Origin of the sequence: Tolypothrix campylonemoides VB511288_2 (genome assembly GCF_045999855.1) — a bacterium.
Lineage (GTDB): Bacteria > Cyanobacteriota > Cyanobacteriia > Cyanobacteriales > Nostocaceae > Scytonema > Scytonema bouteillei_A.
The window spans coordinates 403700-461370 of record NZ_JBFPMW010000003.1 but is presented as its reverse complement, the minus strand read 5'-3'; the positions used below and the strand labels follow the sequence as shown (position 1 = coordinate 461370).

The 57671-nt window shown below is 41.1% G+C and carries 45 protein-coding genes and 2 pseudogenes (1 of these 47 cut by a window edge); 23 read left to right on the top strand and 24 right to left on the bottom strand.

Annotated elements, in window-relative coordinates:
• On the bottom strand, positions 1-1047 hold the 5' portion of the coding sequence (locus AB0756_RS10790; protein WP_038075304.1) for an AAA-like domain-containing protein. 489 nt of this gene lie to the left of the window's left edge; only the first 1047 of its 1536 coding nucleotides appear in the window; its start codon is at positions 1045-1047; its stop codon lies off the left edge, out of view.
• Positions 1048-2225: 1178 nt separating this feature from the next.
• Here AB0756_RS10790 and AB0756_RS10785 point away from each other — a divergent pair.
• Positions 2226-4994 (top strand): CHASE2 domain-containing protein, encoded by a 2769-nt coding sequence (locus tag AB0756_RS10785; RefSeq protein WP_038075301.1) that lies wholly within the window; start codon positions 2226-2228, stop codon positions 4992-4994.
• Positions 4995-5182: 188 nt separating this feature from the next.
• On the opposite strand, the gene AB0756_RS10780 is transcribed toward AB0756_RS10785, so the two are convergent.
• Positions 5183-5521 carry a hypothetical protein gene (locus tag AB0756_RS10780; RefSeq protein ID WP_038075298.1) on the bottom strand — a complete coding sequence of 113 codons (339 nt, stop codon included), beginning with the start codon at positions 5519-5521 and terminating at the stop codon, positions 5183-5185.
• A 798-nt stretch (positions 5522-6319) separates the two neighbouring features.
• Here AB0756_RS10780 and AB0756_RS10775 point away from each other — a divergent pair.
• Together AB0756_RS10775 and AB0756_RS10770 are read left to right on the top strand one after the other, a co-directional pair.
• Positions 6320-6847, top strand: a complete 528-nt coding sequence (locus AB0756_RS10775) for a DMT family transporter (RefSeq protein WP_050046084.1) — start codon at positions 6320-6322, stop codon at positions 6845-6847.
• 179 nt (positions 6848-7026) lie between these two features.
• Complete coding sequence (locus AB0756_RS10770) at positions 7027-7257, top strand: hypothetical protein (protein WP_038075295.1); 231 nt, start codon at positions 7027-7029, stop codon at positions 7255-7257.
• 24 nt (positions 7258-7281) lie between these two features.
• Here AB0756_RS10770 and AB0756_RS10765 read toward each other — a convergent pair whose 3' ends face one another.
• The 3 genes from AB0756_RS10765 to tnpA are packed head-to-tail and all read right to left on the bottom strand — an operon-like array spanning position 7282 to position 8726.
• Positions 7282-8004 (bottom strand): response regulator, encoded by a 723-nt coding sequence (locus tag AB0756_RS10765; RefSeq protein WP_050046085.1) that lies wholly within the window; start codon positions 8002-8004, stop codon positions 7282-7284.
• Positions 7946-8323 (bottom strand): hypothetical protein, encoded by a 378-nt coding sequence (locus AB0756_RS10760; RefSeq protein WP_162002335.1) that lies wholly within the window; start codon positions 8321-8323, stop codon positions 7946-7948. Before AB0756_RS10760 ends, AB0756_RS10765 begins: the two co-directional genes overlap by 59 nt.
• Positions 8313-8726 carry an IS200/IS605 family transposase gene (tnpA, locus tag AB0756_RS10755; RefSeq protein ID WP_038075293.1) on the bottom strand — a complete coding sequence of 138 codons (414 nt, stop codon included), beginning with the start codon at positions 8724-8726 and terminating at the stop codon, positions 8313-8315. Before tnpA ends, AB0756_RS10760 begins: the two co-directional genes overlap by 11 nt.
• A gap of 65 nt (positions 8727-8791) precedes the next feature.
• Between tnpA and AB0756_RS10750 the strand changes: the two are divergent.
• A pseudogene (locus AB0756_RS10750) lies at positions 8792-9271 on the top strand (RNA-guided endonuclease TnpB family protein); the annotation flags it as partial.
• Between the two features lie 39 nt (positions 9272-9310).
• On the opposite strand, the gene AB0756_RS10745 reads toward AB0756_RS10750, so the two are convergent.
• Entirely contained in the window at positions 9311-9850 is a 540-nt protein-coding gene (locus tag AB0756_RS10745; protein ID WP_038075290.1) for a retropepsin-like aspartic protease family protein, read from the bottom strand.
• A gap of 596 nt (positions 9851-10446) precedes the next feature.
• Here AB0756_RS10745 and AB0756_RS10740 point away from each other — a divergent pair.
• The gene (locus AB0756_RS10740; protein WP_237265815.1) at positions 10447-15300 is read left to right on the top strand and encodes an NB-ARC domain-containing protein; all 4854 of its coding nucleotides are present in this window, start codon (positions 10447-10449) and stop codon (positions 15298-15300) included.
• Positions 15301-15563: 263 nt separating this feature from the next.
• On the opposite strand, the gene AB0756_RS10735 is transcribed toward AB0756_RS10740, so the two are convergent.
• From AB0756_RS10735 to AB0756_RS10715, 5 genes are all read right to left on the bottom strand, one after another.
• A complete protein-coding gene (locus tag AB0756_RS10735; protein ID WP_038107262.1) occupies positions 15564-16394 on the bottom strand; it encodes a cold shock domain-containing protein in 831 nt (276 codons plus the stop codon).
• Between the two features lie 23 nt (positions 16395-16417).
• The gene (locus AB0756_RS10730; RefSeq protein ID WP_038107260.1) at positions 16418-16678 is read right to left on the bottom strand and encodes a hypothetical protein; all 261 of its coding nucleotides are present in this window, start codon (positions 16676-16678) and stop codon (positions 16418-16420) included.
• Positions 16679-16725: 47 nt separating this feature from the next.
• Entirely contained in the window at positions 16726-18003 is a 1278-nt protein-coding gene (locus AB0756_RS10725) for an APC family permease (RefSeq protein WP_038107257.1), read from the bottom strand.
• A 156-nt stretch (positions 18004-18159) separates the two neighbouring features.
• Complete coding sequence (locus tag AB0756_RS10720) at positions 18160-18627, bottom strand: DUF3592 domain-containing protein (protein ID WP_038107254.1); 468 nt, start codon at positions 18625-18627, stop codon at positions 18160-18162.
• Positions 18628-19006: 379 nt separating this feature from the next.
• The gene (locus AB0756_RS10715) at positions 19007-19486 is read right to left on the bottom strand and encodes a GNAT family N-acetyltransferase (protein ID WP_038107251.1); all 480 of its coding nucleotides are present in this window, start codon (positions 19484-19486) and stop codon (positions 19007-19009) included.
• A gap of 468 nt (positions 19487-19954) precedes the next feature.
• Between AB0756_RS10715 and AB0756_RS10710 the strand changes: the two genes are divergently transcribed.
• Both AB0756_RS10710 and AB0756_RS10705 read left to right on the top strand, forming a co-directional pair.
• Entirely contained in the window at positions 19955-20353 is a 399-nt protein-coding gene (locus tag AB0756_RS10710; protein ID WP_038092057.1) for a helix-turn-helix domain-containing protein, read from the top strand.
• Positions 20305-20901 (top strand): IS630 family transposase, encoded by a 597-nt coding sequence (locus AB0756_RS10705; RefSeq protein ID WP_202048575.1) that lies wholly within the window; start codon positions 20305-20307, stop codon positions 20899-20901. The genes AB0756_RS10710 and AB0756_RS10705 overlap by 49 nt, the downstream gene beginning before the upstream one ends.
• 19 nt (positions 20902-20920) lie before the next feature.
• Here AB0756_RS10705 and AB0756_RS10700 read toward each other — a convergent pair whose 3' ends face one another.
• Entirely contained in the window at positions 20921-22447 is a 1527-nt protein-coding gene (locus AB0756_RS10700) for a bifunctional metallophosphatase/5'-nucleotidase (RefSeq protein WP_038074107.1), read from the bottom strand.
• A gap of 188 nt (positions 22448-22635) precedes the next feature.
• Between AB0756_RS10700 and AB0756_RS10695 the strand changes: the two genes are divergently transcribed.
• The 3 genes from AB0756_RS10695 (at position 22636) to AB0756_RS10685 (ending at position 32119) form a co-directional block, all read left to right on the top strand.
• Complete coding sequence (locus AB0756_RS10695) at positions 22636-23544, top strand: isopenicillin N synthase family dioxygenase (protein WP_038074110.1); 909 nt, start codon at positions 22636-22638, stop codon at positions 23542-23544.
• Between the two features lie 165 nt (positions 23545-23709).
• Entirely contained in the window at positions 23710-25740 is a 2031-nt protein-coding gene (fusA, locus tag AB0756_RS10690) for an elongation factor G (protein WP_038074113.1), read from the top strand.
• Between the two features lie 868 nt (positions 25741-26608).
• The gene (locus AB0756_RS10685) at positions 26609-32119 is read left to right on the top strand and encodes a trifunctional serine/threonine-protein kinase/ATP-binding protein/sensor histidine kinase (RefSeq protein ID WP_237265816.1); all 5511 of its coding nucleotides are present in this window, start codon (positions 26609-26611) and stop codon (positions 32117-32119) included.
• 193 nt (positions 32120-32312) lie between these two features.
• Here AB0756_RS10685 and AB0756_RS10680 read toward each other — a convergent pair.
• Positions 32313-33585: pseudogene (locus tag AB0756_RS10680) on the bottom strand (RNA-guided endonuclease InsQ/TnpB family protein).
• Between the two features lie 144 nt (positions 33586-33729).
• Here AB0756_RS10680 and AB0756_RS10675 point away from each other — a divergent pair.
• The 3 genes from AB0756_RS10675 to AB0756_RS10665 all read left to right on the top strand — a co-directional run bounded on the left by AB0756_RS10675 (position 33730) and on the right by AB0756_RS10665 (position 36524).
• Positions 33730-33870 (top strand): hypothetical protein, encoded by a 141-nt coding sequence (locus AB0756_RS10675; protein ID WP_167844573.1) that lies wholly within the window; start codon positions 33730-33732, stop codon positions 33868-33870.
• Between the two features lie 165 nt (positions 33871-34035).
• Positions 34036-35385, top strand: a complete 1350-nt coding sequence (locus AB0756_RS10670; protein WP_038074116.1) for a glutamine synthetase family protein — start codon at positions 34036-34038, stop codon at positions 35383-35385.
• Positions 35386-35402: 17 nt separating this feature from the next.
• Positions 35403-36524, top strand: coding sequence for an amidohydrolase family protein (locus AB0756_RS10665; protein ID WP_038074119.1), 1122 nt, complete (start codon positions 35403-35405; stop codon positions 36522-36524).
• A 190-nt stretch (positions 36525-36714) separates the two neighbouring features.
• Here AB0756_RS10665 and AB0756_RS10660 read toward each other — a convergent pair whose 3' ends face one another.
• Positions 36715-36951, bottom strand: a complete 237-nt coding sequence (locus AB0756_RS10660) for a peptidoglycan-binding domain-containing protein (protein WP_038074124.1) — start codon at positions 36949-36951, stop codon at positions 36715-36717.
• A gap of 417 nt (positions 36952-37368) precedes the next feature.
• On the opposite strand from AB0756_RS10660, the gene AB0756_RS10655 reads away from it, so the two are divergent.
• The 4 genes from AB0756_RS10655 to AB0756_RS10640 all read left to right on the top strand — a co-directional run bounded on the left by AB0756_RS10655 (position 37369) and on the right by AB0756_RS10640 (position 42837).
• Positions 37369-37818, top strand: a complete 450-nt coding sequence (locus AB0756_RS10655; protein WP_050046089.1) for a hypothetical protein — start codon at positions 37369-37371, stop codon at positions 37816-37818.
• A gap of 167 nt (positions 37819-37985) precedes the next feature.
• Complete coding sequence (locus AB0756_RS10650; protein ID WP_038074126.1) at positions 37986-39905, top strand: FAD-dependent oxidoreductase; 1920 nt, start codon at positions 37986-37988, stop codon at positions 39903-39905.
• Between the two features lie 587 nt (positions 39906-40492).
• Positions 40493-41011 (top strand): hypothetical protein, encoded by a 519-nt coding sequence (locus tag AB0756_RS10645; RefSeq protein WP_137986403.1) that lies wholly within the window; start codon positions 40493-40495, stop codon positions 41009-41011.
• A 185-nt stretch (positions 41012-41196) separates the two neighbouring features.
• Positions 41197-42837 carry a DUF6745 domain-containing protein gene (locus AB0756_RS10640; RefSeq protein ID WP_050046091.1) on the top strand — a complete coding sequence of 547 codons (1641 nt, stop codon included), beginning with the start codon at positions 41197-41199 and terminating at the stop codon, positions 42835-42837.
• Between the two features lie 189 nt (positions 42838-43026).
• On the opposite strand, the gene AB0756_RS10635 is transcribed toward AB0756_RS10640, so the two are convergent.
• From AB0756_RS10635 to AB0756_RS10620, 4 genes are all read right to left on the bottom strand, one after another.
• Positions 43027-43695, bottom strand: coding sequence for a YciC family protein (locus AB0756_RS10635; protein WP_038074130.1), 669 nt, complete (start codon positions 43693-43695; stop codon positions 43027-43029).
• Positions 43696-44075: 380 nt separating this feature from the next.
• A complete protein-coding gene (ilvB, locus tag AB0756_RS10630; protein WP_050046092.1) occupies positions 44076-45983 on the bottom strand; it encodes a biosynthetic-type acetolactate synthase large subunit in 1908 nt (635 codons plus the stop codon).
• 143 nt (positions 45984-46126) lie between these two features.
• Positions 46127-47389: an MFS transporter gene (locus AB0756_RS10625; RefSeq protein ID WP_038071696.1), complete on the bottom strand. Its 1263-nt coding sequence runs from the start codon at positions 47387-47389 to the stop codon at positions 46127-46129.
• Positions 47390-47484: 95 nt separating this feature from the next.
• Complete coding sequence (locus AB0756_RS10620; protein ID WP_038071694.1) at positions 47485-48054, bottom strand: hypothetical protein; 570 nt, start codon at positions 48052-48054, stop codon at positions 47485-47487.
• Positions 48055-48201: 147 nt separating this feature from the next.
• Here AB0756_RS10620 and AB0756_RS10615 point away from each other — a divergent pair, with 147 nt between their 5' ends.
• The 3 genes from AB0756_RS10615 (at position 48202) to AB0756_RS10605 (ending at position 50097) form a co-directional block, all read left to right on the top strand.
• Positions 48202-48408 (top strand): DUF6888 family protein, encoded by a 207-nt coding sequence (locus AB0756_RS10615; RefSeq protein ID WP_137986404.1) that lies wholly within the window; start codon positions 48202-48204, stop codon positions 48406-48408.
• Positions 48401-48559 carry a DUF6887 family protein gene (locus AB0756_RS10610; protein WP_237265817.1) on the top strand — a complete coding sequence of 53 codons (159 nt, stop codon included), beginning with the start codon at positions 48401-48403 and terminating at the stop codon, positions 48557-48559. The genes AB0756_RS10615 and AB0756_RS10610 overlap by 8 nt, the downstream gene beginning before the upstream one ends.
• A 419-nt stretch (positions 48560-48978) precedes the next feature.
• Positions 48979-50097, top strand: a complete 1119-nt coding sequence (locus tag AB0756_RS10605) for a ferrochelatase (RefSeq protein WP_038071690.1) — start codon at positions 48979-48981, stop codon at positions 50095-50097.
• A gap of 179 nt (positions 50098-50276) precedes the next feature.
• On the opposite strand, the gene AB0756_RS10600 is transcribed toward AB0756_RS10605, so the two are convergent.
• The 3 genes from AB0756_RS10600 to AB0756_RS10590 form a co-directional block, all read right to left on the bottom strand.
• Positions 50277-50549 carry a ParE family toxin-like protein gene (locus tag AB0756_RS10600; protein WP_038071687.1) on the bottom strand — a complete coding sequence of 91 codons (273 nt, stop codon included), beginning with the start codon at positions 50547-50549 and terminating at the stop codon, positions 50277-50279.
• The gene (locus tag AB0756_RS10595) at positions 50546-50764 is read right to left on the bottom strand and encodes a hypothetical protein (protein WP_038071685.1); all 219 of its coding nucleotides are present in this window, start codon (positions 50762-50764) and stop codon (positions 50546-50548) included. Before AB0756_RS10595 ends, AB0756_RS10600 begins: the two co-directional genes overlap by 4 nt.
• A 125-nt stretch (positions 50765-50889) precedes the next feature.
• Positions 50890-53421, bottom strand: a complete 2532-nt coding sequence (locus AB0756_RS10590; RefSeq protein ID WP_038071682.1) for a hypothetical protein — start codon at positions 53419-53421, stop codon at positions 50890-50892.
• Between the two features lie 481 nt (positions 53422-53902).
• Here AB0756_RS10590 and AB0756_RS10585 point away from each other — a divergent pair, with 481 nt between their 5' ends.
• The 3 genes from AB0756_RS10585 to AB0756_RS10575 all read left to right on the top strand — a co-directional run bounded on the left by AB0756_RS10585 (position 53903) and on the right by AB0756_RS10575 (position 55836).
• Entirely contained in the window at positions 53903-54115 is a 213-nt protein-coding gene (locus AB0756_RS10585) for a hypothetical protein (RefSeq protein ID WP_167844609.1), read from the top strand.
• Positions 54116-54265: 150 nt separating this feature from the next.
• On the top strand, positions 54266-54481 hold the full coding sequence (locus tag AB0756_RS10580; protein WP_237265818.1) for a hypothetical protein: 216 nt from the start codon (positions 54266-54268) through the stop codon (positions 54479-54481).
• 194 nt (positions 54482-54675) lie between these two features.
• Positions 54676-55836 carry a DNA cytosine methyltransferase gene (locus AB0756_RS10575; protein WP_038071681.1) on the top strand — a complete coding sequence of 387 codons (1161 nt, stop codon included), beginning with the start codon at positions 54676-54678 and terminating at the stop codon, positions 55834-55836.
• Here AB0756_RS10575 and AB0756_RS10570 read toward each other — a convergent pair.
• The 3 genes from AB0756_RS10570 to AB0756_RS10560 all read right to left on the bottom strand — a co-directional run bounded on the left by AB0756_RS10570 (position 55793) and on the right by AB0756_RS10560 (position 57471).
• Positions 55793-56548 carry a hypothetical protein gene (locus AB0756_RS10570; protein ID WP_038071679.1) on the bottom strand — a complete coding sequence of 252 codons (756 nt, stop codon included), beginning with the start codon at positions 56546-56548 and terminating at the stop codon, positions 55793-55795. The two genes, AB0756_RS10575 and AB0756_RS10570, sit on opposite strands and share 44 nt — an antisense overlap.
• Complete coding sequence (locus AB0756_RS10565) at positions 56532-56777, bottom strand: helix-turn-helix domain-containing protein (protein ID WP_038071702.1); 246 nt, start codon at positions 56775-56777, stop codon at positions 56532-56534. Before AB0756_RS10565 ends, AB0756_RS10570 begins: the two co-directional genes overlap by 17 nt.
• 76 nt (positions 56778-56853) lie before the next feature.
• A complete protein-coding gene (locus AB0756_RS10560; protein ID WP_408103988.1) occupies positions 56854-57471 on the bottom strand; it encodes a hypothetical protein in 618 nt (205 codons plus the stop codon).
• Positions 57472-57671 lie beyond the last annotated feature (200 nt).

The following is a 57671-nucleotide window of genomic DNA, read 5'->3' as shown; positions in this document are numbered from 1 at the left end:
TTGTCTGACAACCAAACCCGATAGCAGAAGTTCAATTTGCTCGCGACTATCATCTGTTGGTACTTTCAAGCCCTGCAAAATTTGTTGATATATGCCAAGCAATCTTCCTGCACGCTGGGAATTTGCTAGAATGCGATCGCGAATTGTTCGCAAATGTTCTGGATCGTCTTGAGATTCCCATTGAGCGATCAGCCTTTCTCTAACAACCCTTTCTACCCAAAATGCTTCTGTCCCAGGGAAGATAGATACGCCTGTTGTTTTAGAGCCCTGAATAAAAGTAACAACTAGCTGGCACAATTTTTGCGTGAGAAAAGGTTGTCCGCCAGTCCAGTCCAATATTTCTTTCAAAATTGCTTGGGGTTGGTTCACTGGTATGGCGGACAATCCTTTGACTAATGGTTGTGCTTCTTCTAATCGAAATCCGTGAATTTCTATAGCTTTTCCTATATTAAATGGAGTACAGTTCCTATCTTGAATTAAATCTGATGGGGTTGCTACTCCAAAAATTGCAAAAGTAATACGATTGTATTCGGGATCTATAGCCCGTTGATTGTAACAGTAGCGAATTAAGGCAAAAAAATCGTCTACTGAAAAGTCTAGACTGAGAATACTATCAATCTCGTCTATAAAGATAAAAAGTTTTTCATGAGGAAATTCTACCAACAGGACTTCAGATATAAAGCGGCTTAATTTTTGCAGTAGCGAGATTCCTTCTTGCTCGCTCCACCAAGCCTTAAAGTTAATTTTCTTATACAGCTTAAAACCCGAACACAATTCGGCAACGACTCCCTTATACCACTGCAATGGAGTAATGTTTTCACTACCGATATTAGTCATGTCTATCGTAGCGCATTTAAAACCTTGCTCCTGCAAGCGCTGACGAGTTTTTACCATCAGAGAGGATTTGCCCACCTGTCTTGAGTTGAGGACATAACAAAACTCTCCTTCTTTCAAGGCATTGTACAATTCCAAATCTGCTTTTCGTTCGACGTAACTTGGTGCATCAGTAGTGAGGCTACCACCAATTTGGTATTGGTAGAGGGTCATTGTTTTTAACGATATCTGTATTAGATAATACCACTTTAATCAAAAAATGCCAATGTCATTTTCTAACAATAGAAGTTAGAGATCGCTAAGGAAGTAGATATGGGGTTACACGCTAGGATTGCTACAGATAGAATTTCTCAATTAACCTCTAATGAATCAATACATTTCTGACTTTTACCACTTTCAATACTTGTTTTTTCCGACTATTTTCTCTATTAGTTTCCTGATTTTCCTTCTTTTCCTACAATCCAAATCCTTACTAAATTCACTCTCAAAACAGTATAATAATTGAAAAGCAAATGCTTGTGACTACGTAAAGATAATATTATCAATTCACTGTCCGGTCAGTGTCTGTTTTACTAGCCCTTATTTTCAGCTGGTTCTAACCTGGTAGAAATGTGGGAGAAGGCACTAACTGAATTAGTTGCTTGATATCAAGAGGTTGCCATGAATGATGAAAGACAAAAAGCACACTTTCTCTTTTTTTAAGAAAAGGATTCATTCATATTTGGAACCTTAACTCAGTTATTACCCTTTGGAGGTTAAGTATATTACACACAAGCGGAAATAAGGCAACCATATATCAACAGACAAAAAACGTTTTATTGCAAGCTTTTGTGATTTCTACCCTCTGGTGGAGGTGTTTCTGACGATTAGTACTGGGAAGGCAGAATGCGATCGCTAACTGCTAAAATTTACATCTTGTTTCCTTGTAAATTGTTATTCTTACCCATTCCTGGTAAAATTTCTACAATTTAAAAATACTTTAAGGGCTTAAGTATAGACTCTGATACAAGGGGGGATTAGTAACACTTATGTAAATTTTAATTTTTGCCATTAGCTCCAATGGCAACCATTGATAAGAGCACCATAGTTCTTTGTAATTGACAGGATTAATTCAATATGTAATTGAAAACAGTTTCTTAGAGGATGTTGTAAAAGTTGTGGCCGAGGTATGTACAGCTTTAGCTCGTTCTTAACGCTTCTTAAAAAAGAGGACTTTGAGAAAGTTATTCCTCTCTCAGCAATGAGGGTTAGGGGATCTTGATACAAGAGTGGGCTTTACAAACATCCTTTACAATTCAAGGAACTCTTTAATATAGAAAGAGGAGAAATAAGACTGAGTAGACGCGGATGTCAAACAGTGCAAAATTTATAGTAATTAATTAAGTTGTGTAATGAGTTTCTACGTGTATCAAGTAGGTGGTAGTCTGAGAAGTGATGCTCCGAGTTATATGGAGCGACAGGCGGATGAGGAACTCTATAAAGCGCTTAAGAATGGTGAATTTTGCTATGTCCTCAACACTAGGCAAATGGGCAAATCTTCCCTATTAGTGAGAACCAAGCACCGTTTGCAACAACAAGGGTTCCAATGTACAAGTATTGACATGACAAATATTGGCAGTGAAACTGTGACTCCTGCTCAATGGTACAAGGGAATTGTGGGCGAGTTATGGTCTGGTTTTAAGCTTTCAAAAAAACTTAATTTGAAAACCTGGTGGCTAGAACACGAAAGTGTTTCTTTACCCCAAAGACTCAGTAAGTTTATTTCTGATATTCTGCTTGTCCAAATACCAGAAAGATTAGTTGTTTTTATTGATGAGGTGGATAGCATTCTCAGTCTTGATTTTCCAGTAGATGATTTTTTTGCCCTGATTCGTTTTTGCTACAATCAACGAGCTATCGATCCAAAATATCAACGCATTACCTTTGCTTTGTTTGGAGTGGCAACACCTTCAGATTTGATCCAAGATAAAAAGCGCACTCCGTTTAATCTTGGTAGAGCTATAGAACTGCAAGATCTTTCTCTGGAGCAAGTTCAACCTTTAGCAAAGGGATTGCTTGTAGAGGAAATAGCTGGGGAATCTGTACAAGTGCCTGTCATTCTTAAAGAAATTTTAGCTTGGACCGGAGGTCAGCCCTTTCTTACACAAAAATTGTGTCATATAATACAGAATTACATCCAAGATGCTGTTAGTGGTGGTTTAACGATCCCACTTGGTGGAGAGGCTTTTTGGGTAGAAAGTATTGTTAAGTCACGGATCGTTGATAGATGGGAATTTCAAGATGAACCTCAACATTTTAGGACTATTCGCGATCGCCTTTTAGCTGATGAAAAAATAGCAGGACAGCTCTTAAGTATATATCAACAAATACTTGCGGGAGATCGTGTACCAAATGAGGACAGCCGAGAACATATAGAACTACAACTATCAGGTTTAGTTGTCCGCAAACAGGGAAAACTGAAAGTCAAAAACCCTATTTACAAAGCCATTTTTAATCAGGAATGGGTTGGCAAACAACTAGAGAGTATGCGTCCTTATGCACAAAATCTAAAAGCTTGGATTGCTTCATCACAACAAGACAAGTCACAACTTCTGCAAGGTCACGCATTACAAGAAGCACTCGCTTGGTCTGAAGATAAAAAGCTTAGCGATATAGACTATCGTTTTTTAGCTGCCAGTCAAGAACTAGTAAAACAAGAACTAGAAAAATCTCTTGCTTTAGAGAAACGAGCAAGACAAATTGAGCGAGAAAAAGCACAATTTGCACTGCAAGCTGCAAGACAAGCTTATCATATCTTGGCTGATGCACGACAAGTTGCCAGACAGTATGCCCAAAATATAAATTTACGGAAAGCATGGATTGCCAGAATTGCAGGAGGTGTTGCAGGCTCAGTCATTCTGTTGCGTTTGTCAGGTTTGCTACAAGGTATGGAATGGGCAGCACTAGATAATTTTTTCCAAGCGCGTTCTCCTGCGGCAATCGATCCCCGTGTTGTCATAATTGCAATTGATGAGCCAGATATTAAGGCAGTAGGTCAGTATCCAATTTCAGATCTGCGACTCGCTCAAGCACTCCAAACTTTAAAAAGCTATAAGCCCAGAGCTATTGGGCTGGATGTGTATAGAGATTTACCCGTGGAACCAGGTCATCAAGAGTTAGTCAAACTGTATAAAACGACTCCAAATTTAATTGGTATTGAGAAAGTTGTAGGAAGTCAAGTCGATCCACCTCCTGTTTTGTCAAAGTTAGGTCAGGTGGGAATGTCAGATCAGGTGTTGGATGGAGATGGCAAAGTTCGTCGTGCCTTACTTTCAGTTCGCTCTCAAAAAGTAGGATTGCGTTTCAATTTGGGTTTGCGACTGGCATTACTGTATTTAAAAGTTGAAGGAATCACGCCCAAACCGCTTTCCACATTACCACACCACATTCAGTTGGGAAAAACTGTGCTTGTTCCCTTTAGACCCAATTATGGTGGCTACGTCCGCAGTGATGCAGGCGGTTATCAAATCTTACTTAACTTTCATGGAACTGAAAAACAATTCCAAATGTTTTCCTTAACAGATTTGTTGGCAAAGCGCATTCCACAAGACAAAATTTACAATCGGGTTGTGCTAATTGGCTTAACAGCAGAAAGCACGAATGATATGTTTCAAACACCTTACAGCACTCACCTATTCGATCCCCCGTCTAGGATGGCTGGAGTCACATTACACGCAAATATTGCCAGTCAAATTCTAAGCGCCGCTTTAGATGGGCGACCGATGCTAAAAGTTTGGTCTGAACCAATTGAGTGGTTGTGGATTCTTTTATGGTCTGGACTCGGAGCAGCATTGAGTTGGCAGGCTAAAACATTTAAAAATATACTATTTCTTCTTGCGATCGCGAGTGGAGGAATAATAGGAATTAGTTTCCTCGCCTTTTTAAAAGGTTGGTGGATTCCTATCATCCCTCCACTGATTGGAGTCGTCTGTGCAGCCGTTTTCGTACAGATTTGTGTTAGCAAATACTTGGAGAAGATACAACTGCGGGAAACAGTAAAGTTATTAGTTAACCTCGCCAAGGATCAACCAGCCGAAGGACAAATTGCTATTGAGTATCTCAAGCAAGCAGAAAGTAAAGACAATCAAGCTTTTATTGAGAAAATTATTAGAAATTTGTAAAATGGCTTATTGCTAAATGGTCTTCATTTGTTTCGATTGCCATTAGTCCCATCCCTTCGGCATAGTATGCCGTGGCGTAAGCTATAGCCGATGCCCGCAGTACCGATCCCACTGCCTGCTTTCTTCAGTCTCACCATTAGCAATTAGCCATTAGCAATTAGCCATTAACACCTTCCCACCCAATTTTACTACTGTAAATTCTGGCTGCAGATATGCTGCAACATAATAAAGGCTTGAATAGGCTGTTCGTTTTGAGTATACCTCAACCCCTTGCGCGAACCAGCACCAGAAGTATCTTTTGGTTCTCCATCCCCTGGAGGTTCAAAACTCTCTTGAAACAAAATATGCTTTTGCAGATTGTTGTTGCTAAACCCTAATTTTGTTTGAGAAAAAGTAGCAAAACTCAAGCCCAAAAGAATATGCACGAATAAACTCAAGGGCATATATCCTAACAGAAAATATTGTTGCATGATTTGGCAAGGAGGAATGATATGGTTGTCTTCACGTGAAGTCAATGTAAATCTCATGGGGTAGACAAATTTTCCACCCCAATTGGGTGGTTTCTTAATTCCACCCCTAAACCAATATATTGGAGACTAGTTGAACAGTTTGTTTGCTCGATTACTGTATTTATAGTAACCATTTAACAAACTTAAGGTCTTTAGACTCAAGTAATTGAAACTAAAGAGTACTTTGTCATCTTCCTCAAACACGGACAAAGCAGGCAAAATGCCTGGAAACACTTATATTTGTTAACAGACAAATTATTAGGGGGTACTAAGGTAAGCTGCCCCAGCTTACTTTAATGTTTGTCCTTGTTAGAGAAGCTAACTCATAAGGTTACCTGCTCACAATTTATAGCAGAGTTCAGATTTAATAAGCATGAACCCTTAATGAAGAATTTATGAAATCTCATTTTCAAGTTAGATGCAACGGTTTCTTTCCTCCTATTTCCAACGATTTAAACTTTTTCAGGCAAAATTTATAAATTAATATTTCAAAATCTGGAAAAGCTTAGTGTTTCACTATTGCGATCGCATTTTTCTGCTATAGAACGGCTATTTACAGTGAATAACAGATGTACTATAGCAGTCCCATTTGAGCCAAACAAGGAAGATAAGGGAGACAAGGAAGAAGTGTTTGTAACTCACTCAGAACTGCTATCTATAATTTTTTAGGAAATAATTTTTATTCTATGCATAGGAATCATCAATGACTTCTGAAAAATTTTAAGTATTGTAAGTGGGCATCGCCTAGCAAGAAAATAAAACTTACTGAGATTTGATATAATCAAAAGAAAAATATCAAATAAAAACAGGGCTATATTGGGTCAAGCAGAGCCTAAGTCTCTGGCATTCACGGGTTATTTTTTAGCAGTAGTTGCCACTGTCATCTGGGCAGGTAACTTCATAGTTGGTAGAGTTTTTTATATGGATATACTTCCAGTGGCTTTAGCCTTCTGGAGATGGACGATCGCTGTCGTAACCTTGATGCCATTTGCTATGCGGACAACAATCGACCACTGGAAACTGGTTAAAAAACATCTTCCCTACTTGTCCGTATCAGCGTTGTTAGGCGTGACTGCTTTTAACACCTCGATCTATATTGCGGGTTACACAAGCAATGAACCTGGCATTAATTGCTGCTTCTTCCCCCATTTTGATCGTGCTCATGTCTCTTCTCTTTTACGGCGAGCAGATCTCCTTGACACGCGCCACGGGTATGGTGGTTACCGTGAGTGGTGTCGTATTGTTAATTACGGGAGGCTCCTTAGAGAAACTGCTGAGCATTTCCTTCGCAATCGGCTCCCTCAAATGTTCAATCCTTGGCGAAAGACACAAAAGGTGAAGTAACATTACCTAGATGTGTTGATTGGCAAGGCTCAGAATACAGTCAGTGGCAATCTTTTACATTAGGTGACTTTTGTCAAGAAGCTTGTTATCAAATCTAACTTTCAAGGTTTCTGTTAAATGATAGCAACATCAAGATATAATGAGCGCGAAGTATTTTTATTCAAAAAAGCTCAATAAAAATGGAGATTGAAGACTTAGAAGTCAGTGTAGAAGAGTATCTTGCAGGATTAGAAAAAGGAGTAGACGTTTTAGAATTAAAGCGGTTAGTCCTATCGGGAATTCCAGAGAACTTAGCGTTAGAGGTGATGGAAATTGTTAAACGAATCACCAACGGTACCGCAACGCCTGAAGAAGTCGTCAGAGGATTGATGATTTTAACACCGTCACTGAGAGACAAACTAGATAATTAACTTTCGCTACTCGGAACACCGACATTAGCCTTTCCCAAGAGTTTCACCAATCGCAAAAATTAACTCCACAGGATCTACAGGCTTGGTTAAGTGTTTTTGAAAACCAGCTGATAGCGCTTGTTGGTGGTTGGTTTCTCCAGCATAAGCAGTCAACGCGATCGCGGGCAAAAACCTATCTTGTTCTGTAGGTAGATCTCGCAACTTCTGAATGAACGTGTAACCATCCATTTCTGGCATTCCTATATCGCTCAGTAGTAAATCGGGTTGCCATTGTGCGAGGATAGAAAGAGCTTCTCGAGATGAACTTACAGCACGCACCTCCACACCATACTGTTCCAGGGTAAAGGTAATTAACTCCAGATTGTCAGGCTCATCATCCACAACCAGTACCCGCACACCTTCTACAATTGGGAAGTTATGGCGAATGCGATTCTCTTCAGCGCTCGTTTGTACGCTCCTCATGAGGGGAATTGTGACAGTAAACGTTGCGCCCATTCCCTCTCCCAAGCTTTCTGCTTTGACCAAACCACCATGAAGTTCCACCAAATGGCGAGCGATCGCTAGCCCCAGTCCCAACCCCCCAAAGGCTCTTGTCGTTGTGCTGTTTTCTTGACGGAAGTAATCAAACACATAAGGGATAAAATGGGGGCTAATACCTTTGCCTGTATCCCGAATGATAACTTGAGCATTACCATGCTCGCCTTGAAGTCGAACTTCTACGCACCCACCTTCCGGTGTAAACTTCACAGCATTTGAGAGGAGATTCCAAAAAAATCACTCCAATAATATTGGAATCAACCAAACGTCGAAACTTCGCTTCACTTACTTGCAGTTTTCGCAAATTCAGTTGAGTGCGTTTTTGAGATGTGCGTAACGCGCCGGACAAGACACTAATGAAAACACCTTCCCAAACAAATATGAAGACTCGTGTACTGCCAAATAGGGTAAAATCAAGTCGATCGGGTAAACCTATCAAAACATAGTGGGAGCGCGAGAACCCCTGTGTTTTTAACCAGGGGATGAAGCGCGACGCAACAGGTTTTAACCTGTTGTCTTCATTTCCCACGCTGATTTTCAATGTATTTTTTAACTACCTCTGTGCTTACTTGACCTGTTGACGCTACAAAGTAGGTCGGTGTCCACAAAGCAGGTAGTTTTTTTAAAGAAGGAAATTCTTTTCTTAAGTGATGAGATGCGCGACCTTTGACCCATTTAGCGATTTGGGAGGGTGCTTCATCTGTAGGTGCATTGATGAACATATGTACGTGGTCGGGTTGAATTTCTAATGCAATAAGTCTCCAGTTATGTTCTTGCACCAATTCAAAGATAATTTCTTGCAGTCTTCTGGCAATATCAGTGACTAAAACGGGTCTTCTACGTTTGGGGACAAATACAAAATGATAATTGATTGAGGATACGGAATTTTCCGTTCTTCTGTAGTCATGGTCATCCTGAGAAAGTTTTGCCATACTCCTGATTTTAGTTGCTAAAGTATGTAGTATCTAATATAATCAACAACAGAAGGTGAGGACAAGTGTATAAAACTTTGCCAGTAAAAGCAAGGTTTACAGATATTGAAGAAGCATTTTGGCTCGACCAATGCCAACACGCCAACAGTTTGATTAATTGTGCTCTTTATCATGTTCGTCAAACTCATTATTCAAGACTAGAAGAGTCAGGCAATGCTTTCACAATCTACTGGAAAGGTGATGAGTTACGGCATGGTTGGAAGACATATAAATGTTTCACGACTTATCCCGAACTCGATAAAATTCTTAAGGACAATCCACATTACAAGGCTCTTGCCGCACAAGCCGTACAGCAAACATTGAAATCTGTAGGTGAGTCAATTACCTCGTACAACGGATTGGTAAATGCCTACTACAGAGGTGAAGTAGATAAACCATCTTTACCACAATATAGAAAAAGTGGTGGACTTGCAGCAGTTACGTTCCCACGACAAGCACTTACTTACAAAGATGGTTGTTTTTATCCATCAATCAGTAGAGAAACTACAATTGAAAAAGGTGAGATCCATACCGCTCGATCGATTTTAACGCCGAGAAAATTCGATAACATTTCCTAAAATTTTGACATCATAGTTATCGAAGAAATTATGACCTAACAGTCCAATACCCGCTTTTGGAGCGATCGCAACTTCAACATTATTCACCACAGCGCCACCAACAGCAATGGAATTCACTTGACTCAGAGAAAATTTGACTTGACTACCATCAGCAATTTCTGCTTGCATGTTACCTGTGGGCTTAAGCTTTAGAGTATTTGCCATGTTTGAGGTGATTAGAGTTATGCTAGCACCCGTATCAACAATCATTTCAAAAGTTTTATGCCCGTTAAACGTAACGTCCACAACTGGTGTTTTTCCCATACGGCGTTTGATGGGAATCCGAAAAACCCCTTTATCTGAAGGTGTAACACCGCATAATTTTCCCAAACTTATGGCTCTACCAGAAGTCGTTACCATGTAGCAGGCTCCCATGTCTTGAGCAGTTATTCTCTCTGAGGATGCCAAAAACACCAAAGTGGAGACCAATGCAATTGTTTTTATCCATCTACCCACAACCCTTTTCATCCAATTCTCCCAATCCTCATGCTTACCTGCCTATAACTAATTTACCCAGAGGAGCAGAGAAACAAACAGCCAACTGTCACAGAGCAATGAGCGGATGAGCGTGCTACGCACAAGGGAACGCACTGGTCTCACCGCTTGCGGTTAAAGCACTTTACCAAGGTGTTTGGTCGCGAGCGGTTATTATATTGCAAAATATAAACTTCTTTACAGGCTTAACTACTGGTATGCTTTGGTTGTGTTAACGAGATTCAATCCCACGCAAAAGCAGTACAAACCATCATTGTCAGGGAGCCTCTATGCGGTTTTTACTTTGCACGTTTCTAACTTTCTCATGAGAAATTACGAATGACGAACATCTTGCCTCTGTTCCCATTCGAGATATTCCTCAGCAGTCATTTTTTGGGGTTGTTGGGTAATGGCTACCATAATCTTTGAACACCTTGACTTTTTTGTGGCTCTGGTTTGATTGTAGCGTTCTGGGTGAAGGTGAAAGTTAGTCAGAACTCTGATTCAGAGTTCTCTTGCCAACTTTCTCTTAACCCCATATTCTGTCTAATATGTCAACTTGTAGGTATTAAACCTTTCTCCAAGTGTTTATGAGTCACGGCCCGCGTATCAAAACAATTCTGATTCTGGCTGCCATTCCCCACGGACTACGCTTGGACAAGGAAATTCGTTCAATTGAAGAAGCTATCCGCCGTGCTGCAAAGCGGGATGTCTTCGAGATTAAGATTAGAACTGCTGTCCGCACTCAGGATATTCGCCACGCTCTTGCAGAAGAACAACCCCAAATTGTTCATTTTTGCGGACACGGGCTAGAAGATGGTAGCTTGCTATTAGAAGATGACTCAGGAGAAAACAAGCCCGTTCCAGCAAAAGGGCTAGCATCACTGTTTCAGTTGCACGCAGATTATGTGGAATGCGTACTGCTTAATGTCTGTCATTCTGACAAACAAGCTACTGCAATTAGCAAACACGTCAATTACGCGATCGGGATGAATCAGCCCATTGGAGATAAGGCAGCGATCGCATTTGCTATTGGATTTTACGATGGATTGGGCTACGCAACTTCAAATAATCTTGATGTGTTTCAAAGGGCTTTTGAGGAAGGTTTGGTTGCAATTCAATTAGAACATCCGAACGAAGGGCAAATTCCAGTTTTGCAAAGAAAAGCCAGTATAGATAAACATATCTATAAAAACCGTTTCCCTCAAGGTAGAAATTTTCAAGCACCACCCCTACCCGCTCACTTTGTAGACCGCCCAGAGTACAGCCAAGATTTAAAGAATCTTCTCCTTAAAAAATCATTAGATAATCGCACTTTAGCAGTGACCGCCATTCACGGTTTAGGTTCTGTGGGCAAATCGACCATTACAGCTGCTTTAGCACATGACGAAGATATACAAGTTCATTTTTGTGATGGCATTCTTTGGGCAACTCTGGGTCAGCAACCCGATGTCCTTTCCCTACTGAGTGGTTGGGTACAGGCTTTGGGCGACTATAACTTTAAGCCAACCAGTACAGACGCCGCTACCAATCATCTCCGTACCCTGTTATATGACAAAGCTGTGCTGTTGGTTGTAGATGATGCCTGGGATACAAAGCACGCACAAGCATTTAATGTAGGTGGTTCTAAGTGTCAGGTACTGGTTACAACTCGGGAGGGTGCGATCGCTAAAGTGTTAGGAGCGAGTATCTATAGCTTAGATGTGATGAAACCATCCCAGGCTATAGAACTGCTGACAAAGAAGTTAGGACGTGACATGATAGGGACAGAGTGTCAGGAAGCTGAAACCTTAGCAAAAGAGGTTGGGTATCTCCCCCTAGCACTGGAATTGGCAGCAGCCCAGATTGCAAGTGGTACGTCTTGGGCAATCTTATTACAAGATATTCAACTTGAAATTGCTCGGTTAAAAACTTTTGATGACCCTGAAGCTCGTGATATGACTGATGAAGCTTCCTTAAAACGTCTTAGCTTAAGAGCATCATTAAATTTAAGCGTACAGCGATTGCCAGAAGAAGAAAGGCAAAATTTTATTTGGCTCGGGGTGTTACCAGAGGATGCAACCATTACTCACTCAATGACGGTAACACTTTGGAATCTAGAGGATGAGCGCGATGCAACTGATACATTGGAATACTTACAAAGTAAGGCGCTGCTATTACCTGGTGAGACTTTACTTAACGGTACATCCACTTACCGTTTGCACGACTTATTTCATGACTTAGCTCGTAATTTGTTAACTGCTCCTGAAAAACCAAAACGTTATGGTGATTTGCCTGGATTGGGTTTGAAGTTGAGTGATGCTCACTGCCAGTTTTTGGAGCGGTACCGAGAAAAAACCGAAAATGGTTTATGGCATACCCTACCAAGTGATGGTTATATATATCAGCGTCTTGTTTGGCATTTAGAAAAGGCGGGTAAAAAAGAGGAAATTCACAAATTGTTACAGGAGGAAACTCCGTTAGGACGCAATGGGTGGTATGAGGCGTGTGCGAGCAATGGGCAAAATGCCATTTTTGTGACTGACATAGCACGCGCTTGGTTTTTAGCTGAAGAAATGTTTCACGAAGAACCTTCGCAGTCAATAGCACTACAGTGCCGTTATGCTCTGATGACTGCATCCCTGAATAGTCTCACAGCTAATGTACCAGTAGAATTGCTGCAAGCATTAGTGAAAAAAAATGTGTGGACTCCAGAACAAGGATTAGCTTATACCCTGCAAAGCTCGAATTCAGAGCTAAAAGCACGATTGCTTGCGGAGCTAGTCAATTGTTTGCCATCAAACGCAAAAGAATTAGCACTCTCAAAAGCTCTTGCTGTCGCCAAAGAAATTCAGGATGAGTCTCGTCGCGCTCTAGCCTTGAGTACCTTAGCGGACAAATTGCCACCACAATTATTACCCGAAGCTCTTGCTGCCGTCAGAGCGATTCAGGATAAGTTGAGCCGCGCCTCTGCCCTGGGTTCCTTAGCTGGCAAATTGCCCGAGGTGTTACCAGAAGCTCTTGCTGTCGCCAGAGAAATTCAGGATGAGTCTCGTCGTACCTCTGCTCTAAGTACCTTAGCGGACAAATTGCCACCACAATTATTACCAGAAGCTCTTGCTGTCGCCAGAGAAATTCAGGATGAGTGGAGCCGCGCCTCTGTCCTGAGTGCCTTAGCGGACAAATTGCCACCACAATTATTACCAGAAGCTCTTGCTACCGCCAAAGAAATTCAGAATGAGTGGAGCCGCGCTTCTACCCTGAGTGCCTTAGCTAATAAACTGCCACCACAATTATTACCAGAGGCTCTCGCTGCTGTCAGAGCGATTCAGGATAAGTTGAGCCGCGCCTCTGCCCTGGGTTCTTTAGCTCACAAACTGCCGGAGGTGTTACCAGAAGCTCTTACTGCCGCTAGAGAAATTCCGTCTGAGACTCGTCGCGCCGATATCCTGAGTGCGTTAGTTGACAAATTGCCACCACAATTATTACCAGAAGCTCTTGCGATCGCTAGAGAGATTCAAGATGAGTCTTATCGCGTCTGTGCCCTGAGTGCTTTAGCTGACAAACTGCCGAAGGTGCTACCAGAAGCTCTTGCCATAGCCAGAGTAATTGCATCTGAGCGGCATCGTGCCTCTGCCCTGAGTGCCTTAGCGGACAAATTGCCACCACAATTATTACCAGAAGCTCTTGCTCTCACCAAAGAGATTCTGTCTGAGTGGCATCGTGCCTCTGCCCTGATTTCTTTAGCTGACAAACTGCCACCACAATTATTACCAGAAGCTCTTGCCATAGCCAGAGAGATTCAAGATCGATCTTGTCGTGCCTCTGCCCTGAGTTCCTTAGCTGACAAATTGTCGCCACAATTATTACCAGAAACTCTCGCTATAGCCAGAGCAATTCAGGATGAGGAGTATTGCGCCGATGCCCTGGGTGCTTTAGCTGAGAAACTACCTTCAATGTTAACATTAGCTCTGGCTATAGCCAGAAAGATTCCGTCTGAGTGGCGTCGCGCCTCTGCCCTGAGTTCCTTAGCTGACAAACTGCCGCAGGTCTTACCAGAAGCTCTCGATGCTGCTAGAGAGATTCCGTCTGAGTGGCGTCGCGCCTCTGCCCTGAGTTCCTTAGCTGACAAACTGCCGCAGGTCTTACCAGAAGCCCTCGCTGCTGCCAGAGAGATTCCGTCTGAGTGGCGTCGCGCCTCTGCCCTGAGTTCCTTAGCGGGTAAACTGTCACCAGAATTATTACCAGAAGCTCTTGCCATAGCCAAAGAGATTCAGGGTGAGTCTCCTCGCGCTGATGCCCTGAGTTCCTTAGCGGGTAAACTGCCACCAGAATTATTACCAGAAGCTCTTACCATAGCTAAAGAGATTCAGGGTGAGTCTCCTCGCGCTGATGCCCTGAGTTCCTTAGCTGACAAACTGCCACCAGAATTATTACCAGAAGCTCTTGCCATAGCCAAACAGTTTCAATCTGAGTGGCGTCGCGCCGATGCCTTAAGTACCTTAGCTGATAAACTGCCGCAGGTCTTACCAGAAGCTCTCGCCACAGCCAGAGAGATTCCGTCTAAATCTCGTCGCGCCGATGCCTTGGGTGCCTTAGCTGATAAACTGCCCTCAGTGTTACCAGAAGCTCTCGCCATAGCCAGAGAGATTCAGAGTGAGTCTCCTCGTGCCTCTGCCCTGAGTTCATTAGCTGATAAACTGCCACCAGAATTATTACTAGAAGCACTTGCCATAGCCAAAGAAATTCAGGATGAGTGGAGCCGCGCCAATGCCCTCAGTGCCTTAGCTAATAAACTGACACCAGAATTACTACCAGAAGCTCTCGCCATAGCCAGAGAGATTCAGAGTGAGTCTCCTCGTGCATCTGCCCTGAGTTCATTAGCTGATAAACTGCCACCAGAATTATTACTAGAAGCACTTGCCATAACCAGAGACATTCAGGATGAGTGGAACCGTGCCAATACCTTGAGTGCCTTAGCTGATAAACTGCTACCAGAATTATTACCAGAAGCACTTGCCATAGCCAGAGACATTCAGGATGAGTCTCCTCGCGCCTCTGTCCTAAGTTCTTTAGCTACCAAACTGCCCTCAGTGTTACCAGAAGTACTTGCCATAGCCAGAGACATTCCGTCTGAGGAGCATCGCGCCTATACCCTAAGTGCCTTAGCTGACAAATGGCCCCCACAGCTATTACTAGAAGCACTTGCCATAACCGGAGAGATTCCATCTGAGGAGTATCGCGCCCATACCTTAAGTGCCTTAGCTCTCCCTTTGTCAAAGATACCAACGACTTTACTTTTTCCTGTCTGGGGGCAGACACTTCATGAGTTATCTCTTCGTACTCGTCAAAATTTATTGAGAGATATAAAAACACTAGTTCCAGTTATTTTTGCATTAGGAGGTCAGGGGGCAATAGCAGAAGCGAGTTGTGCTATCTCAAATGTGGCACGATGGTGGCAATAACTACTCTGGGCGTATTAATAATAAGTAGGTCAGTATTAAAAATTATCGTCATGACAAGGCAGATGGCAGAGGGCAGATGGCAGAAGGGAAGAGGTTTTTAGGCAACTTTACTTTTCGTTACATACTTCGGTTTTTTTGCGCCTTTCTACTTAAATGAAAGCTTGGTAAATTATGCTCTTGGAAAAGAGCGATAGGGCTTTAGCCCTTAGCGCTTACGCTATCGCATTTCAAAAGTAAATTTTTTCTCTCAGTCAAGCTTTGCTCTACATCGATCGCACGTTGCGAGCTACCCAACCAAACTGGCTTTGGGCTAACTCAAATTTGACAGCCGTACCAGCTGATATGGTACGGTATCCCTCTCCTGGAATAGCGGTGAAGTTGAAGAAGACATCTTCACCACCGTCATTTCTGCCAATTGCACCATTGCCCGTTTTGAGATCGAACCAACGTACAGTTCCTTGCAACACAGTTCTTCCATTGGCTCCCAATGGTGGTCCACCATTCAACCATTCTTGTTGGGGGATGCGAACTTGTTTGACTTGGTCGGTATCGTAAGCTTCATAGCGGTAATCGGAGCGCGTCTCCATAATTGCCCGCAAATCGTGCCGCAATTCTTCAAGTGTTGGTCGCCCGACAAAGAACCAACCGTTGTAAATTTTGTAGATGGTTAAATCGGGACGCAAAATAAAAGTATAAGGTTGAGCGCGATAGGCATACTCACCTTCCGTGCTATCTAAAATATTAATTTGCTTTATCAGTTCGCGTTTCTCGTCACATAGAAACGACCACTGTGCTCCCAATCCAGCCCGGAAAGCAGCTTGAACTAGAGGCGGGTCCACACTAATTGTTACCAAGGAGCCGTAATTGACTGCCAATTCACTTTGAAACCGTACTAACTGGGAAAGCTGTTCTCGATCTCTAGGACAAAAGAAGCCTCGATAGAAGACAACAATCAACGGGTAACCGTCGGTAAAACCCATGTGACGATCCATCAGGCTGGGCTGAGTGAAATCGGAAAGCTTCACCAGTTCATTTTTGTGATTCGGCAGTTCGGCATTTATAAAGCGATCCCCTGGTTGTAAATTTGCGGTCATAAAGCTGCACCCGTGCAAAAATTCTAAATATTAAGCGCTACAACAATCTTATAAATTTCTGAGAATATGTTTGTAAGTAACCCCTTGTAAATATCATCTACAACCATGTTGTGATATATCCATTTTTGAAAATCAGACGTTTGTGGTAAACAATATTCATTGAATTGCCAAGGGGAATTTCCTAAAAAGCTGCCGACCAAATCTTCATAGAGTTTAGCGTGGGTTACACCCTCATAGTCTAACCACAAATCTTCGTAACTAGTTTCAGGATTGAAGGCAGTCATTATGAGGGGTGCAATAGCAAAGATTAAACTAACCAGATCCGTCTGTACTAGTCTGTAGTTAGTAATCTTACAATGACACGCCAGATTAGCCCAACAGCAATGAGCGTTAAACCTACTAACCAAATCTGTTGTTCTACCCAAAAAGCTAAGAAAGCACAGGAAGCCAAACCCGCCCAAGCTAACCATTTAGGATAGAGCCGTTCTTGGGGAGGTAGTTGTAGTGCTGCCAAGTTAGTGACGGCGTAGTAAATTAAAACGCTGAAGGCACTAAAAGACCAAGTCGTTTTTACATTTCCAATCAGAACCAAAAGAGCGATCGCAATGCCAACAACCAACACAGCCCAAACTGGTGTCGTCTCTGACTTATTCAACCTTGCCAAAATTCCAGGTAGATCTCGGCGTCTTGCCATTGCCAATACCACGCGAGACAATCCTAGAATCAAATTCAGCAGCACGCCTAACATTGCAGTCATGGCTCCAAGAGCTAAGACTACACCACCGCTTGAACCTACAACGTTGCGGACAACAAGTTCAAGCGGTGCAGCTTGAACTTGTTGAGTGACCTTGCCTAAAACATCTGCTCCCACTGCTCCAATACCAACCACCGCCACTGCTATATAAAGCAGCATCGTCAGCAATAAGGTGACAACCATCGCTCTGGGAATAGTTTTTCGCGGTTCTTTTGCTTCTTCACCCATTGTGGCAATGCGACCATAACCCGTGTAAGCTACAAACATGAGCGCAGTCGCTTGGAGTAAGGATGCAGTATTTCCCGTAAAAAAAGGTGTAAGATTTTTAGCACTATTCTCGATGGCACTTGGCAAACAAACAACCACAAAGAAACATAAAGATAGCAGCGTTATCGATACAATGATGATATTAATCAGGTTAGAGCGCCGAAGCCCACTTAGAACAATTAGAGTCAGAATAGCCACAGCTATTAAAGCCGTAGGAACGAAAAAGCCACTACCTATAAGATTGGTAGTAGTCAGTAAGTAGCCAGCAAAACCCAATGCAGCCGTGGCTGCTGAAGCAGTTTTGGCTAAGAGAAACATCCAGCCTGCTGTAAAACCAAACCAAGGATTAAGGTACTTATAGCCGTATTCATAAGTTCCACCACTGACAGCATGATTGGCAGCTAACTGAGCACTGTTTAGACCGTTGCAAGTGGCAACGAAAGCAGCTAACGCCAGTGCAAGTATAACGCTAGGTCCAGCAATTCCAGCAGATATGCCTATACTTACAAATACACCTGTACCAATAATCGAGCCCAGTCCCATCATCGTTGCACCCATCACCCCTAATTCTCTTCGTAATTGGGGCATTACTGTTCTCTGTGACACAACACACCTTTTGTTGAGATAGAGACTACAGAAACATATTATCGTAAATCAATATCGAAATTCTATATAAAACTCTTACATCTGCTGTTTAATGCGATCGCCAGACTTTTTGTTACAGCAACAGCATTTTGGGTTTAATTACTTTTGATACTTAGCCTGTGTAAAAAGCCCCTTCTTTGTCAACGGTATGATTATTAAACATCCCCCAATAACCAGAAAAACCGATCCTAAAGCAGTCAAAACAAATGTCACTCCCCAAAGACTAAAAAAAGAATTAATATTGACAGAATTGGGATTTTGAGAATTATATAACACTTCTACCTGTTGACCTAGAGAAAATCGTGGTGGGTAGCTACCTGTATTAGATTCAAATATCCTTTCTTGTCCAGATTTTGTGGTAAATCTAACCATTGGATAGTAAAGCTCGGAAACTTCACCATCACTATCAGTTGAGAAGCGTCTGATTAAATTGACGACTGTCCCTTGTGCTGGTATTGCTTGACTGACGAAAGAACGAGTATTCAGTCCATTGACTATGCCTGCAACACTAAGTATAGTGCCAACACCACCCATGACTGAACCAATTAACATGATAATTTTACTCATAGAGATTGTGACATGTTTGAAACTATTATTGAACTATTAATTTAGGTCACAATCGGGTAAAACTAGGGGAAACCTCTAGATAAGCTTTGAAGCGTAGTGCCATATTCCAGGATCTGTATTCTCAACTAGCCATCATTTGCCAGCAAGTTGGTGGGTTTGAATTTACCAGAACACATTCATTTTGTAGGTCTCTTATCTAACCCAAAAATTTGTTCATCTGTAGAATTCCCCTTTGATTTGGTTGTCTCGCTGTCGTCGTGCTTCCATGTCATCCCAGTTAAGTTTGCGAGCTAGTTCCACTAGACGATTTCTAATATCAAAGGCTCAACTCAAATACGGACGTGACAATCGCTCGGAGCATTTTTAAACCCGAGTGCAGCTATAACTTCTTGAAGTACCTAGCGATGGGTAACAACCTGAAACCTAGCTTTTCATATGCACAACGTGCTGGAGCATGACCGGGGTCACCTCCAGTCTCGACCATAGCAACAGACATTCCAGCAACTTTCATCCAATCAAGAGCAAATTCCATTAGAGCGGTGCCAATACCTCGACGTTGATAGTCTGGATCGACGGCAATCATGTAAATTTCCCCCATTCTACTCTCTGAGTAGAGCTTCACGGCTATAAAACCCACGGTTGAATCAGAGTCGATAGCAACCCACACTTTCATGTCTGCTTCTACACAGACGGACTCGACAGCATGAAGCTGACTTAAACGCCAACCCTCAGGATAAAATGAGCGGTACACCTCAATATCCATCGCTTTCTCAATCGAATCAAAGACTGGAGCCCATGCCCGAAGCGAAAGACTTTTGACGGCATCAAGCTGACTATCTTCGTATGGTTCAATTCGCATATAAGTACGGACTTCGCTGAGTACAAGGTATCAGTAGCATCGTAACAGAAAATTAAACACTCGTGTTACAAAAATACTACATTTTTAGGTGTTATTTACTCATTGTGTTGAAGGCATATAGAAATCCTAAATCATTTGTAAAAAATTTTGATTGCTAATAGCTAATGGCTTTTTGACCATTAGCCATTAGCTATTAGCTATTAGCAGTTTTCACTCTTATTTTTATATTTCATTTAGGATTGCTATAACTCTGAAGTTGTAACAAACTAACAAATAAGAAAATAAAAAATACGGCTGTACAGTTCTCAAGTCATATGAAGCGATCGCCCTGGTACGAATTTGTCGCTAACTTTTCAAAGTTGAGCCTTCTTCAAGGTTACTTGTGACCGATGTGGCATGAACAAATACAGCAGTTTCCGATGTTATGAGGTACAGTTAGTATTAATAAAATCAAAAGATAATACTGTCATGAAAGCATATTCAGTAGATATTCGAGAAAAAATAGTGGCAGCGCATATTGAGGAAAAAATCTCGATTCGTCAAGTAGCACTCAGATTTGCAGTGAGCAAAAGTTTAGTACAAAAGCTAGTAAAGCAACAAAAAAGTCATGGTAATTTACAACCATTAAAACCGGGTAAGCCACGATTTAGTCATCTGACAAATGCGGAATTAGAGTTAAGAGAACTAGTGTCAGAGAATCCGGATGCAACAATAGTGGAATTCTGTGAATTATTTGCGGCAAAGACAGGTAATTGGGTGAGTCAGACGGCAATGTGTCGTTCTTTACAAAAATTAGGATTAAATCGCAAAAAAAAACATTGCGGAGTAGCCAAGCAGCAACTCCAAGAGTTCAAAAACTCAGAGTAGAATATTGGGAAAAAGTCAAGGAGATAGAGCCAGAAAACTTGGTATTTTTAGATGAAACAGGGGTAATACTGGGTTTAGCAAGAACGCATGCACGTTCACAAAAGGGAACAAGAGTATATGAAATGAAGCCATTTTACCGGGGAGCAAAAGTTACGGTGATTGGAGCAATAAGTCTTAAAAAAGTTGTGGCATTAATGACAATAAATAACTCAATGGATAGCCTAGCTTTTGAAGGATTTATTGAGAAGTTCTTATTGCCTCAATTATGGCCGGGAGCAGTAGTAGTTATGGATAATTTACCGGCACATAAACTAGCATCAATCGAACCAATGATTGAATCTGTAGGTGCAAAAGTCTTGTGTTTATCTCCATATTCTCCTGATTTTAATCCCATTGAATTATGGTGGTCACAACTTAAATCTTTTTTACGTACTTTTTCTCCAACTACAACCGAAATGGTTGATAAAGTTATCTCTGTTGCTCTCGACTTGATGAATCCTCAACATTTAAAAAATTGGTTCACTAAGTGCTGTTATTGTACCTCATAACATCGGAATTTGCTGTAAATTATGGATAATTTAAACTGTCTGATTTTAGCAAATTGCTAGAAGTTGCTTGATGCTTTAATCGGTCAATCATGACAAATCGAATATCCCGTTTTTCGGCAATCAGTTTAATCCCCGGTTGTTGAAGATTTAAGAAGTCCAACCCTTTTTCTTTACCGCTAATTAAGAAGTCATTGATAGCGATTTTATAAGTGCGTTTGGGGTCAAGAGGTTGACCCTGAACCAACCAATTTTTTGAATTGGCTTGCTGGCTTACTTTAGCTGTTTGCAAATAGCCACCAGTACCTTTATTAGCTTGTCCTCGATCCAAGACTCTTTGCAAAAGCGCACCATCGATCTCTATTGCAACAACTTTACCCCCAAAAGGCAGTATCCGAATCACATCAAATTGGGTAATTGGTCCTGGGGGAATAACATCATCTATGCGAATGGAACCACCATTAAAGACAGCTAAATCTGCGTCAGGTACTTCCTGCAACATCGCCTCAGCAATTAACTCTGTCAGCTTTGTAGATGTATTGCGGACGCTAGATTCTAAACCATCTAACGCAAATGTCAGTTGACCAATTTCCTGAGTTGGCTCAAAACCAGCAGCACGAAATGCTTGATAACCTCGTTCTAGCCATTCCTTAACTATTTTTGCCGTTTTTGGGTCGTCAGGAATTTTTTCGGTAATTGGTACCAATCGAGAGTTAATTGCAAGACTTTTATCAATAGTATCGTAACTCAATTGGTGAACGTAAACTGTACGTGCATTAGCATCTGCTTTAAAAATCGGTGTAAAATCCCGACCCCGCCATTGCTGGATATTTTCATGTTCGTGACCACCCAGAATTATGTCGATTTCCGGTACAGTTTCGGCTAGTTTGCGGTCATCTTCAATTGATAGATGAGTGATGGCAACTATAATATCAGCTTTACCCTTTAGTGCTATCACCTGCTGTTTGGCTGTTGCAATCGGATCGGTATAACTGACGTAGTTAGGCTGATTGCTATTGAGGGTAACACCAATTAATCCTACCCTAACCACAGCACCGCGATCGCCTTTAACATTGAATACTATTGAGCGGGGAACGCCCTTGAAAGGTTGTCCGGTGCGAGCGGATACATTACTGGAAATCCAGCGAAATTGAGATTCTTGCAATCTTTGATAGAAGAGATTTTCGGGTAAGTCAAATTCGTGGTTACCAAAAGTCGCATAGTCAAACCCCAAGGCGTTCATCACAGCTACCATTTGCTGACCTGCTAGAGGTGTACCATTAATTTTGGCAGTTCCTAAAGCCGAAGGGCTAAAAGCGTCTCCTGCTAACACGGTGTAGGTGCGGGGATTGGCTTTGTAAAGTTGTTTTCGTAGGGTGGCGACACGCGCTAAACCACCACGAGTTCCACCCTCGACAGGAGTAATTTCATAGATATCGTTAAGTTGTAGCAGGTTAATATTTACAATTTCTGCAAGTGCAGGAGTCACTAAGGTTACTGCTGCTAATACTTGTAAAACTACACTGTATGCCTGAAAAATAAGTTTCATTTTTAAATTTGGAAACTCGTACTTTAGTGTTTCTATTATTATCTAATGTTTTGGATGATGTGGGATTGTAAAGTATTGCGGGAGAGGTACTCCTGCTACTAAGACAATTGCTTACTCATGAGTAGCAATGCATGACATAAAAGTTGTTAAATACAATTAAAATTTAAAAACTAAAATTCACGAGTCATATGGATAATATTCCGGTCATTGACTTTTCTCTCTTTACCAGTGATGATGCAAGGGCTAGGCAAAGTGTAGTTGAGCAAATCTACGTAGCTTGTCATGAAATTGGGTTTATGTATTTACAAAATTGTAGTATATCTCAAGACCTGATTGAGCAAGTATTCATACAGAGCAAAGACTTCTTCAATTTACCTTTGTCAGTAAAGCAGCAGTTTGCTTGGAGTGATGAATTTAGCAACTGTGGTTATGTTGGTGTAGGGAGAGAACGCCTCGACCCCAATAAACCAGGCGATTTAAAAGAAGCTTTTAATGTAGACAAAGAATTTTTTGATAGTAACAAATTTGTTCATAACTTGGAATTTTACGCTTGCATTCTCAACTTTCATGAGGCTTGTACAACACTTGCCGATCGCGTGCTGCAAGCTTTTACTTTCGCTTTGCAATTGCCATTCGATTTTTTTACCACTAACCACGATCGGCACAACCATACTCTAAGATTGCTGCACTATCCCCCATTGTTACAACCACCATTACCCCTACAGGTTCGTGCGGGTACACATTCTGACTATGGCAGTATTACCTTGCTGTTTCAGGATGAGGTCGGAGGTTTAGAAGTTCAGACAGCAACGGGTGAATGGATTGCAGCGCCGACGATTCCTAATACTATCATAGTTAATACTGGGGATTTAATGGAACGGTGGACAAATCACGTGTTTTGTTCTACTAAGCATCGGGTGATTGTTCCTAATGATGATAGGGTGAAGCAGTCGAGGTACTCGATAGCGTTTTTCACACATCCAAACGACGATACAGAAATTGCTTGTTTGGAAAGCTGTCGAAGGGGATTGTTGCCTGTTTATCCCCCAATTCTTGCAGGGGAATACCTTTTGAGTCGCTTGCGAGCAACATATTAGCAGGTATGGTCAAGCAAACAACTCTTTCCTACTGGGCGATTGTAGAAATGCATGGCGATCGCTAGCAAACCGTAGCTCTTTACATTTTTGTAGTATGAATGTAATATATAATGATAGTTACTGTTGAGACAGTAGCTATTTGTCCATTTTGCAAAAAGGAAGTTTATGAAACCCCGAGAACGCGTCCGCAATATTGGTATTTCTGCCCACATAGATTCTGGTAAAACCACGTTGTCGGAGCGAATTCTATTTTATACTGGCAGAATCCATAATATTGAGGAAGTACGGGGAGGTGGCAAAGGTGCCATTATGGACTTCATGGAGTTAGAAAAAGAACATGGCATTACTATCACCTCAGCTGCAACCTCCTGTCAGTGGAATGATACCCAAATAAATCTTATTGATACACCCGGACACGTGGATTTTACGATAGAAGTTGAACGTGCCTTACGGGTTTTGGATGGGGCAATTATGGTACTTTGTGCTGTCGCGGGTGTACAGTCACAGTCGATTACGGTAGACCGTCAAATGAAGCGGTATCGAGTTCCGCGTTTGGCGTTTGTCAACAAAATGGATAGGGCTGGTGCAAACCCTTTTCGTGTTGTGCAAGCAATGCGCGATCGCCTTGGGCTGAATGCGGTGTTACTTCAGCACCCAATTGGTAGTGAAGACCAATTTCACGGAGTCATTGACTTAGTGGAAATGACTGCAAATTACTATGAGGGTGAAAACGGGGAGAACTGGGTAAAAAATCCAGTTCCTGACACTCTTAAGGGTGAAGCACAACAAGCAAGGGAAAAAATGCTTGATGCTTTGTCATTGTTCTCAGAATCAATGACAGCCATGTTAGTAGAAGGTGAAGAAGTTCCTAAAGAACTGATTTGGGAGACTATTCGACAAGCAACCCTAAGACTGGAACTAGTTCCAGTGCTACTGGGTTCTGCTTTCAAAAACAAAGGAGTGCAAAACTTGTTGGATGCAGTCACCCTTTACCTTCCTTCTCCTGTAGATAAGTTTGTCGTCGCCCTGAAGCGCACAAATGAACGGAATTCCCAACCTCAGATTCCCATTTATTCCAAACCTGACAGTCCATTGGTTGCTCTAGCATTCAAGTTAACAGTAGAGTCTTTTGGACAGTTAACCTACACTCGTATTTACTCAGGCACATTAAAGCCCGGTGATACTGTTTACAATCCCCGAACAGAAAAGCGAGTGCAAATTGGTCGTATGGTGAGGATGCATGCTAACAAACGAGAAGAAGTCAAAGCTGCTGTCGCAGGGGATATTGTTGCTCTGTTGGGTGTTGACTGCGCCTCTGGAGATACTTTGTGTTCTGAAGAAATGCAAGTTTCTTTGGAAGGAATGTTTATTCCAGAAGCAGTCATGACTCTGGCAATTACTCCCAAGAAGCAAGAAGACACAGATCGTCTTGCGAAAGCACTGCACCGTTTCCAACGGGAAGACCCGACATTCCGAGTTAGCGTAGATCCGGAATCAAATAACACTCTCATTTCTGGTATGGGAGAGCTCCATTTAGAAATTTACGTTGAGCGCATCAAGCGCGAGTACAATGCTGAGGTTTATGTGGGACAGCCTGCAGTTGCTTACCGAGAAACCATTTTGCAACAAGCTAGTTTCGACTACCGACTCAAAAAACAATCAGGCGGTTCCGGTCAGTTTGCCCATGTCACTGGCAGAATTGAACCTTCAGACGAACCGTTTGTGTTTGAAAATAAGGTTGTTGGTGGTGCGATTCCTAAGGAATACATTCCTGCTTGTGAAAAAGGTTTCAAAGAAGCAATGCAATCAGGATTGTTAGAAGGTTATCCCGTAACTGGGGTGAAAGTGGTTTTGGAAGGAGGTTCCTATCACCCTGTTGATTCTTCGGAATTCGCGTTCCGGTCGGCGGCGCATCAAGCTTTTGAGCAAGCATTTGCCCGAGCAAAGCCTGCTATACTCGAACCCATTATGCTTGTAGAGGTAGAAACACCTAACGAGTTTGTGGGAAGAGTCCAGGGCGATCTTTCATCCCGTCGTGGTTTGCTATTGGGTTCTGAAACCATGCAAGGCGACTCGGTTATTCGGGCTGAAGTCCCCTTGGAAAAAATGTTTGGCTATTCTACAGCCTTACGATCGCTGACTTCCGGTATGGCAACTTTTTCAATGGAGTTCGCCTGCTACCGTCGTCAAATTTAAGTTGAACGTAGAGACGCGCCATGGCGCGTCTTTACAAAATTTTTCGGTTACATTATTTTTTCTTTAATTTTTTTTAAAAAAATATAATTAAGTATACAAAAAAGACTTAGTATAACTTTTGCGATCGCTTTACCTTAAACGCTGAAAAAACTATTAAATTCTTGTTGGTTCAAGCTAATTTACACTCCACCAGTACCCCCATAGTAGACTGTGGCAGGTAGCTTTCTGCCATCAATATCCTTTCCTTGATATTGGGCTCCCATTGCAGGTGTAGCCAGGAAAAATACTACACTTAGGAATAGCTGTAAAATTTTTATCGTAAGATTGAAGTACGATTTGACGCTGCTATTTTTTTAAGGTAAACACGATTTCTATGTAAGCAACTTTATCAAGAGAGCGATCGGCATATATAAAAGAAAACCCAGACATACTTTTACATCTACAGGGAGTTTTAAGTATTATATAGTGTAAGGTATTTCAATTTTCTTCTGCCTGGAGTCACAAAAGCGTTTAAGGAAAGCGATTGCCTCCAGCACGCTTCGCGAACGCATTCCCAATGAATATATTGATTCGAGGGTAAGGCTTTAAAGGCTGTTTAGTACATCATACGGGACTCAGTTGAGGTAAGTATGAAGTCAGTACAGGCTGACTTAACTTGTATAGCCGCGATTTCAATCCCCCAATGTTTTGTCCAGATAGAGATGTCCCCGAAGAGATAAGTACCATCCGAACCGCTAAGAACAAGAGTTCCTGTCAAAAATGGGTTGATATTCCAACCGTAGCAGTCAGCGCTTTTGCTCGTTTTGAAAACCAAATTTGTGCGTTGTACTTGGTAATTTCACTATATCAATGGGAAGAATAAGTTTGTATGGGCAGAAAAAAATTGGATTTGATAGAGGCAGCTATGGTGAATTTGACTGGTTATTTTATTTCTCAACAAATATACTCAGGTCATAAAACTGTAGTTTATCGAGGGATTAGGGAAGTAGATCGGCAACCAGTTATTATTAAAAGAATGCGGAGTGAGTATCCTAACTTTAGAGAACTCATACAATTCCGCAATCAGTTCGTCATCACCAAAAATCTTAACTTAGAAGGTGTAATTAAAACGTATAGTTTGGAACGCTATAAGAACAGCTACGTTTTGGTGATGGAGGATTTTGGGGGTATATCTTTAAAGGATTATGTAAAGAATTATGTCTGTGACAACCAGCATCCGTGTTATGGGGGGTCTGTTGATGAATTTCTGGAAACTGCGATTCAAATAGTGAGCGCGTTGGAAGGATTGTATCGCTCTCGAATCATTCACAAAGATATCAAACCAGCCAACATCCTGATTCATCCGATGACAAAGCAAGTCAAGCTGATTGACTTCAGTATCGCCTCTCTACTGCCAAGAGAAACTCAAACTCTAACGTGTCCCAATGTGTTAGAGGGGACTTTAGCATATTTATCGCCAGAACAAACCGGACGGATGAATCGCGGGATTGATTACCGCAGTGATTTTTACTCGTTGGGGGTGACATTGTTTGAAATGCTTACAGGACAATTACCTTTTGCAAGCAATGACGCCATGGAGTTAATTCACGCTCATATTGCCCAAACTCCACCACTGGTTCATCACATCGCTCCGACAATTTCCCCAACTGTTTCTGCCATCGTCAATAAACTGATGGCAAAAAACGCCGAAGATCGCTATCAAAGTGCTTTTGGGCTGAGACATGATTTGGAAATGTGCCTCGAGAGCTTGAAACAAACAGGCAAAATTGGTACATTTGAACTAGCAAAACGAGATATATGCGATCGCTTTCTGATCTCGGAGAAACTTTACGGACGCGACAAGGAAGTCAAAATATTGCTTGAGGCATTTGCACGGGTAGCGCGTCCACAGGCAAAACAACTCGCAACAGATGAACTCACAAATACTTTATCAAGAATATCGAATATTGTAATGGTAGCGGGTTTTTCTGGGATTGGGAAAACGGCTGTTGTGAACGAAATTCACAAACCCATTGCCAAACAGCAAGGTTACTTTATCAAAGGTAAGTACGAGCAATACAAACGCGACCTTCCCCTCTCAGGATTTGTGCAAGCATTGCAAGATTTGATGGGGCAAATCCTCTCAGAAAGCGATGCACAATTACAGGTTTGGAAAAATAAAATCATCTCAGTCTTGGGTGAAAATGGTCAAATTCTGATTGATGTGATTCCAGAACTCGAACAGATTATTGGTCAGCAAGCTCCGGTCTTAGAATTATCAGCAACCGCCGCACAAAACCGCTTTAACTTACTGTTTCAACAATTCATCCAAGTGTTTGCAACTGTTGAGCATCCTTTAGTGATATTTTTGGATGACTTGCAGTGGGCAGACCAAGCATCACTGAAATTGATACAGCTATTAATCACAGAGACACGCTATGTGTTGACGATAGGAGCATACCGAGATAATGAAGTCTCGAGTACACATCCATTGATGCTGACTTTACAAGATGTTAAGACGAGTATCAAGACAATCACCTTAACACCCCTAAGTCTAAGCAACATCAACGAATTGATTGCCGATACCCTGAGTTGTTCGAGACCACTCGCCCAACCTTTAGCAGAACTTGTTTATCAAAAAACGCAAGGCAATCCATTCTTTAGCAATCAATTTCTGAAGTTTCTCTACGATGAAGGTTTGATGAGTTTTGACTATCAACTCGGTACTTGGGAGTGCGATCTGACGGGAGTGAAGATGTTAGCTACGAACGAGGATGTTGTGGAGTTTATGGTCAGACAATTGCAGAAATTGCCTCTAGCCACGCAATCGCTCTTGCAATTAGCAGCCTGTATTGGCAACTCTTTTGATTTGGCAACTCTGGCAATTGTCTGCGAACAATCGCTAGGTGAGACATCTGCCGATTTGTGGAAAGCGCTAGAGGAAGGATTGGTGATTCCCATAACAGAAGTTTATAAGTTTTATCAAAACGAAGGCGAGTACAATCAACCACTTATAGCAGATCGCTCCGCACAATTAACCATAAGCGATGAGCCATTAGCCAACTATAAATTCCTTCACGACCGAGTACAGCAAGCAGCGTATTCGTTAATTCCTCAAGACCAAAAACAAGCAACGCACCTGAAAATTGGGCAACTGCTGTTAAGCAAGACGCCAAAATCACAACAAGAAGAGAAAATCTTTGAAATTGTCAATCAATTCAATGCAGGTTTAGAATTAATCACTCTTCCAAACGAGCGAGAGAATTTAGCATCATTAAATCTGGTAGCAGGGCAAAAAGCCAAAACGGCCACGGCTTACACAAATGCTTACAAACACTTAACGACGGCCATGCAACTTCTGGGAAATCATTCTTGGGAAACTCATTACGAGTTAACCCTCATCTTGCATCAAGAAGCAGCAGAGGTAGCATACTTGGCGGGCCACTTTGAACAAGTGACACAATTGGCAGATATTGTGTTAGAAAAAGCGGCTGGCGTGCTCGATAAAGTCAAAGTTTATGAAGTCAAAATTATGACTTTAGGAGCACAAAATCAACCTCGAGAAGCTGTATATACAGCCTTAAGCGTCCTGAAAATGTTGGGACAAGAATTGCCCGTGAATCCCAAGAAGTCCGATCTCGAGCAAGCTCAGTTAGAACTCACTGTCAATTTGAAAGAAAAGTCGATTGAAGATTTAATTCATCTACCGGAAATGACGGACGTCACGCTCTTAGCAGTTCTACGTATCCTATCACTTATCATCACCTACTCCTATCATGCAGTCCCTGAATTATTGCCACTTATTTTGTTAAAACAGGTCAATTTGTCACTCCAATATGGCAATGCTCCTTTATCAGCTTTTGCATACTTGTGTTATGGGTTAATATTGGGTGGGATAATGGAAGACATAGAGCAAGGATATCAATATGGCAAACTGGCTTTAAATTTATGGGCAAAGTTTAATGCCAAAGAAGTGAAAGCTAAAGTGATTCAAACATTTTATGGCATGATCGGGCATTGGAAAAACCATCCCCGACAAGTTTTATCACCTTTGTTAGAAGCTTATTCTGTAGCTTTAGAAACGGGTGATTTAGAATTTGCCGCTTTTTCTCTTCAAATGCATTCTTACACTTCATACTGCATTGGCAGGGAACTCACCCTACTAGAATCCGAAATGGCATCCTACAATCATACCATTCGTCAACTCAAACAAGAGATTTCGTTAGGCTGCGCTTCCGTGTTTCGACAAATCGTTCTGAATTTACTAGGAAGAACTGACAATCCCTGCCTATTATCTGGTGAATCTTTTGATGAAGAAACAATACTGCCACTTTTCCAAAAAAGTAACAATAAATTGGGGTTTTTATTTTTTTATTTCAGCAAACTTCATCTATGTTATCTATTTGGAGAATATCAGCAAGCTTTAGAATATGCAGCGTTAGTAGAAGACTATTTCAATACTAGCACAGGACAAATCGTCACGGTACTTATCTATTTTTACGATTCACTCTCGCGACTGGCAATTTACCCTCAAACCCCAGAGCAAGAACAACAGATGATTCTTGAGAAGGTACGTATCAATCAGGAAAAATTACAGAAATGGGCGCATCATGCACCGATGAATTATCTACACAAATTCTATTTGGTGGAAGCAGAAAGACATCGAGTGCTCAAGCAAAAATCGGAAGCGATCGAGATGTACGATCTCGCTATCTCTCTAGCTCAGGAGAATGAGTACCTTAATGAAGAAGCTCTCGCTCGGGAATTAGCTGCTCGCTTTTACCTCGAATGGGGGAAACAAAGAGTTGCTCAAGATTATATGACCCATGCCTACTATTGCTATGCTCGGTGGAGTGCAAACGCAAAAGTTTCTGACTTAGAAAAACGCTATCCTCATTTACTTGACTCCATTCTACAACCGGACACAAATCTTCTCAATTCTAGCGATACACTTACAGTGTCCGGTGGAACGACATCATTAATACCCTCAAGTAGTAGCAGTGTTTCCGAACAACTCGATTTGACGAGTGTGATCGAAGCCTCACAAACTCTAGCAAGCGAAATTGAATTGGACAAGTTACTCGATAAATTGATGCAAGTTGTCATGGAAAACGCCGGAGCCAAAAAATGTGCTTTGATGTTACCTCATGGCAACAATTTGGTTGTTGAGGCGCTTGCGACCTTTTCCGGGAGCCCAATTATTCTGCAATCAATTCCTGTTGAGTCTTGTTTGGAAGTTCCCCTTCACCTGATTAACTACGTCAAAAACACGCTCAAAACTTTAGTGATTGATGATGCTGTTGCGGAAAATTCCTTTGTCAGCGACCCCTACCTCAATCAATACAAACCCAAGAGTCTGTTGTGTACTCCCGTCCTCAATCAAGGAAAGTTAATTGGAATTTTGTACTTAGAGAATTCTCTGACCACTGGAGCCTTTACCTCCGAGAGATTGCAAGTGCTGAACCTTCTGATTTCCCAAGCCGCCATCTCCCTAGAAAACGCTCGCCTCTATCAAAAATCCCAAGACCTCTACCTGCAAATGCAAAGCTACGCCGAGCAACTCGAACATTCTCTGAGCGACTTGCAGCAGATGCAACTCCAACTTATTCAAAATGAGAAAATGTCTGCTTTGGGGAATTTAGTGGCGGGTGTGGCACACGAAATTAACAACCCTGTGGGCTTTATTGCGAGTAATTTACAACCAACACAAGAATATCTTCGCGATCTCTTTCACCTGATTGACCTTTATCAAGAAAAATTTCCCCACCCTGGTGCTGAAATTTTAGCTCAACTCGAAGCGATAGATCTCGAATACCTGCGGGAAGATTTTCCCAAACTGATTGACTCTTTAAAACTGGGAACCGATCGCATTCGCCATATCAGTACTAGCTTGCGGATTTTCTCCCGCGCCGACACTGATACCAAAGTCCCTTTTAACATTCATGATGGTCTTGAATGTACCTTGTTGATTCTCAAACACCGTTTAAAAGCCAATGGCAATCGCCCGGAAATTCAAATTCTTAAAGAATATGGTGAGTTACCATTAGTCAAATGTTTTCCCGGACAACTCAATCAAGTCTTTATGAATCTTTTAGCGAATGCCATTGATGCCATTGAAGACTTATCGGTCGCTAAAACAGCTTGTATTCGGATTCAAACTCAATACATCTCAGAAAATAAAAGTGTTCTGATTGGGATTAAAGATAATGGGGTGGGAATCCCTGAGGAATTGAAAACCAAAATTTTCGACCATCTGTTTACCACAAAAGCTGTTGGCAAAGGGACTGGCTTGGGATTATCAATTGCCCATCAAATTGTTGTCCAAAAGCACCAAGGGGTTTTAGAAGTCCATTCCGTTCCCGGACAGGGTTCGGAATTTTTGATCGCTCTTCCGGTATAATCCCTTCCATTGCAAGAAAGTTGCTGATTCTAAGAGTTGTCTGAGAATAAAGTTTTCTCTCATCTAAACGAAATTTGAGATCGTTTATCCTTAGCGCATCCAAAAATTTAAATTAATTGCTATTTCTTGAAAAATTTCCTAATTAATGCTGAGGTGGTCATAGGTGATACATTAAAAAACCTAGTGACATCTCCTACACTCGTCCTTCGGACTGAGTGTAGGCTTCCAAGACAATCCGGCTATTGCTTAGGAGGCTCTTGGCTTTAAGAACGGAATGCCCTACCGCTCTGTCTTACAAAGTTTGGCGGTGTCGGTTTCCGTCCCGCCAACTTTGCGCTATTTTTTATATTTATCGCTGCATTATGGTCGCGGTCAAGACTGCAACCACACTGGCAAGAATGCCAACGTTCATGCAATTTCTTAGGAACTTTCACGCCACAACTAGAGCAATCTTGAGAAGTGCCAGAAGCATTCACAGCTATCACCAACAAACCAGCATTTTCGGCTTTGTTTGATAGTATCGACAGGAAGCTTGACCATCCAGCATCATGCAGAGATGTTGCTAGTCTGGATTTTGAAAGTCCTTTTATATTAAGGTCTTCATGAATAACAACGTCATATTTAGACAGTAATTGTTTTGCAGTTTTAAAGTGAAAATCTTTACGCTTGTCAGCAACTTTTTTGTGCCTCTTGCCCAACTGCTTTACAGCTTTGCGTCTACGGTTACTGCCTTTTTTGCGTCGTGATACCCGTTTTTGGATAACTCGTAAACGTTTTTGAGACTTGCGATAATGTTGAGGTATTTCTACAGTCTCACCCTCAGAAGTTGTTAAAAACTCCTTTAAACCCATATCAATACCAGTTATAAATTCTGGATTAATATCTGGTTTGATTTCTGGAACTGTAGAATCTTCAAGGCTGAGGGTAACGTAATACCCGTCAGCTTTTTTGGTAACTGATACCGTTTTTACCGTGAGTCCATCCGGTATTGGGCGATGCAAAACAAGCTTGATATTTCCTAGTTTTGGTAGGTTAATCAAATTTCCTTGAATGCAATCATCTTTCATCTGTGGATAAGTAAAAGTCCGGTAACGGTCACGAGACTTAAACCGAGGTCTACCACTTTTCTTACCGTTGCTATCCCCACTTAAAAAGCGGTCAAAAGTAACCTTAACTCGCTTGACTACATCTTGCAAAACTTGTGAGTAAATTTCACCGTAGTGAGGATGAGTCTTTTTGAGCAATGGCAAACTTTTCTTTTGACTGTAATAGTCTGGTTTTTCGCGTAATTCTGGTAGGTGACAAACGAGAGGGCAAGCGTTAATTGGACAACGATTTTGCTCATACCAATCGAAACGTCGAGCCAACAAATAATTATATTGAGAACAAAGCATAGACAGCCATCTATCTATTTCTATAGCTTTTTGCTTTGTTGGACGTAACTTGTATTGGTATGAGGTTCTCATTTGTTTATCACCTCCTTGATCCGCCTATGTTAACATAAACGTATTAACAATGGTGATACAATGAAAAATAATTCTATAAGAATACGATTATCTGATAGACGTTTAAATAAACTACGTTTATATGCTGCTCAGTCGGACAAAACAATGACTCAAGTAGTAGAAGAACTTATAGACTCTTTGCCTCAACCAAAAGAAATTGGTGAGCAGCGCGGTCTTGGCGGTTTCCGTCAAGAAGCGACTGCTCACCCGAAGGGCAATTCCTCATCGACCCCACTCCCGCGTTAATCTTCGATTAACATAGGTCGGGGGCGGCACGTTTTGGGAAAGAATCTTCTTTCCCAAAAGCTGCCTTGTCAATTCGTCATTGCCCCAAAATTCATCTCATCACTCCCCTTCGGGTGAGTGAGAGGCTTCTTTTGGATTAAGCTAAACCCTAAAAGCGCGATAGCAATGGTTGAAAAAAATAATTTGAAAAAAGTACGTAAGTTTCTTGAAGACACTGGTGTGAAATTGGTGCGATTTCTTTGGTGTGATAATGCCAACATTATCCGTGGGAAAGCCGTACATATAGAGATGCTATCTCACTACTTTGAGCATGGCGTAGGTATTTCCGTAGGTCAACAGGGAGTTCCTGTAATGTATGATGCAGTTGTCCCAGAGAGCAATTTAGGTCCGGTGGGTGAAATTCGCTTAATACCAGATTGGTCTAGCCTGAAACCCTTACCTTATGCCCCCGGTCATGCTCGTGCTATGGGTAACATGGTAATTAATGGTTCGGCTTGGGCTTTATGCCCCCGAAACTTCTTAAAGCGGATGATAGCCGAAGCTAAATCGCAAGGTTTGGAAGTGCGAGCCGCTTTTGAAAATGAGTTTTACTTGCTGCGGCAAACATCTGATGGTACTATTCCTGCTGATTCCACAGTGTTTGCCTCAACTCAGGCAATGGACCTCAACTGTGAAGTCATTAATGCGATCGCCGATGCACTTATCACCCAAGGTATACCTGTAGAACAGTATTACCCAGAATCCGGCCCCGGTCAGCATGAAATTTCCATGCGCTACACTGATGCTTTGCAAGCGGCTGACTGGCAGATTGCTTTTAGAGAAACTGTCAAAGCGATCGCCTACCGCCACAACCTCACCGCTTCTTTCCTACCCAAAATCTTCCCCAACGCGGCTGGTAGTGGCTGTCACATCCATTTTAGCCTTTGGCAAGATGAGAAAAACCTTGTGGGCGATCCACAAAGTACCTGCGGTCTATCGAAGATAGCATTACAATTTATTGCTGGTATCCTGCACCATCTTCCAGCACTGATGGCACTTACGACTCCAAGTACTAATTCTTATCGCCGCATTCGTCCTCATAGTTGGAGTGGTGCTTTTCGCTGTTGGGGATTAGATAATCGGGAAGCATCTGTGAGAGTTCCCACCGACCCTAACTTGAACTGTCCGAGCCACTTGGAATTGAAGACGGTGGATGCATCAGCTAATCCTTACTTGGCATTAGGTGCAGTTATTGCAGCTGGGCTTGATGGCGTGCAGCGCGGTTTGACACCTCCCAACCCAGTGAATCAAGACCCAGGATATTTATCAATTGAAGAACGGAATTCCCATGGAATAGATCCATTACCAGATAACTTAGGGCAAGCAATCGCTCACCTCCAGCAAAACGATATCCTATTAACAGCTTTAAATCCTCAATTAGCCCAAGCTTTCTTAGCAGTGCGTCAAGCAGAGTGGCAAGCTATGAAAGATTGGGAATTAAAGACAGAAGTCAACATGTTATTAGAAAAATACTAACGGTATTTAACCCGAGCATGAATTTAGCTGATATTCCTTTAATTGACCAACACGCCCACAACATATTAAAACCAGAAATAGCTGCCCAATATCCTTATGCAGCTGCTTTTACAGAAAGCGATCGTCCAGAAATTATCAACAATCATGCCCGCTTTACGTTTTTTTACCGACGTAGCTTGCGGGAGGTTGCAGCTTTGTTGGACTGCGAACCTGAAGAAACAACAATTTTGGCACGGCGGGAAAGTTTAGGATTAGAAGATCTCACACAGATTTATTTTCACGCTGCCAATCTAGAGGGGATCTATTTGGATGATGGTTTGCGACCAGAAACTATCCTACCTCTGTCATGGCATGAAAGGTTTATTTCTGTGCGACGAATTCTGAGATTAGAAATGTTAGCAGAACAGCTAATTCCACAATCACCAGATTTTACGACTTTCCTAACCAGATTCAACAGCGAACTCGATCCGCCACCACCTGGGGTCGTTGCTTTTAAAAGTATTGCCTGTTATCGGAGTGGCTTAGATATCCAACCTGTAGCTGAAGAGGTAGCTGTAGCTCATTTTGACAACATCAAACAAAAATTTTCAACTCAACAGTTGCGACTTACAGATAAACCCCTGATTGATTTTTTGTTGCAACAAGCGTTATTGGTAGCAGCGAAATATCATCTCCCCGTGCAGTTACATACTGGCTACGGCGATCCCGACTTGGATTTACGATTGGCTAATCCCCTGTATTTGCGTCATTTACTGGAGTCACCACAGTACAGCTGCGTACCAATAGTATTGTTACATGCTTCCTATCCTTATATGCGGGAGGCTGGTTATTTGGCGTCTGTATATCCTCAAGTTTATTTAGATTTTGGGTTAGCAGTACCCTTTTTAAGTGTATCTGGAATGCGGGAAACCATCAGACAGTTATTAGAATTAGCTCCTACTACGAAACTCATGTATGCTTCTGATGCTCACTCAATTCCAGAATTGTATTACTTGGGTGCAAAATGGGGTCGCCAACTGTTAGGAGAAGTTTTATGGCAAGCAGTTACGGATTCTGACATTACTGTTGCTGAAGCTGAGGCGATCGCTATCGCAATTTTACGTGAAAATGCTTTACTGATTTATCAATCAACACCCTAACAGCTACCAGATACAGCTTGTATATTGTTTGTTTGGTATATTTGGAAAAGCCCTAACGCTATCAAACGAGTTTTAAATTTACTACTGTACGTATATCGAAATCCTCAAAAAATCCAAAATAAAAAATGTAGAGAAATTGTGTAAAACCTCTCTACATTAATTTGCTTAGCCTTTAGTAGAAGAAACTGATTTATGCTGCTAGACGAGCACCCAACGCTTTTCCTGTTTCAGGACCAACAATACCATCTACAGTTATGTGGCTATCTGTTTGAAATGCCATAACAGCCTTTTCCGTATACTCACCAAAAATACCATCGATACCAGCAGGTCCTAAATCATATCCCAAGTAAGATAGGTCGCGCTGTAAGCGTTCAACCTCTGCACCTTGGTTACCGCGACGTAAGGTTGAAGGACGTTGTTGACTCATGATAATTTTCTCCTTTGATTACAGATAAATATCGAACAATTATGTTGAAACTATGTTGAAGCCATGTTTTTTGATTAAATTGGCTTCTATTAAATGGTATTTAAGAAAAAAAGAAATATTTTTTTCTTAGATGCCATTATTTACTTCTAGGTAATTAAACCTGTCAGTAAATTTACTTTCACATATTGATTCACTCTAGTTGGAGAACTTTTCGCAAACCAATAGGTAATATGAATGAAGAGAAGACTTTTTCTGACTTTTTCTGACCTTTTCTGACTGCTTGAATGGTTTTGATACTATCAACAATCTAGATAGGACAATAATATTGGGAGGGCAACGACCGCCATAATTTGTTGGCTGTGTATTATTAGTAAAACTTATTTTTTCTGTTGCAGTATATAAATATGTCTGAAAAATATGTCTGAAAAATTACGCGTGCGCTTTGGTGATGCAAACTACGGTTGGCTACCTGTGGAATTAGTTACGGATAAACAAGAATTCTTATTTACAGCGTCTTATGTACCATATGATTCACTCTATGAACTTGTGGAGGCATTGAGTGTATTTCTGAAGGTCGGTACATCAAAAATTGTGAGATGGAATACAGAACCAATTGAGTATGAGTTCATTTTTTCAGAAAGCGATGGACAAGCGCAGCTAGAAGTGGTTGAGTATGCAAACTCCAAGCGGATCAAAGGTAAAAGCCAAACAGTTTTCCACTTAAACGGTTCAAGAAAATTTTTGGTTCTTCCATTCTGGCGTGCTTTACGCGATGTCGAAACTCGCATCGCTTTTGAGCAGAAATGGCAAAGGTCGTTTCCAAAACTCGGTATGCAACAGCTCGGTCAGCAAATACAGCATTTGTAGCTTTGTCTGTGGTTGGTCAGGGATGGTATCGGTATATCTGCTCGGAGTGCAGATTTAAGGCTTTACCTCACTTGATAGGGGGAGCTAGCGGATCGAGGGTTGGAGGTGTGAAATAGTGCAAAGCTAAGATAACATCGGAAAGATAAAAATCTGTTCTCCAATCTCTAGTGAAGCAACCTCGCCGTTTTAGTCCACTGATTTTACTAATATCAGCTTTGGCTTTCCTTGCTATTGTCAGTTTGAGTTATTTCCATACCCGGTTTGCACTACTCTTACCAAACTCGAACCTCGATCCGACATCTCGCTCAAAGACAAAAGTTAAACCACTCGTAGGAACGAATGGTTTACCCCAACTCAACCCTCTACCTACAGCAAAAGAGGTTTGGGAATGCTCTGTTGTTGTGATTGGTGGTTCCTTAGGAGGAGTAGCCGCAGCATCCGAAGCAATGCAATCGGGAGCAAAGACTTGCTTGATTGAACTCACTCCTTGGCTGGGAGGACAAATTAGCTCTCAAGGGGTCTCGGCTGTAGATGAATCGCTGGCTATGCGGGCTAAGGAGAATCACTCAAAAAGTTGGATTGAATTCAAGCAGTTAATTGCACAACAACCTGTAGAACTACCTTCATGGTCTAATGTTCCTTCTCCTTTAAAAGTGAAAGATATTAATAGCTGTTGGGTGGGTAAGTTGTGTTTTCCTCCCAAAGCTGGCGCGTCAGCAGCAGAACAATTGCTGAAGTCTTCGTCTAGTTTTGCACCAGGAAGTCAGTGGGGAACTTCTATTGCGTTTAAAGGGGCTGAATTTGACAGTACGGGACAGCAAATTGTCTCAATTTACGCAGTAAAAAGAATACCACGGAATTCTAACTACGTTCCTAAAGGTCGCCTTTCTCAAGAATTAACTTCTTGGTATTCCTGGTTTGACAATGAGGAATTTGAAAAAGTCCCACTGCGACTGCAACCTCCAAAAGGCGATCGCATGATAGTCATTGACGCTACGGATACGGGAGAATTGATAGGATGGGCAAACATTCCCCACCGACAGGGGTCAGAATCTCAGGTCACAACAGGTGAAATTCATGCAGCGCCTAAAGATAACCCCAAATGCACCCAAGCATTTACTTTTCCATTTGCTGTTGCTATTCATGATGATGGGGGTTTAAGTCGCGATCGCTTATCTCGTATCGAGTCAGGAATATCAAAAGAGGAACATCGAAAAGACTTCTCCATTGGGAGGACTCCCGTATTTGCAGGTCGAAGTTTCTTTAATTACAGACGTATTGTTAGCATGCGCCGCAGCAACCCCTTTGTTGATACTCCTGTCCGTGGAGATATAACTATGGTGAATTGGAATCGAGGGAACGACTGGAACTTAATGAATCCGCACTTAATTCTGACACAAGAAGAGGTAAGTGCTTCCGGACAGCGTCAGAACTGGGTAGGAGGGCTTGCTTTAGAAGCACTGAAGGAAGCTGAAAATCATGCACTTTTTTTTGCAGAATGGCTTTTAGAAACTCAAGCTCAACCTAATTTTCCCCTAACCTACCTCTTTGGAACAGAGTCTCCCATGGGTACAGTTTCAGGATTGAGTATGACGCCTTATATTCGGGAGGGACGCAGAATTTTAGGACGCCAAGCCCACGGACAAAATGAGTTTATGATGCGCGAGGCAGATATTAGAACAGATGTTTCAAGTAGTCGAGATGTTTCCAAAACAGTAGTTGCGGTCACTCATTATGATATTGATATTCATGGATGTCGCTATCGTAATTGGGAACCATCCAACGAAGCAGCCAAAGCTCCAGCTAGAGAGTTTGTGGTTCGTCCCGTCATGATTCCTTTGGAAAGCATGATTCCTCAGAAAATAGATAATCTTCTGATTGGTGGAAAAAGTATAGCCGTGACTCACATTGTTAATGCTGTAACTCGCGTTCATCATAGCGAGTGGGGTATTGGTGCTGCTTCTGGAGTGACAGCGGCTTGGCTGTTGACTCAACCGAATTTGACTCCCTCCCAAATTGTTCCAAAACAACAAATGCCTCAATTGCAACAAGCGATGAAAAAGCAAGGTTTGCGTCTTTCTTGGTGACCGATGACTAATGACTGATGACACAATAACAAGTTAGCGTGCAATTTAAATGCGTAACAGATCGCCTAAACTGCAACTTTAATCATCAAAAAAATTTACAAAAATCTCACTAGATTCTCACATTGTCTGTGTATCTTCAGTATGAAAGTTTTAATTGAGATAAAGTCATGGGTCTAAAAAACAGTTGAACGCAAAAATTTTACTGAATATATATAATATTTTTTTACAATGGGTAATTTCTAAGTTCTTATTATTTTAAGATAAACCTTATGTAAAGAGAGTATAAATCATTAAGGAACTGTTATACTCTCTAATACTAGTTTTATGACTTGCAAGTAAAAATATAGGTATCGCAGGGAGCATTCACCACAAAGTCCAATACCTGAAAGTGCTACTCTTTAGTTGACATTGGCTTATTAGAGGCAGTGTACAGCCTGCGATCGTACCATATTACCAATGAAGACAACAAGAAAAACTTTCTTTCTGCCCCACTAAAGTTAGCTTTGAGGGGAACTTTATTTAGCAGAATTTTTCTGCCCTCAGCCTTGTTTCTGGAGAGTGGTGAAATTAAAATTCGGATTTTTACTATGCTTTTTCTTAGTCTCGAGGATTTAGAAGTTCAAGGTGTTTCCTATAACGGAGCATCACAAATTATTTTTAAAAATAAAATTTTTACTAGATTTGTAGATTTTTCCATACAATATCGTCAAAAAGCTATCAAATTTTGTCAGGAATTTCTTGATGACAATCTCTTTTGTTTAATTGTAGAAAATCAGTCATATCTGACGGTTTGGGTTGAGGAAAAAGAAAAAAATTTAGCAAACGATACACAACGGAGCGATTCCGGGTTGCATGAGTCGAATGGTCTCTCATCTCAAGTCGCAGATGCTGATGCTGTAGTTATAACACAGAAAAATTTAACAACCTCTGTTCGTCCCCACAACTCGACCCAAAACGTATTTCCAAAGGATGAAGAAAAAACTGGATATTCAAATCTAGCAAAAGAGCAAAGCGAGTTGAAAGGTCTCCCTTCATCCCCGCCGTCTACCGAACCCAAGCCATCTACTCAAAAATCAACTAGGAAATACCGAGGGATTCCCTACTAAACCATTTGTCACAGATTCTATTTCCAAAAATCCAGCTACGATTTGAAATCAAAAGTCTTAGGTAAAGGTGGCGATCGCCGATTTCAATTCTCCAATGCTTTATATAAAATGGACTTACGCACAAATACTTATGTTGACTGACAAATAACTTTCTATTTAGTTTATATAAACTTCTTTAACCCAGTATGAGCCGTACTCGTCGTCCTACAGTTGAGCAGCTTGCTCTAATTTCAAGCTATATAGAAAAGTGGAGAGCAATTGCTACCAATACAAATAGACTCGATTCTGTTAAAGTAACAGCAATCATTCATGAAATATATCAATTACTCAATGTGAATGCTCCTTTGTTGAAATTTACAGATAGCCCGTATAGTGCTGGTTTAATACTAAAAGAATTTATTGAGAGTCGTAATTACGCTCCGCTTAATAATTTAAGTCAGCCAATTCAGAAGCATCTTAAGGAAGAACTAACTTTTCAACTGACTGGATATTCAGATGTCAAAGTATATCCAGTTCAACTTATTGAAAAAGAAAAATCCAACCATATATTAAATTCCCATTTATACCACCAGTTTCACTGTCTATTAGCAGCAAAAGTACGGACACAATTGTGGAAACAACCACAAGTATGGACAACTTTAAAAACCCAATCTTGGTATTATGACTATTGTTATATTGCTCCTGAATGGTGGGCATGTGATGGCTGTTATCTTGATTGGCTGAGTAATTGTCTTAATTGGAAACATAACCCCAAATACTGGGAACTTTTTGAAGCTCTAATCATAGAGTGTGGTTGGATTTTCCCATTTACAGAAATTTGTATTGTCTGCGAACGTCCCATACGCATTTCTTTTGATACTGAAAAACGCTTACATGCAGAAGCAGAACCTGCACTAGAATTTTTAGATGGGTTTCGGGTATACGCTCATCATGGAGTCACTCTACCAGAACAGTATGGAATACTTTTCCCAAATCAATGGAAAGCTCAATGGTATCGGGAAGAAAAATTGGCATCTGTTAAAGAGGTACTTTTGCAGAATCTTCCAGTCCACTTAATTGAGCAGAACTGGCTTTTATCGGAATCAGATACAAATTTGAAGAGGCTACTTGTTCAAAGGTTAGGTATTGAGGTTAAAACACTTACTAACGCTCAAACTAATATTTTGTCAGATTATCATAAAAAATGGCGAGAAGTAGCACTTCAACTAGCCCCTATCAATCGCCAAAAAGCTGCCTTGGCAATCGAGCAATTTTACACTGCTAATAATTCACCATATACCCCAGAAATTCTATTTGCTGATGGGCTGTACATTGCTCAAAGATTAGTAAAACAAAAGTGTCGTGGGCAAATATCAATCATCAAGTTGTATAGTTATTACGGACACAAATATGGACGGGAATATTTAAACTTGGCGCTCATCAATAAACTTTGGAGTACAATAGCCGTACAGCTTAGTGATAGTGTGTTGCAAGAACTTCGCAACGTCCTTATCTGCAAGCGATCTTGGAGTTTAGAACCCTATTTTGGCTGGATTAAATCTGAGGAATTAACTGGCTGGTGTAGTCTATTTGATTTTTGTATTTCCATTCTCGGATGTGTTCATGACCAAAATTTATGGTCAATCTTGCAAGCAGTTGTTACAGAATGTGGTTGGTTTTTTCCATGTCAGCGTACTTGTATTGTTTGTGAACGTCCAATCAAATTATCTGTAGACGATCGAGATCGACTTCATGCTGAGAATGAACCCGCTATTGTCTATGCAGATGGTTACAAACTTAGAGCACGTCACGGACTACACCCCAAAAAGTACTTTCAAACCTATTAGTAACAAGTTAAAAGCGTGTAAAATTTGCCAACACCTTTAAAGATCTAAATAACTGGTGATTTTGAAGAAATCGTGGTGTAATATTTGCACCGAGCCATTAGTAACAAGTTAAAATCATAAATTATTTTCTCCGGAGTATGGGCGTCCTCGTTTGTTAGAACTAGCGCGATCTCCTGGAGAAATTTCTTGTTATTCTACTTGCCTTGCTTGCCAATAAAATAAGAATAGTAAAATAGGTACCATTGCTAATATAATATCTAAAATACAGGAAAATATGATTGTAGTTACAGTGTTTTCTATAAAAGCAGAGAATATCCCTACAATAAAAGAGTATGTTAACATCAATAAGACAATTAAACTAGTACCTACAACTATTTGCCATTTTTTTCCTTTTGTTAAATAAGCACTTCTTTTCAAAATAGAAGATGAGTTACTATATCCTTCAATAACAACTATACAATCCGTTAAGCTATATCTGACTGCCAATACAATTCCAGGTATCACAAAAGCGAAAAATCCTAATGTTTGAAAAAATCCAGAGATCAAACGAATAGTAAAAATTTGTCCCCAATTCTTAATTCCAGCCGACATTGCTTCAAAATAGTTGCAACTCCGACCTTGCTTGATTTCCCATAAAGAGGAAATAAGAGCACCTACATAAATGGGATCGAAAATTGCACTGAAAAAGGAGGAAACTCTAAATTCCGCGATGAGTTTTGCATATTCATCTTTGGGCGTCAAGTTATGAACAACAATTTCTGAGAGGATATTAGCGGGAAATCGTATCGTTAGTATAATTAAACTGAATAAAATAATGTTGTCGCTAAAAATAGCGATCGCTTCTTTAAGTTTTTTCACGGTTGAATTCTCTCAGTTTGTTATATAGGTAGGTTTTGCTACAAAAAAGGTTCATACGGTGGGTATTGCCCACCCTACAGTTCCCAATCAAGCATTTGAAGCAAGGTTTGCTTGTTTTTGCTGTATATTTAGTATTCCCAAAATCACGCTTAAAATTAAACGACTCCCTTTCCTTCATAAAATTAACGTGAGTTCGATAAAGTTAAAAAAGACTTCACGCCAAACCCCTCTTCTACGAGGATACAGGGTATGGGAGGCGAAGCTTCCTCTCAAAAGCATTCTCAGGCTGAGCCACTGCAAGAGTTTATCAAACAAAAAACCCCCCAAAAAAGGGAGGTTGAGGGATGAAATGTTATCCAAACTGTCTTAATTTAAAGACGTTATAATTTCGTACCGCACTCGGGACAAAAATTATTGTTAGGTAGGTTCTTTGCACCGCAATTGCTGCAATAAATTGGCTCAAGGGATGCTTTTTGAGGTTGGCGTCGCAAGCCTACCATCTGAGCATTACTCTTACCTGGGGCTACCATTGGGTAACAGTTTTCATCTCTAGTTACATGGGCATTGACGATAACTGGACCATCGTGTGCGAGCATTTCGGCAATAGCATCTTTCAATTCATCACGGTTTTGAATGACCATACCTTTAATGCCGTATGCTTTTGCCAGTAACTCGATATCTGGCATCCCAACTTCCATATTGGAGCATGAGTAACGTTCTCCATAGAAAGCTTGCTGCCACTGGCGCACCATTCCCTGCCAACCGTTATTGATAATTATGGTCTTGACATTAATCCCATACTGCGCTAGCGTGCCCAATTCCTGCAGGTTCATCTGGAAACTGGCATCACCGCTAATACAAACGACTTGGCTATCCGGACAAGCAACTTTAGCACCCATTGCCGCAGGTACGCCAAAACCCATGGTTCCCAAACCAGAACTGGAAATCCAACGTCGGGGACCTGCTTTAAGGAATTGCGCCGCCCACATTTGGTGTTGACCTACGTCTGTGGTGAAGATGGCATTAGGTGCTTGGCGACTAACTTCTGCTATCACCTCTTGTGGTGAAATGCTATCGGGGTGGTGAGGTACTTCTAGAGGGTACTCTTCTTTCCAACGGTTAATGAGAGTCAACCACTCTTGCGTTTGGTTGGGTGTACTCTCTTTGCACCGACGCAGTAAATCTTGCAATACTGTTTTGACATCACCAACGATGGGGACTTCGGGAACTCGATTCTTACCGACTTCTGCGGGATCGATGTCAATATGTATGACTTTTGCACGAGAAGCAAATTCGTCTAATTTACCAGTGACGCGATCGTCAAATCTTGCACCAACACAAATCAGCAAGTCACAATCACTGACAGCAAAGTTAGCATAAGCAGTACCGTGCATTCCCAACATTCCCAAAGAAAGGGGATGGTGTTCGTCAAAAGCACCCAGCCCCATTAATGTTGTGGTAACGGGGATATTAAATAACTCTGCTAGGCGTTTAATTTCTGAATATGCTCCTGAAGTAATTGCACCACCGCCTACATACAGCAAGGGACGCCGACTTTCACGTATTAACTGAATTGCGGCACTAATTTGGCGGGGATTTCCCTTGACTGTCGGACGGTATCCTGGCAATTTCACCGAAGCTGGTTCTACAGGTAGATAGTCAAATTGCTCAAAGGCAACGTCTTTAGGAACATCAATTAACACGGGTCCCGGACGACCAGTACTTGCTATGTGGAACGCTTCTGCAACAATGCGTGCCATATCGCGGGGATCGCGCACGACGTAGGAGTGTTTGACAATAGGTAGGGTAATTCCGTAGATATCAGTTTCTTGGAACGCATCTGTACCGATCGCCGGACGTGGGACTTGCCCGGTTACAATAACCATGGGGATGGAGTCCATGTAGGCGGTAGCGATGCCAGTAACTAAATTGGTTGCTCCGGGACCGGAAGTTCCAAAGCAGACTCCGACTTTGCCTGTTGCACGAGCATAACCATCAGCAGCGTGTGCAGCTCCTTGTTCGTGTCTCACCAGAATGTGCTTGATCCCGCGACCTTCAACTTCTGCTTTGTACAAATCATCGTAAATCGGGAGAATAGCACCACCGGGATAACCAAAAATATATTCCACGCCGTGAAGCTTTAGGCTGTCAAGCAGCGCATAACCACCACTCACGCGTTTGGGTGTCGCGACTGGCGGTGTAGAAACCTTTGAGTTAATTTGATTTTCTATTTGCGGAAGAGAAATTGGGGAAAGCGAATCTCCTTGGGAGACACTTGGTGAACGCACAGCCAAACCTCACAGAATAGCGAAGATATTGCTTGATTGTAGTATTTAAAGTTTCATTTTATCTGAAAATTTGAGGAGTGCGATCGCATATTTTCTAATTTATTTATGTTAATAGTCAAGAATTCTCCATATTTCAAAAATTTTCACAAGGCATCTTGCAAAACGCGACGGGTAGTTTGCCAAGTCCAAATTCCCACAGCAGCAACTAAGACGCTCATTCCCACAAGCGTCACTTGCAAACCCAAACGATCTACTATCGGACCTGTAATTGCTAACGGTGCTGAAAGAGCGATGTTGACAGCATGGTTCTGGAAGCCAAAGACTTTACCGTGCATTGCGCTTGGAGTGTGTTGCTGAATCAGAGTTTGCATTGGCACTCCAATCAAGGCAGCACCTATACCTAACACGGCACACAGCCCGAGAGCCAAAACCAAAGTTTTGATAAATGTAAGCACTCCTAAGACCAGCGCTATCATCAAAAATCCGATGAGAGGCAAGGGTTTACCGTGTAGTTTATGACACCAATGGCCCAGAAGCGCTGCACCCAGTACAATACCAATACCCGCTGCTGCTAAGAAAAAGCCAAATTGTTTTTCTTGCAACCCAAAATCTGCTGCCAATCTAATTGCTAGAACTGTTAAAGCTGCAAACACACAATACAAACCAACCAGTTGTAGCATGGCATTTAACACCAAGCGGTTTGTTTTGAGATATCGCAAGCCTAACTTAAAGTCAGCCCAGGGATGAATAAACTTTTCTTTTTCTTCTACTGATTTGTAATCTTTCAGGTGTATTGGCTGCATCAATGCGCCAGATAACAAATACAATCCGCAAACAATCAGTTCTTGACCGTACCGTGCTCCCAGGAAAATTTTAGCAAAACTTAACATTGGTTCTCCGATCGCAAAACCAACAATCATAGCTCCCATCATTGTGCTGCTAAATAGAGCGTTGGCTGCCATCAAATTTTCGGATCGGACCAACAGGGGAATTGCCGCTTGCTCTGCAGGTGCAAAAAACTGTGTCACTGTAGAAATAGCAAAGGCAATTATCAATAACAGCAAGAATTCTCGCGGTAAAAAGGGAATCAACAATATCATGAGTCCCCGTACAACGTCTGAGGCAATCAAAATTAATTTTTTTGGAAAGCGGTCAACAAAGATACCACCAGCTGAACCAAACAGAATTGCCGGAATTGTAAACGCCACCATCAACGTGGAGTACATGGAGTTTTCTGGCAACCCGGAAGAGGGTTGATAGTTCTTAAGCATGGCAACAAGTAAAACCAACAGGACTTTATCTGCTAGTTGGGACAACAACTGTCCCATCCATAGCAGCATAAAACTACGGTTTTTTAATAGGGCGACAAATCCGGTATTGACAGCAGCAGGTTCTGTTGGAAACATCTGGGATGAGTGGAATAGTAACTGTGATAGGGGAGTGGGGACTTGGCAAACACTCCATCATTCCTCACTCCCAATTGGCAAATCTGTTTTCCGGACTAATTTTCTTGATAGTGCTGGATAAGCGAGTGCAAAAACTCAGATGCACTCAAGCATTCTTTTGGAGATAGCTCCCCACGATATGAGTCTACCCAATAACCTCGGACAATGTTAGGCGATCGCCACATTGCCAAATGGTCAACAGACGGATCTGCATAAAAGTTAGTTTGCCCGCTACCAAGCAAAGATGAGCTCCAATGAGTGAAGTAATCGTGACTCATACGATGAATGGGAAAGTGACCCCACAGAGGAACGCCCCATCCATCTATAGCAATAAAAGCTTCAACACGACCTCCGAATATTTGCCACATATGAGCGGCAAATATTGCCCCAACAACACCAGCACTAAAACTAATGAAGACAACTGGTGATTCTAACCTATTCCTTAAGCGTTCGTGTAAAAATTGAAATATATGAAATGGCAATAGATTTGAATAATTTTTGGTAGGAAAAATAAGTATATTTACGGTTCCATCTGTTGCTCCAGGGGAAGCTTGCTCCATCAATGCCGATACAAAGCTCTGAGTTAAGTCTGGTTCGTGAATTCCAGGACAAAGAATTATATTCATGAATTATGAATTATAAATTATGAATTATGAATTATGGTATGAGCGTCTGTAGCCTGGTGATTGGAAATCACAATTTGATGCTACACTGCTGCTATAATTAGATTTTTCAGTCATAATTGTAAAATTAAAAAGTAAATAGCAGGTGGTGTGGGGGATAAACCAACAAGAGAACAACTAGAACAGTTGTATCGGTTGAGCTACCAGCTTACCAAAATGCTTAGACCAATTAACTTAGTTACAATAGATGACAGGAATGGGAAATTGGTAATACTAGCAGGTGATGAGATTGATATAACGGTCGATCGGCAAGGACAAGTAAGTTATGAACAAACCGGATTTCAAAGCAATGAGTAGAGCCGAATTACGAGCCTACGTGTTGCAACATCCAGATGATAAGGAAGCATTTTACGAATTGTCAGACAGGATTCAAGCAACTGCCAAGCCAATAAATGTTGAAGACTTGCCCGACTTAATTGGGTCCAGACCAGAGCAGCACCAACAGTAGAAAGATTTATGAGCGGTGTAATACGGCGCTCTTGCTATTGTTTGCAAGGGCGCTCTTTATAGAGTAGATTGCCTTCACATAAAAATTTTGAAGATTTAAGAAACGATACCCAAAAAAACTGACTGAATTAGCGCTTTTTTATAGCTTCGCATCAACTTTTAATACACACAATTGACATTAAAGCGAATATATTAACATTTCTTTGAAAAAGAAAACATTTCGCACCGATCTTCAGTAAGCATCCTCAGGGAGAAGAGTTAGGGGGATGGGTAATTCATACTTCATCCTTCTGGAGATAGAAGTGAGTATAACACCAAAAGTATTACTAAAAGTAACTTTTTAATGCAGTGGGGGGGGATAGGATAGAATTTGACAAGTACGAAAAAGAACACTCTTGAAGTTGTATAGAGGAATTTATTGTGGTTGCCACGCCGGAAAAACTACAAAAATCGCACCAGGACGCATCGGGTCAACAACGTGTCGCCGTATTGCTCATGGGCTATGGCGAAGTTGAAAGTTATGAGGATTTCGCCAATTATAACGAACAGGCTTTAAACCTATTGACTGCAAAATTCGCACCAGTGCCAACTTGGGTTTATCCTCCGTTGGCAAAGCTTTTAGCATTATTTGACCGTCACGAGTGGGGACACCAGCATCATGATTTCATTTCCCCACACAACTCTATTTTTGAAAAACAACGAGCGGGTATTGAGAAAAACCTGCAAGCTAAGTGGGGAGAAGGGGTGAAAGTCTTTAAAGCTTTCAACTTCTGCGCCCCTTTCCTTCCCAAACAAGTCTTAGCAGAAATCAAAAACGAAGGTTTTGATAAAATACTTATCTATCCACTGTTAGTTGTGGATTCTATCTTCACCAGCGGTATTGCCATTGAGCAAGTTAACAATGCTTTAGCTGAGATGGCAGATGGTAACGAACACTGGGTTAAAGGACAGCGTTATATCCCTTCTTTTTACAATGAGCCAGCCTATATCGATTTGATGGCGCATCTTGTTGAAGAAAAAATTCATGCTGATTTGATCGATGCTTATCTACCTTCTCAAATTGGCATTATTTTAATGAATCACGGTTGTCCCCACAAAGCTAAGGGATTCACCTCTGGAATCACTGAAAGTCAAGCACTTTATGATTTAGTGCGGGATAAGTTAATCAACCGCTATCCACTTATCTCAGTTGGTTGGCTTAACCATGACACACCTCTTATTGAATGGACGCAGCCAAATGTCGAACAGGCTGCAAACAATTTGATTCAATTGGGTGCTAAAGCGATCGTATTTATGCCAATTGGCTTTGCGACAGAAAACCACGAAACTCTATTGGACGTACATCATATCATCCACGCTTTAGAGAAAAAGCATTCTGGTGTCAGTTACGTGCAAATGCCTTGCGTTAACGACGATCCAGCATTTTTGGCAATGGTAGCAGAATGGGCAAATGCTCACATTGCTGAGTTGCTCTCAGAAGAAGCGGTGTCAGTGAATCCTCACTTAGCTGTAGGTCATCATCACCATCACCACCATTAAAACTAATGAGTGAGGACTTAAGGATAAGCACTCTTAACTTTTCACTCCTCACTCATTACTTTGGAACATATATACCCTAAGTTGAGATTTTTCACGCTCAACTCCTTCCTCATCTAGCAAGAGTATAATTTAGGTAGCAATGTAGAACAGGTTTTTACAGTCATCTCAGTGCAATGCCTTTAGGAAAACTGAGATAGTAGTCTTTCATACTCTGTATGCGACCCTACCCAAAACCAAATAACTGTATCTCCCTCTAACTGTCCAACGGCTCGATAGCTTCTGCTGACTCTTGCAGAATAAATAAGTAATTCTGGATGTACTTTTTTGAAACGTAAACTGGGATGATTTGGGTCAAGTTTAAATTGACGATATGCTTCACGGGTTTGCTGTTGCACATTTTCAGGTAAATTACCAAAAGCTTGGCGAAACTGAGAAGTGATACGAGAATTCACAGTGTATCTGGATCTAGCTGTTGAGTTTTCCCTGCGCGATATTCAGCCATCGCTTGAGCTGCTAAGAAAGCTAGTGCATCTGGAGAACGCTCAAAAGCTTCATCCCATTGCTTTTCATCTTCGAGTTCTTCTAAAATCATCGTAGCCATAGCATCTTGTTGACTGGCTGGTAAGTTTTTAAGTTTGATAATCGCTTGTTCGAGTAATTCTGTCATGGTGAATGATTGTCCTCTGTTTTATTAATTTTCTCACAAATTCAGAATTGCGATTTGCTATTGCGATGCGCTACGCCCTGCTTTAGGCAAAAGGGAGACAAGCCCTAATGCCCAATCTCCAATCCCTAATCAATTTGACACAACCAAGATTCACTTAAAATTTTTTCGGCAATGGGGTGTTTTGTTATTGTTCCTGGTTTAGAGGTATCATGCCATCCTTGCCAAGTCTGAGCAGCTAGTGTGGAAAACTCACCCCGCACGTGGAACCAGGTAGGATTATCCTCTCTACTCCAGAGACTATAAAGCAAATCTAGAACTTTCTCAGACGTGTGGTTACTCATTTGATTGAGTTTGCTGTTACAAGATTCCGTAAAACCTTCCTGAAAAACTCTGCTCAGTCCCTCTCGAATACTAAAGTTACTTAGCTTCTTCGAGCATCTTGCAATATTGAAAAGTGCATCACAAATTCGACGGTTCAATCCCAAATAAACAGAACCCTTAAGTGCTTCTAAAAAACTCTCTAATGCTGCGATCGGTTCATCTTTAATTAAGAGCAAATATTCTCCTTTTAACAAAGAAATTTCTGAAAGCACTGCTTGACAAAAATTAGGGCTGTGACCGGTAGTTAAATCAGCCTTAGCATACTTCTCAGCAAAACTTAAGGCTTCTATTGGCAAATGGCTATCTCCAAGTCTGACCAAAACTCGCCCTGCTAAAGCTAGCCATCTAGCCATTCTTTGTGTTAAACCAATACGTGATGCATAATGAGCAGCTTTGAAGAAATGTGTTGCGGCTTCTTCAAGAGAATTGCGATCGTTAGAAAGATAGAACTGTATTCGCGCAGCATTTCCATAAATTTCAGATAAGGCTTGATAAATATCTAATCCTGGGTCTTTATAACACGAGCCTGGTTTAATTGCCTTTCTAATTTCACGGTCCCATTCTTCTAAGCCAAGCCACTTTTTCCTCTTGCTTGATTCAAATAAATCTGGGTGGTGCCCGCACGAAAGTTCATACAAATAAATTTCAGACTGGATAAGAGCTTGAATGGGAACTAGCTGTTTCTTGACTTCGCAATCTTCTTCAAGAGCTTCTGTAATTGTTTGGATCAGCAGTTTTGCATTACTGATATTACCTAGAAAATTTGATAGCCTGAGTTCTAATCGTTTTGCCAGAAAATAGCAACGGTAGAAATTGAGTCGATATGAAAAGTAGATTTTTTCCTTGGGAATTTTCTTCAATTCCTCTCTAGCTATATCGGCAATCCTCTTAATTTGTGCAGAGCGACATTCTTCATCAAGGAATTGGAAATTTTGAAAAGCCATCCTAACATTGGTTAATCTCGTCCTTAGCTCGGAGAGAGTTTTGCATACAGAACCATAAATTTCTAAATTGAGGCTTCCATTCCAACTTTGCTCTGCTAGCCATTGCTTTGCAGCACAGACAATTGCTTGCAGCATAGTAATCATTGAATCTCGATCGACCCAAATCCCTTGATACTTTTGTTGATTTCCTAAAACGACTGTTGTTTCAACTAAGGAATCAATACTGCTGTCTAAGGTTTTTGTTGATAGGGTTACGTTAGCTATTTCTTCAGTTAAACCCATGTGTAAGCTACAAGCACCAATAGCATTCTCCACTATCGTATTACTAGAGGTATACATCCATTCAAGAAATTCATAAGATTTACCATCATGACTAAAGCTACACGTTACCATTGCCATAATTACGGGGTTGAGCGAATTTAGGGAGTGCGCTTCTAGTCCCATTGTCGGGCACATTCCTGGAGTCTTCAATTCGCACTCTGCTTGGTGGCTAATTTGTACAAATTTATCGTAGAGATTGCTATATTCTTTTTCCCGGTTAATGGTTCGCGATAAAGTTTTGAATTCCAACTTTTGAACTCTAATATGAAGGTTAGTTGGATATTTAAGCATTTGCTCTTTAATGGTAATACTTAGGAAAAGTGCAATTGCTTCTTGTCGGGAGAAATTAGTTTTTCCTCCAGCTTTTAGTCTTTCCCAAGTTCTCTGCAGTTTCTCAATAACCTCCAATCTCAGTTTTAAACCTAAGGTTGGGTAGGATTTTCTCAGATTGTTAATGAAATATTCAAGGGAGTCATTCTCAGGAGTATCGGAGGAGTTTAAAAAAAGCTTGTTGCTTGCGATCGCGACTTTGTTGCTAGCAATTGCTACAAACTCCTGAGTAGTAGAGCGTAAATCTTCCAATTCCAGTAACTCCAGCAATGCAGCTATTTGCGCTACTTGAAAAAATCTCTCCGACGTAACTCGGATAATCTTTGTTTTCTCTGGCAAAAAACCAGCAGACTCCAGTAGTTCATCGGCTCCTGTATCTCCCAATAACTTTCGCAGTTCGTCAGGGCTTGATTCTAGTTTTTCTTTTTCTGATGTGTTTTGAATCTCTCGTTTTAATTTTCTTTTGGATGCTCTACGACTGCGAAGATTTTTGCACAGTTGAATCAACCCTTCGCGATCGACGGGTAACCGTTCTTTTTCCTTATTGAGAAAATCGATCACCACAGGCCGGCTAACACCCATTCCTTCTGACAGCTCTACCTGCGTTGCTCCCATTTTTTCTAGGAAGAAGTGGAGCATCTCGCGCAGCGCTTCTTGGTCTCCAACACTTTCTTTGCCCATTTTCTTATTGAGTGCACAATATAAATGTAAATCTAATTGACATTGTAAATCTTTCTAAGGGATTTTTTGTGTCAATTTATACGTAAAATTGAAAGAATATATCTTCCGAACATTTATGTGTATATTGAGTTTACATATTTTATGATTGAAATAAATATTTTGTAGTTTATGATACAAAAATTACTTAAATAATGATTTTAATATTAACATGTACAGTCAAATGACAATATTTGGCTAGATCCTGCTTCCGGAAGTTATAAACCAATCCCTGACTGCTACAAACAAAGGCTAACTAAGTTTCAGTAGCTCACGGAATAAAGCTTTAATTTTGGCGTGAGAGTGTTTCCGAATAATTTAATAAATGTCTGCTAACAGCACATTGATGGAAGAACCACGACAGATGCTGTTAGAGCTTCGCGTATCTAATTTTTTGTCTCTAGCAACTAGAACAACGAATTAATGAATTGCTTGGAGGTCAAACGTGATTTCATTCAACCAAAATTTTCGGTATTTTGTTTATTTGGCTTTGCTTGCGATCCTTTTAGGAGTCGTAGCAGAGTTTGATGGTGCCATTACAGTGCAAGTCGCACCTTGGAGCTTGCAAGTCAAAGTACAAGGCGGTTCTTCTCCGTGTTCAAATGATTTGGTACCACCTGAGAGTCAGCTTAACGTACTCAAACGGAAATTAGCTTAAGTTGTTTCTCGTTACCTAACAGACTAAGTTATGGTGCGATCGCTTTGAATGTATCTACTAAAAGGTTTTCCTGAGTCGAGCGTTACCCTCGTCGATTGCAGTCGGGGGTGCATTTATCTCAAAATTTAAATGTCAAAAAGGACAAAAATCATGACGAGCAATCTATTTAAGTGGGCTTGTACGGGTCTGAAATATTTTCTGTGGACTTTGCTTGGTTTTGCGATCGCACATGTGATATTTCAAATTTTTGGAGTTTCTACTGTTTCAATACTTCTGTTCTCCGTTTTCTTGCCATGGATTGCCCGCATTGCAATCTTTATCTTCTGTTTGTTTGTCGTTGCCATAGTCCATGAGTCTTGTAGCTAATTCAGAATATCGTTGTAAATATTACAGATGGTAACATCTTACCTGGGTTGGTTTTGCTGAATTTACCCATCACTCCAACCCTTCTCTTCATAGGAGAAGGGAGTTTGTACTTTTAAGGAGAAGTAGTGAGGAGAGTTTACAAACATTTTTAAAATCAGTTGACAATCTCATTTGAGTACTATAGTATTCAAAGTATGATGTATAAGTTAATTGATTTATTTGCTGGTGCGGGTGGATTAACTACAGGATTTCACTTAGCAGGGTTTGAATCTTTGTGTGCTGTTGATATAGACACAAAAGCTTTAGCAACCTATAAACTTAACTACCCAAACACTAAGATTGTCAATCAGGATATAAGTAAAGTAGATCCTTCAGAACTACGTTTATCGCTTAACTTGAAGCAAGAAGAACTAACAGCGTTAATTGGTGGTCCTCCTTGTCAAGGTTTTTCTAAAAACATTCCTGCTCGCGAACGCAGTCTGAACGATCCTCGCAATCAACTGTACAAAACTTTTTTGGAATTTGTACAAGAGTTCAGACCTCTTTATGTCGTTATGGAAAATGTGTCTGAAATCTTGAAGGCATATGATGGTGTAGTTAAAAATGAAATAACGGAGCAACTAAAATCGTTTGGGTACAAAGTTGTTTCAGCTTCCTTAAATGCTGCTCATTATGGAATACCGCAAACTAGAACTAGGGCATTTTTTATTGCTAGTTTGGATAAAATACCCTCCTTTCCCACGCCAACACATTATGAAAATACTCGGAGAGATCGTAGCTCTGTAAAATTGTGCGATCGCCAGATGAATTTATTCGATCTAGATAGTTCTTCAATGGTTACAGTGAGAGATGCAATTGGAGATTTACCACCATTAGATGCAGGGCAAGAATATGTTGATGGGGATTATCCATCAACTCCACAAACCTCATACCAAACTATAATGCGTAATGAGAGTACAAAAATTGTTAACCATATTGCCCGTACTTTAACTCCGATTCAAAGAGCAAGAGTCTGTCTTCTAAAAGAAGGGCAAGATGCAAGAGACTTACCACCAGAATTAGCTCCTAAGAAACATTATAGTGGAGCTTATGGAAGGCTTTACTGGGATAAACCAGCAAAAACAATTACAAGATGGATGTTTCATCCTGGTTCTGGTAGGTTTTTTCATCCTACGCAAAATAGAACTATCACAATACGAGAGGCAGCCAGATTGCATTCTTATCCGGATAACTTTCACTTTGTTGGGTCATATACCGATATGGCTTCTCAAATTGGTGAATCTGTTCCTCCGCTGTTAGCTAAAGCAATTGCTATATGTTTGCATCAGAATTGTTATCAAAAAAAGGGTTATTAATTTGCGATTGTAAAGCAGCAAGGATAGTCGTTACATAACGCTCGAGTATAAGACGAATTCGTTCAATATTAATACGAACAGCGTTGGTAAGAATTGTTCTTGCTTTGAAAAGTTGTTTTTGATTTTTGTACCATACTAAATCTGTTTTTCCTGCTATATTTCCTTGCAAACCTACTCCTTGTTTCCCAGAAATTTTATTGACTGTCCAAGCCCAAGAAAATGTAGTTGAATCGAGTGGCTCAAGTTCATATTCACAATAAACATATTCAGTACCTTGTATATTTTTTAAAAGTATACCTTCGTAACTGTTAATAACTCTTTGTAATGACTGGCTTGTTAAAATCTTTTCGTTCCAATGTTGAATAATAGCTTCTCCTAATTCTTGTGGTGAAGATTGTTCAGTAAGACCGGGAAATCCAAGTTGATTAGCTTTTTTAATCACATCTGCTCTCTGAATTACAAAAAAAAATGTGTTTCCTGATGTGAAATTATTAAGTTGAAGCGATTTCAAAGACCAACCAGTCTGAGTCGTAATATCAACAGCATCATAAAGAAGTTTGGTACGTCCTAAAGCTGGATCGGAAAGAGGAATATCTTTTACGTAATGAAAAATTGCTTCCCAAGCATAATCTTCTATTGAGCCAATAACCGGAGATGCTACAGTAGCGATTATGCCTTTCCTTAATCTGTCTATTTCATTGTCTGTCAACACTTAAAGATTCCTCTACGGCTCGGAAAAATTCGCTCATGGTTGTATTTAAAGCATTAGTAATATGGTTGAGAACCCTAACAGATGGGCTTTTCAAACCGCGCTCTAGTTGGCTGATATACGTTCTGTGCAGACCTGTCACTTCTGCCAAATACTCTTGAGACCAGCTTTTTTCTAGACGACGGCGTTGTATTTCTAACCCTAATATTTGATCTAGTTGACTAGGCTGCATAATCAAGAACATTAAGGCTTTGAATACAAAAGTGCTACAGACTATAGTATTCAATACGATTCTACAAGGTGCTGTATTAACTTTCAGGTAACTTACACCTTAAAGAGTTAAAAACTGTCTCTGCTTTTTGCACGCCATCCTCACCATGAGTCAATAGAATAACAAAATAACGGTTGTTGCCAATTACCACACTCGTTTTGTAACTAATAGTAAACTGACTTTTGGCATCGTCTGGTAATTTCGTTACCCCTTCTTCCACAGTTACCTGCGTTGGTGAACCACAAAGCTTTTTAGGTTCTGACCTCGAAGTAGAGACTTGAAAATTATCTCTGTCTCCGAGAAACGTGCTATCTAGAATTTGCTCAACTTGCTTTTTGTCTGTTTGCGAATCAATGACCACCCTAGCTACCAAAAGCCGTATATCAGGATTGTCACCGTTACTGGTAATAAGTGCTATTTGCGCTCCTGCTAACTTTAAACCAAGTACACCTTGAGAACCATCTGGAAAGCTATAGTTCATAATACTCCTAGCTATAGCTTCTGCTCTTTGTGGCTTGAAAGCATTTGTCGTAAATTGAATCGCTAGCCCGGTGATACCAATCATGACTAGAAAAATAGCCCCAAAAAACACAGAAATTATTTCTAGTAACGTAACTTTGTACTTGGAATTTTTTGGTGGTAAGACTTGGTTCATTTGAGTTTGTTCAGGAGCTATGCGGTTCAATTCCATCCACGGGTTGGTTGATATCTAGTTTGTAATATCTAGATAAAACTTGTTTAATCGCGGTTCTATAATGTTCTAGTTTATCCATTGAACAATAACCTCTTTACTGAAATGGACAATAATGCTATGGCGGAAGCTATTGAAGGAGTATCGCATCTGTATACCTGTTA

Excerpts from the sequence above, each read along its gene's own strand:
- AB0756_RS10580 (WP_237265818.1), top strand. The coding sequence starts at position 54,266 with ATGACGAGCAATCTATTTAAGTGGGCTTGTACGGGTCTGAAATATTTT.
- AB0756_RS10665 (WP_038074119.1), top strand. The coding sequence starts at position 35,403 with ATGAATTTAGCTGATATTCCTTTAATTGACCAACACGCCCACAACATA.
- AB0756_RS10560 (WP_408103988.1), bottom strand. The coding sequence starts at position 57,471 with ATGAACCAAGTCTTACCACCAAAAAATTCCAAGTACAAAGTTACGTTA.
- AB0756_RS10730 (WP_038107260.1), bottom strand. The coding sequence starts at position 16,678 with ATGACTGCCTTCAATCCTGAAACTAGTTACGAAGATTTGTGGTTAGAC.
- AB0756_RS10675 (WP_167844573.1), top strand. The coding sequence starts at position 33,730 with ATGACTCAAGTAGTAGAAGAACTTATAGACTCTTTGCCTCAACCAAAA.
- AB0756_RS10715 (WP_038107251.1), bottom strand. The coding sequence starts at position 19,486 with ATGCGAATTGAACCATACGAAGATAGTCAGCTTGATGCCGTCAAAAGT.
- AB0756_RS10575 (WP_038071681.1), top strand. The coding sequence starts at position 54,676 with ATGATGTATAAGTTAATTGATTTATTTGCTGGTGCGGGTGGATTAACT.
- AB0756_RS10740 (WP_237265815.1), top strand. The coding sequence starts at position 10,447 with ATGAGTCACGGCCCGCGTATCAAAACAATTCTGATTCTGGCTGCCATT.
- AB0756_RS10645 (WP_137986403.1), top strand. The coding sequence starts at position 40,493 with ATGCTTTTTCTTAGTCTCGAGGATTTAGAAGTTCAAGGTGTTTCCTAT.
- AB0756_RS10780 (WP_038075298.1), bottom strand. The coding sequence starts at position 5,521 with ATGAGATTTACATTGACTTCACGTGAAGACAACCATATCATTCCTCCT.
- AB0756_RS10610 (WP_237265817.1), top strand. The coding sequence starts at position 48,401 with ATGAGTAGAGCCGAATTACGAGCCTACGTGTTGCAACATCCAGATGAT.
- AB0756_RS10785 (WP_038075301.1), top strand. The coding sequence starts at position 2,226 with ATGAGTTTCTACGTGTATCAAGTAGGTGGTAGTCTGAGAAGTGATGCT.
- AB0756_RS10725 (WP_038107257.1), bottom strand. The coding sequence starts at position 18,003 with ATGCCCCAATTACGAAGAGAATTAGGGGTGATGGGTGCAACGATGATG.
- AB0756_RS10565 (WP_038071702.1), bottom strand. The coding sequence starts at position 56,777 with ATGCAGCCTAGTCAACTAGATCAAATATTAGGGTTAGAAATACAACGC.
- AB0756_RS10660 (WP_038074124.1), bottom strand. The coding sequence starts at position 36,951 with ATGAGTCAACAACGTCCTTCAACCTTACGTCGCGGTAACCAAGGTGCA.
- AB0756_RS10735 (WP_038107262.1), bottom strand. The coding sequence starts at position 16,394 with ATGACCGCAAATTTACAACCAGGGGATCGCTTTATAAATGCCGAACTG.
- AB0756_RS10670 (WP_038074116.1), top strand. The coding sequence starts at position 34,036 with ATGGTTGAAAAAAATAATTTGAAAAAAGTACGTAAGTTTCTTGAAGAC.
- AB0756_RS10620 (WP_038071694.1), bottom strand. The coding sequence starts at position 48,054 with ATGAATATAATTCTTTGTCCTGGAATTCACGAACCAGACTTAACTCAG.
- AB0756_RS10745 (WP_038075290.1), bottom strand. The coding sequence starts at position 9,850 with ATGAAAAGGGTTGTGGGTAGATGGATAAAAACAATTGCATTGGTCTCC.
- tnpA (WP_038075293.1), bottom strand. The coding sequence starts at position 8,726 with ATGGCAAAACTTTCTCAGGATGACCATGACTACAGAAGAACGGAAAAT.
- AB0756_RS10655 (WP_050046089.1), top strand. The coding sequence starts at position 37,369 with ATGTCTGAAAAATTACGCGTGCGCTTTGGTGATGCAAACTACGGTTGG.
- AB0756_RS10590 (WP_038071682.1), bottom strand. The coding sequence starts at position 53,421 with ATGGGCAAAGAAAGTGTTGGAGACCAAGAAGCGCTGCGCGAGATGCTC.
- fusA (WP_038074113.1), top strand. The coding sequence starts at position 23,710 with ATGAAACCCCGAGAACGCGTCCGCAATATTGGTATTTCTGCCCACATA.
- AB0756_RS10625 (WP_038071696.1), bottom strand. The coding sequence starts at position 47,389 with ATGTTTCCAACAGAACCTGCTGCTGTCAATACCGGATTTGTCGCCCTA.
- AB0756_RS10695 (WP_038074110.1), top strand. The coding sequence starts at position 22,636 with ATGGATAATATTCCGGTCATTGACTTTTCTCTCTTTACCAGTGATGAT.
- AB0756_RS10685 (WP_237265816.1), top strand. The coding sequence starts at position 26,609 with ATGGGCAGAAAAAAATTGGATTTGATAGAGGCAGCTATGGTGAATTTG.
- AB0756_RS10720 (WP_038107254.1), bottom strand. The coding sequence starts at position 18,627 with ATGAGTAAAATTATCATGTTAATTGGTTCAGTCATGGGTGGTGTTGGC.
- AB0756_RS10640 (WP_050046091.1), top strand. The coding sequence starts at position 41,197 with ATGAGCCGTACTCGTCGTCCTACAGTTGAGCAGCTTGCTCTAATTTCA.
- AB0756_RS10700 (WP_038074107.1), bottom strand. The coding sequence starts at position 22,447 with ATGAAACTTATTTTTCAGGCATACAGTGTAGTTTTACAAGTATTAGCA.
- AB0756_RS10770 (WP_038075295.1), top strand. The coding sequence starts at position 7,027 with ATGGAGATTGAAGACTTAGAAGTCAGTGTAGAAGAGTATCTTGCAGGA.
- AB0756_RS10595 (WP_038071685.1), bottom strand. The coding sequence starts at position 50,764 with ATGACAGAATTACTCGAACAAGCGATTATCAAACTTAAAAACTTACCA.
- AB0756_RS10710 (WP_038092057.1), top strand. The coding sequence starts at position 19,955 with ATGAAAGCATATTCAGTAGATATTCGAGAAAAAATAGTGGCAGCGCAT.